This window comes from Nostoc sp. DedVER02, from assembly GCF_034530675.2.
GTDB lineage: Bacteria > Cyanobacteriota > Cyanobacteriia > Cyanobacteriales > Nostocaceae > Nostoc.
The window spans coordinates 1-57,671 of sequence record NZ_JAVRCP020000017.1; the positions used below are offsets into that span (position 1 = coordinate 1).

43 protein-coding genes, 1 tRNA gene and 2 pseudogenes (1 of these 46 running past the window's edge) are annotated in these 57,671 nt (G+C 40.1%); 18 read left to right on the forward strand and 28 right to left on the reverse strand.

Features of this window, described 5'->3' with window-relative positions:
• Positions 1-91: 91 nt before the first annotated feature.
• From tnpC to RMZ41_RS18015, 4 genes and pseudogenes are all read right to left on the reverse strand, one after another.
• Positions 92-1,454: pseudogene (tnpC, locus tag RMZ41_RS18000) on the reverse strand (IS66 family transposase).
• Between the two features lie 86 nt (positions 1,455-1,540).
• The gene (locus tag RMZ41_RS18005; RefSeq protein ID WP_409875545.1) at positions 1,541-2,380 is read right to left on the reverse strand and encodes a restriction endonuclease subunit S; all 840 of its coding nucleotides are present in this window, start codon (positions 2,378-2,380) and stop codon (positions 1,541-1,543) included.
• Positions 2,380-3,894 carry an N-6 DNA methylase gene (locus RMZ41_RS18010; protein ID WP_322641225.1) on the reverse strand — a complete coding sequence of 505 codons (1,515 nt, stop codon included), beginning with the start codon at positions 3,892-3,894 and terminating at the stop codon, positions 2,380-2,382. Before RMZ41_RS18010 ends, RMZ41_RS18005 begins: the two co-directional genes overlap by 1 nt.
• Before the next feature lie 264 nt (positions 3,895-4,158).
• Positions 4,159-4,248, reverse strand: coding sequence for a hypothetical protein (locus RMZ41_RS18015; RefSeq protein WP_409875547.1), 90 nt, complete (start codon positions 4,246-4,248; stop codon positions 4,159-4,161).
• Between the two features lie 635 nt (positions 4,249-4,883).
• Here RMZ41_RS18015 and RMZ41_RS18020 point away from each other — a divergent pair.
• Together RMZ41_RS18020 and RMZ41_RS18025 are read left to right on the forward strand one after the other, a co-directional pair.
• Entirely contained in the window at positions 4,884-5,252 is a 369-nt protein-coding gene (locus RMZ41_RS18020) for a hypothetical protein (protein WP_409875549.1), read from the forward strand.
• Positions 5,253-5,394: 142 nt separating this feature from the next.
• Positions 5,395-7,245 (forward strand): DUF262 domain-containing protein, encoded by a 1,851-nt coding sequence (locus RMZ41_RS18025; RefSeq protein ID WP_322734476.1) that lies wholly within the window; start codon positions 5,395-5,397, stop codon positions 7,243-7,245.
• Positions 7,246-7,333: 88 nt separating this feature from the next.
• On the opposite strand, the gene RMZ41_RS18030 is transcribed toward RMZ41_RS18025, so the two are convergent.
• Positions 7,334-7,495, reverse strand: coding sequence for a hypothetical protein (locus tag RMZ41_RS18030; RefSeq protein WP_322641223.1), 162 nt, complete (start codon positions 7,493-7,495; stop codon positions 7,334-7,336).
• A gap of 161 nt (positions 7,496-7,656) precedes the next feature.
• Between RMZ41_RS18030 and cas12k the strand changes: the two genes are divergently transcribed.
• Complete coding sequence (gene cas12k, locus RMZ41_RS18035) at positions 7,657-9,546, forward strand: type V CRISPR-associated protein Cas12k (protein WP_322641222.1); 1,890 nt, start codon at positions 7,657-7,659, stop codon at positions 9,544-9,546.
• 942 nt (positions 9,547-10,488) lie between these two features.
• Here cas12k and RMZ41_RS18040 read toward each other — a convergent pair.
• The 3 genes from RMZ41_RS18040 to RMZ41_RS18050 all read right to left on the reverse strand — a co-directional run bounded on the left by RMZ41_RS18040 (position 10,489) and on the right by RMZ41_RS18050 (position 12,236).
• Positions 10,489-10,561 (reverse strand) — tRNA-Ala (locus RMZ41_RS18040).
• 65 nt (positions 10,562-10,626) lie between these two features.
• Entirely contained in the window at positions 10,627-11,355 is a 729-nt protein-coding gene (locus tag RMZ41_RS18045; protein ID WP_322641221.1) for an HAD family phosphatase, read from the reverse strand.
• A complete protein-coding gene (locus RMZ41_RS18050) occupies positions 11,352-12,236 on the reverse strand; it encodes a class I SAM-dependent methyltransferase (RefSeq protein ID WP_322641220.1) in 885 nt (294 codons plus the stop codon). The genes RMZ41_RS18045 and RMZ41_RS18050 overlap by 4 nt, the downstream gene beginning before the upstream one ends.
• A 313-nt stretch (positions 12,237-12,549) precedes the next feature.
• Here RMZ41_RS18050 and RMZ41_RS18055 point away from each other — a divergent pair, with 313 nt between their 5' ends.
• From RMZ41_RS18055 to RMZ41_RS18065, 3 genes are all read left to right on the forward strand, one after another.
• Positions 12,550-13,731 (forward strand): RtcB family protein, encoded by a 1,182-nt coding sequence (locus RMZ41_RS18055; protein WP_322641219.1) that lies wholly within the window; start codon positions 12,550-12,552, stop codon positions 13,729-13,731.
• 821 nt (positions 13,732-14,552) lie between these two features.
• Positions 14,553-16,499, forward strand: coding sequence for a calcium-binding protein (locus RMZ41_RS18060; protein WP_322641218.1), 1,947 nt, complete (start codon positions 14,553-14,555; stop codon positions 16,497-16,499).
• 296 nt (positions 16,500-16,795) lie between these two features.
• Positions 16,796-16,960 (forward strand): hypothetical protein, encoded by a 165-nt coding sequence (locus RMZ41_RS18065; protein ID WP_322641217.1) that lies wholly within the window; start codon positions 16,796-16,798, stop codon positions 16,958-16,960.
• A gap of 8 nt (positions 16,961-16,968) precedes the next feature.
• Here RMZ41_RS18065 and RMZ41_RS18070 read toward each other — a convergent pair whose 3' ends face one another.
• Together RMZ41_RS18070 and RMZ41_RS18075 are read right to left on the reverse strand one after the other, a co-directional pair.
• On the reverse strand, positions 16,969-17,847 hold the full coding sequence (locus tag RMZ41_RS18070; protein WP_322641216.1) for an Rpn family recombination-promoting nuclease/putative transposase: 879 nt from the start codon (positions 17,845-17,847) through the stop codon (positions 16,969-16,971).
• A 161-nt stretch (positions 17,848-18,008) separates the two neighbouring features.
• A complete protein-coding gene (locus RMZ41_RS18075; RefSeq protein WP_322641215.1) occupies positions 18,009-19,310 on the reverse strand; it encodes a dihydrolipoamide acetyltransferase family protein in 1,302 nt (433 codons plus the stop codon).
• Between the two features lie 389 nt (positions 19,311-19,699).
• Between RMZ41_RS18075 and RMZ41_RS18080 the strand changes: the two genes are divergently transcribed.
• On the forward strand, positions 19,700-20,173 hold the full coding sequence (locus RMZ41_RS18080; RefSeq protein ID WP_322641214.1) for a hypothetical protein: 474 nt from the start codon (positions 19,700-19,702) through the stop codon (positions 20,171-20,173).
• Between the two features lie 80 nt (positions 20,174-20,253).
• Here RMZ41_RS18080 and RMZ41_RS18085 read toward each other — a convergent pair whose 3' ends face one another.
• Together RMZ41_RS18085 and RMZ41_RS18090 are read right to left on the reverse strand one after the other, a co-directional pair.
• On the reverse strand, positions 20,254-20,703 hold the full coding sequence (locus tag RMZ41_RS18085) for a YlqD family protein (RefSeq protein ID WP_012412623.1): 450 nt from the start codon (positions 20,701-20,703) through the stop codon (positions 20,254-20,256).
• Between the two features lie 42 nt (positions 20,704-20,745).
• Positions 20,746-22,695: a long-chain fatty acid--CoA ligase gene (locus RMZ41_RS18090; protein WP_322641213.1), complete on the reverse strand. Its 1,950-nt coding sequence runs from the start codon at positions 22,693-22,695 to the stop codon at positions 20,746-20,748.
• 207 nt (positions 22,696-22,902) lie between these two features.
• On the opposite strand from RMZ41_RS18090, the gene RMZ41_RS18095 reads away from it, so the two are divergent.
• From RMZ41_RS18095 to RMZ41_RS18120, 6 genes are all read left to right on the forward strand, one after another.
• Positions 22,903-23,043, forward strand: a complete 141-nt coding sequence (locus tag RMZ41_RS18095; RefSeq protein WP_322641212.1) for a hypothetical protein — start codon at positions 22,903-22,905, stop codon at positions 23,041-23,043.
• Between the two features lie 970 nt (positions 23,044-24,013).
• Complete coding sequence (locus RMZ41_RS18100) at positions 24,014-24,355, forward strand: CU044_2847 family protein (RefSeq protein WP_322641211.1); 342 nt, start codon at positions 24,014-24,016, stop codon at positions 24,353-24,355.
• 6 nt (positions 24,356-24,361) lie between these two features.
• On the forward strand, positions 24,362-25,249 hold the full coding sequence (locus tag RMZ41_RS18105) for a trypsin-like peptidase domain-containing protein (RefSeq protein ID WP_322641210.1): 888 nt from the start codon (positions 24,362-24,364) through the stop codon (positions 25,247-25,249).
• A 5-nt stretch (positions 25,250-25,254) separates the two neighbouring features.
• The gene (locus RMZ41_RS18110) at positions 25,255-26,913 is read left to right on the forward strand and encodes a hypothetical protein (RefSeq protein WP_322641209.1); all 1,659 of its coding nucleotides are present in this window, start codon (positions 25,255-25,257) and stop codon (positions 26,911-26,913) included.
• A gap of 62 nt (positions 26,914-26,975) precedes the next feature.
• Positions 26,976-29,771, forward strand: a complete 2,796-nt coding sequence (locus RMZ41_RS18115) for a tetratricopeptide repeat protein (RefSeq protein ID WP_322641208.1) — start codon at positions 26,976-26,978, stop codon at positions 29,769-29,771.
• A complete protein-coding gene (locus RMZ41_RS18120) occupies positions 29,740-31,257 on the forward strand; it encodes a radical SAM/SPASM domain-containing protein (protein WP_322641207.1) in 1,518 nt (505 codons plus the stop codon). The genes RMZ41_RS18115 and RMZ41_RS18120 overlap by 32 nt, the downstream gene beginning before the upstream one ends.
• Before the next feature lie 404 nt (positions 31,258-31,661).
• On the opposite strand, the gene RMZ41_RS18125 is transcribed toward RMZ41_RS18120, so the two are convergent.
• From RMZ41_RS18125 to RMZ41_RS18150, 6 genes are all read right to left on the reverse strand, one after another.
• A complete protein-coding gene (locus RMZ41_RS18125) occupies positions 31,662-32,363 on the reverse strand; it encodes a hypothetical protein (protein WP_322641206.1) in 702 nt (233 codons plus the stop codon).
• A gap of 763 nt (positions 32,364-33,126) precedes the next feature.
• Entirely contained in the window at positions 33,127-34,320 is a 1,194-nt protein-coding gene (locus RMZ41_RS18130) for an MFS transporter (protein ID WP_322641205.1), read from the reverse strand.
• A gap of 12 nt (positions 34,321-34,332) precedes the next feature.
• The gene (locus RMZ41_RS18135) at positions 34,333-34,905 is read right to left on the reverse strand and encodes a Uma2 family endonuclease (protein WP_322641204.1); all 573 of its coding nucleotides are present in this window, start codon (positions 34,903-34,905) and stop codon (positions 34,333-34,335) included.
• A gap of 109 nt (positions 34,906-35,014) precedes the next feature.
• Positions 35,015-37,174: a DNA helicase RecQ gene (recQ, locus tag RMZ41_RS18140; protein ID WP_322641203.1), complete on the reverse strand. Its 2,160-nt coding sequence runs from the start codon at positions 37,172-37,174 to the stop codon at positions 35,015-35,017.
• A gap of 117 nt (positions 37,175-37,291) precedes the next feature.
• A complete protein-coding gene (locus RMZ41_RS18145) occupies positions 37,292-37,576 on the reverse strand; it encodes a type II toxin-antitoxin system YafQ family toxin (protein ID WP_322641202.1) in 285 nt (94 codons plus the stop codon).
• Positions 37,569-37,814 (reverse strand): hypothetical protein, encoded by a 246-nt coding sequence (locus RMZ41_RS18150; RefSeq protein WP_322641201.1) that lies wholly within the window; start codon positions 37,812-37,814, stop codon positions 37,569-37,571. The genes RMZ41_RS18145 and RMZ41_RS18150 overlap by 8 nt, the downstream gene beginning before the upstream one ends.
• Positions 37,815-38,318: 504 nt before the next feature.
• Between RMZ41_RS18150 and RMZ41_RS18155 the strand changes: the two genes are divergently transcribed.
• Positions 38,319-38,384 (forward strand): hypothetical protein, encoded by a 66-nt coding sequence (locus tag RMZ41_RS18155; RefSeq protein ID WP_409875584.1) that lies wholly within the window; start codon positions 38,319-38,321, stop codon positions 38,382-38,384.
• A 561-nt stretch (positions 38,385-38,945) separates the two neighbouring features.
• Here RMZ41_RS18155 and RMZ41_RS18160 read toward each other — a convergent pair.
• The 3 genes and pseudogenes from RMZ41_RS18160 to RMZ41_RS18170 form a co-directional block, all read right to left on the reverse strand.
• Positions 38,946-39,695: pseudogene (locus tag RMZ41_RS18160) on the reverse strand (AAA-like domain-containing protein); the annotation flags it as partial.
• A 133-nt stretch (positions 39,696-39,828) separates the two neighbouring features.
• Entirely contained in the window at positions 39,829-41,208 is a 1,380-nt protein-coding gene (locus tag RMZ41_RS18165) for an AAA-like domain-containing protein (protein WP_322641199.1), read from the reverse strand.
• A gap of 283 nt (positions 41,209-41,491) precedes the next feature.
• A complete protein-coding gene (locus RMZ41_RS18170) occupies positions 41,492-42,154 on the reverse strand; it encodes a class I SAM-dependent methyltransferase (RefSeq protein ID WP_322641198.1) in 663 nt (220 codons plus the stop codon).
• Positions 42,155-42,275: 121 nt separating this feature from the next.
• Here RMZ41_RS18170 and RMZ41_RS18175 point away from each other — a divergent pair, with 121 nt between their 5' ends.
• A complete protein-coding gene (locus tag RMZ41_RS18175; RefSeq protein ID WP_322641197.1) occupies positions 42,276-44,267 on the forward strand; it encodes an alpha-amylase family glycosyl hydrolase in 1,992 nt (663 codons plus the stop codon).
• A gap of 395 nt (positions 44,268-44,662) precedes the next feature.
• Entirely contained in the window at positions 44,663-45,601 is a 939-nt protein-coding gene (locus RMZ41_RS18180) for a phosphoribulokinase (RefSeq protein ID WP_322641226.1), read from the forward strand.
• A gap of 95 nt (positions 45,602-45,696) precedes the next feature.
• Here RMZ41_RS18180 and RMZ41_RS18185 read toward each other — a convergent pair whose 3' ends face one another.
• Entirely contained in the window at positions 45,697-46,269 is a 573-nt protein-coding gene (locus RMZ41_RS18185; RefSeq protein ID WP_322641196.1) for a hypothetical protein, read from the reverse strand.
• Between the two features lie 186 nt (positions 46,270-46,455).
• On the opposite strand from RMZ41_RS18185, the gene radC reads away from it, so the two are divergent.
• A complete protein-coding gene (gene radC / locus RMZ41_RS18190; RefSeq protein WP_322734475.1) occupies positions 46,456-47,187 on the forward strand; it encodes a RadC family protein in 732 nt (243 codons plus the stop codon).
• A gap of 309 nt (positions 47,188-47,496) precedes the next feature.
• Here the strand turns inward: radC and RMZ41_RS18195 are convergent, their stop codons facing one another.
• Positions 47,497-48,999 carry a hypothetical protein gene (locus RMZ41_RS18195; RefSeq protein ID WP_322641194.1) on the reverse strand — a complete coding sequence of 501 codons (1,503 nt, stop codon included), beginning with the start codon at positions 48,997-48,999 and terminating at the stop codon, positions 47,497-47,499.
• Between the two features lie 553 nt (positions 49,000-49,552).
• Here RMZ41_RS18195 and RMZ41_RS18200 point away from each other — a divergent pair.
• Positions 49,553-51,106 (forward strand): sodium:proton antiporter, encoded by a 1,554-nt coding sequence (locus tag RMZ41_RS18200; protein ID WP_322641193.1) that lies wholly within the window; start codon positions 49,553-49,555, stop codon positions 51,104-51,106.
• Positions 51,107-51,445: 339 nt separating this feature from the next.
• Here RMZ41_RS18200 and RMZ41_RS18205 read toward each other — a convergent pair whose 3' ends face one another.
• From RMZ41_RS18205 to RMZ41_RS18225, 5 genes are all read right to left on the reverse strand, one after another.
• Positions 51,446-52,003: a DUF3124 domain-containing protein gene (locus RMZ41_RS18205; RefSeq protein ID WP_322641192.1), complete on the reverse strand. Its 558-nt coding sequence runs from the start codon at positions 52,001-52,003 to the stop codon at positions 51,446-51,448.
• 76 nt (positions 52,004-52,079) lie between these two features.
• A complete protein-coding gene (locus tag RMZ41_RS18210) occupies positions 52,080-52,757 on the reverse strand; it encodes a TrkA family potassium uptake protein (RefSeq protein ID WP_322641191.1) in 678 nt (225 codons plus the stop codon).
• A gap of 206 nt (positions 52,758-52,963) precedes the next feature.
• Positions 52,964-55,963, reverse strand: coding sequence for an MFS transporter (locus tag RMZ41_RS18215; RefSeq protein ID WP_322641190.1), 3,000 nt, complete (start codon positions 55,961-55,963; stop codon positions 52,964-52,966).
• 362 nt (positions 55,964-56,325) lie between these two features.
• Positions 56,326-56,859, reverse strand: a complete 534-nt coding sequence (gene infC / locus RMZ41_RS18220) for a translation initiation factor IF-3 (protein ID WP_012412604.1) — start codon at positions 56,857-56,859, stop codon at positions 56,326-56,328.
• Positions 56,860-57,303: 444 nt separating this feature from the next.
• On the reverse strand, positions 57,304-57,671 hold the 3' portion of the coding sequence (locus RMZ41_RS18225; RefSeq protein ID WP_322644860.1) for a phosphoketolase family protein. Its footprint extends 2,014 nt past the window's final position; the window shows 368 of its 2,382 coding nt (coding positions 2,015-2,382); the start codon falls outside the window, past its right edge; it ends in the stop codon at positions 57,304-57,306.

Sequence of the window (57,671 nt, forward strand, 5' to 3'; positions counted from 1 at the left end):
GTATAGATAACTATCGAGGTCGAGGACGTTATAAAGCAGAATCACATCTACCAAATCTTTTATCAGATATCAAAAAGGTAAGGATTCAGGTCTAATATTGCGGAAGTAAAGAAGGGCGAGACTGAGAATTATAAGAATCAGCAATTAGAGCTTGCTCAAAAAAATCAATGACAGACCTACTTTGACGACGACAAGTTTGTACCACCGTCAATAAATTGGCAGTATGTTGAAACCGCTCCATCGAACGGGAACCACCGCTAACTTTACGTTTAGTGACAGCTAAACGCAGCGATCGTTCAGCCTGATTGTTATCAGGAGGCACTTCAGGGTTATTAAGGAAATACCACCATTGATGAGCTTTATCGCGTAAAGAGCGTAAAAGTTGGCCTGCGGTAGCTCCTGCCTTATCAATCCATTGAGCAATTGAGGAATGCAACTTAGCTTTGAATTTATTGACCCAATCGTTGTAACTGGCGCACTCAAGAGTCTCGAACCATTGGGCGTAGTGTCTAAAAGCTTCATCAATTAAACTAACAAATGCTTCACCGATAGCTTGATTATGAAGACCGGGAAGTTGAATTAATTTTTTGAAGTGACGGCGTAGATGAGCTAAACATTTTTGTTGGGCAGTAGCTTGATAGCCGTTGTAAACACTAAAATCGTCGCTGATAATTACGCCTTGATATTGGGTTCCTAAAATTGCTGATAATTCGGATCGTGAGCGAGTATCAGCCGCAGTAAACAGGCAAAACTCAGAATTAGCAACTACCCACAACCATTCTTTGGTTCCTTTGACAGACCAAGCAAGGTGTTTCATCCACATGAATGTTCGGCTGCGTCTGTTTTAGCCAACTACTTAACTCAGTGATGCTCGGTTCAATTGCTCCAGTTATTCGTTCATTGGTTGCAACTAACGTCCCCAGCCCAATATCGATTTGCCCCAGTTCCCACAACATTTCCTGCTGTTTTTCATAGGGCATATGTGCATAGTTATTTGCCCATCCTAAAAACGCCTGTAATTTCACCCCTAAATCTTGTCCTGGAATCATATCTTCTGGCCAAAAGGCAGCTTGTACATTGCCACAACTCTCACACACGCAGGTTTGGCGTTGATATTCCACTATTTCTATGGTACGTTCTACTAGTTGCGCTACCGCGTGTTTTTCTACTTTTACTGCTAGGGGTGCAAATGTTTTTTGACCACAGTAAGCACAATCCGTAGGACTGATAATTTCATAGCGATCTACTCTGCCAAAGCCCTTACGGGTTTTGCCTTGATGTCCTGGTTGCCCACCTGGTTTCTTTTTTGGCTGGTTTGATTCCTCTTGGGCTGGTAACTTTTTGTTTTCGCTCTTTTTCAAAATGTCACCAGACGGTGGTTTTGACGAATTAGAGCTATCCAAATCTCTACTAACTTTTAAACGCTCTATTTCTTGCTGTAATTCTAAGATGATTTTCTGTAACTCACGTATTACCTTGTTCTGCTCAATGATTATCTCTACCAGTTCTTCCTTCGATAACTGGTTCAAGCTTTCTCGGTCTAAAACAGTACGGCAGGTTTTGGTTCATATCTGTGATATTCCTCCTCAACTGTCCTCTTTGTCAATACTCTGCTACCTGAATCCTTACGTGGAACTTTAAATGTATTAGAGAAATCAACTTTCCGATTTTGTTTATCTATGTTCGATATTGTAATAAACGGAATGCCAGATTGTGATTTAGGCGGAGGTTGATGATCTCCATCAGTAATATCGGTTGTTATCTCAGACAAACTGACCCATTCCCACCTGTTGTTTTTCTTGGTAAAAATGGCATTTAGATAGCTTTCAAATAGTTCACGGGAGTTGGCGAGGTTCTTTTCGATGTTTGCGATCGCTCTATCAATCCCCTCAAATGCCTCATCCAAAATCGCCACAATCCGCTTTTGTTCAGAAAGTGGTGGAATGGCTATAGGGAAATTTCTTAAATACCCTAATCCTACAAATTTTTGTGTACTTCCTTTCGCTTCTTTTTGCATCTTTGACTGAACATAATCAGTCTGAAGATAGTATTTTAAGAAGTAACTATCTTGATTTTGAGAAACTTTAAATAAAGCAACATTTTTGATAGCAAAATCTGGCTCAACTTCAACAACAATTGGATTGCCGATTGTTCCAATCATTGCAAACAAGACATCTCCTTTATGAACTGCGCTTCTCTCGTTTATTTTTTTATAATCACTTTCCGAAATATATTTTACGTTATCAAAAATTAAACCATTGCTTTTGAGGTTTTTTGATGTTATTAGTGGGTAGCCGTTTTCACAATACTTTGGTGAATCATGTGTTCCGTCTCGGACATCATAAACATCACCTAAATTTTTTGTTTCCCAACCTTTCATCACAACATCCCCCCAATACCAGCTAAAATCTCTGCACTCTCCGCGTCTAATACAGCAATTTCATCCAAAATTTCCTGCGGTTCCCGCAAAGCCGATTCATCAGCCTTATTCGGATTCTTCACCGACAGATCGAACGTCACCCGATCTATATCAGCAATATCCACAAGCCAAGACTTTTCTGTTTCTGCTAACCTAGCCTGTAACTCGACAAATTCCTGCAAATCCTCATCATTTAGGGAATTGGTTTTACCCATATTCCGCCCCGGATCGAGTTGGTAATACCAAATTTTCTGAGTAGCCATTCCCTGAGTTAAAGGTTTTCCCTGAGAAAATAAAGGCGTTCCCTGAACGGAATCAAAGGGCTTTCCTTTCTCAAAAAACAGCACCACTGTTTTCACCCCCGCCCCGATAAAAGTCCCACTCGGACAATCCAAAATCGTGTGCAGATTGCAACTACTCAAAAGCTCTTGACGCAACGCCCGCGAAGCATTATCCGAATTTGACAGAAACGTGTTTTTGATTACCACCGCCGCCCTACCGCCCATCTTCAGGATTTTGATGAAATGCTGCAAAAATAGAAACGCCGTTTCCCCAGTCTTAATCGGGAAATTCTGCTGTACTTCCTTGCGTTCCTTCCCCCCAAATGGCGGGTTAGCCAAGATGACATCAAAACGATTCTTATCTTGAATATCACTGAGATTTTCTGTCAGCGTGTTCGTATGGATAATATTCGGCGCATCAATGCCATGCAAAATCATATTCATGATCGCAATCACATACGCCAAACTTTTCTTTTCTTTACCCGTAAACGTATGTTTTTGCAGTATTTCAAGCTCTTTTGTTGTCAGCTTACCCCGACGTAAATAGTCGTAACTCTCACACAAAAACCCAGCCGAACCGCAAGCACCATCATAAATGCGATCGCCAATCTTCGGCTTTACCACTTGAATCATTGCCCGAATCAAAGGACGTGGCGTGTAATATTCCCCACCATTACGCCCCGCATTACCCATATTTTTGATTTTCGCTTCATAGAGATGGGATAGCTCGTGTTTCTCCTGTTGCGATCGAAACTGTAGCTCATCAATATATTCCAGCGCATCCCGCAAGCTGTAGCCGCTTTGGAACCTGTTCTTAATCTCGCTAAAAATTTCCCCAATCTTGTATTCAATGGTGTCTGGACTAGTAGCCCGTTGCTTGAAACTCTGTAAATATGGGAATAGCTTGCGGTTGACATAATCAATCAGATCATCGCCAATCAGCGCATTATCATGATCCAATGTACCATTCGCCTTTTTCGGCGCAGCCCAAGCTGACCAGCGATGTGCCTCATCAATGATAAATTCATAAGGCTTGCCAGCCAGTTCCGCCTCTAGCGCCCTTTCCTGCTCCAAATCATCCAAATACTTCAGAAACAGCAACCAAGACGTTTGCTCGGTGTAATCTAACTCTGTAGTACAACCCGCTTCCTTCCAGAGAACATCATCAATATTTTTAAAAGTTTGCTCGAACATTTAGCTTTACTGTGGGATTTTTAATATTAATAGCTTGGCTCACAATTTTGCACCTACAAGGTGAAATGAGCGTGCGATTCGTTAAATGTTACATCACCATTAAAAATCTTACATAGTTAATGCAATCTCAGACTCCCAAGCCTAGATTGAAATTTCCGATTGATGTAGGGATAAATCGAGATTTATCGCAGAGTCAAAGAAACCAGTAATCCAACATTTGTAGCATAATTATACAAATACCCCAGTAATTTTAACCATAACCCTTTAACTCCCCTGTGACTTGCCATCAACAGGGGACTCTTTTTTTTGCAACCAATCTCTAATCGCCTCCTCCAAAGCCGCAGTTTGTGTCATTTCCAGACGCGTACAGGCAATTTCAAACGCGATTTTTAAGTCTTGAGCCTCCCCCTAACCTCTCTAGTTTCTTCTCCCATCCTAATTTGAAGCTAAAACTTGCGGCTTTCATTTTTGCACGTTTTGCAGCTTAACCTGGGATGGTCAAGAAATATCTGTACCCTACCTGCTCACGTTCTAAAACTGATGATGTTTATCAGAATAGACATGAATCGTGAGTAAACGTGTTACTCAAATCAAGTAGGGTAATAGACATCATTCCTCCAAGGGCTGAATATAGAATCGATGCGCTCAGTGAAAAGCCCTTGGAGCCGATGGAATACTGTAAAAAATGGGTTGATATGTCCCCCAATGACCGGGGGTACAGAAAAGCCTGCATAGCCGCTCTTGCGGAAGCAACTGGGCTGAGTCCAAGGACTATAGGTAATTGGGGTTCCAACTTTGAGAAGCGCCCCAATTATGCAGCGCATATTTTACGCATGGCTGATATGCTCAACCAAATCAAAAAAATAGTCCTACCCCCTGACTTTCCGCAACAATAATTTACTCGTGAATCGTGACTAAAATACTTGTGCTAAGAGCAGATATTTCTTAAGTTGAGGTCAGCAAGTATGGGTTTTGGGTGCAGTAGCTTGGTGTCTTCACAATTCCCTGCTGCTGTAAACCTTACTAACTCACCAACGCTCAAGATGCAAACTGGGAGGCAATCCCACCAAAACAAACATCAAATTGATATCCTCTGTCAGTTGCCCCTAGAACCGATGGAGTATTGCCGTCGTTGGGTTACTCACGAACCAGGACGCAATTATCGCAAAGCTTGCATTAATGCGATCGCAGACGTTACAGGTACTAGTCCAAAAACTGTTAAAGATTGGGGGACAGGCTTTCGCCGACGACCCAAATACGTTACCCGAATTTTACGGCAAGCAGACCTAATTAATCAATTTAAACATCTCGTTGCAAAGGGAATTGCTACTTTACCACCAGACTTTCCTCAAGACTAAGCAAAAGCGATCGCTACTCACGACCAACTGCCCCAAAAACCCCTTGCTGTTACCCCAAAGAGAATCTTAGGCTGAGGTACAGAAGTACTACCTGTAGCGAGTAGCCGCATCTTTCTTGATGACAAAAATGGCAGAACATCCAATGGACTCAATCTCTACCTTTGACATCACTAAATATTTTCTCCTTGATGTCATGAAAGACATTAAAACTGGACGTATCCAACTTCCAGATTTTCAACGAGATTGGGTTTGGGACGATATCCATGTGCGTCGTCTGCTTGCCAGCATATCTCTGGCTTACCCAATTGGCGCAGTAATGATGCTTCAGCAAGGTAATCAAAGCCGACAATTCAAACCCCGCCTAGTCAATGGGGTATTAAAACCAGAAAATTCTACTCCAAACCTATTAATCCTTGACGGTCAGCAACGCCTGACAGCTTTGTTTATGGTGCTGCTATCTGAGCTACCTGTATGCATCAAAGACCAAAAAAGCCAGAAAATTCTCAAAAAGTGGTACTACCTAGATATCAAAAAATGCCTCAACCCAGAGTGCGATCGCACTACAGCGATCGTTGTGTTGCCAGAATCCAAAATTATGCGAATTTTTTCCGGAACCTTAATTGATTGTTCTACTCCCGAAAAAGAATATGAGGCGCTCTTGTTTCCTTTATCCAAGGTTTTCTTTTTTTCGGAATGGCGTAGTAAATTCTCTAAGCATTGGCGATACAATCCTCAAAAGCTGGAATTAATTGATACTTTAGAACTAGAAATTCTCAAGAAATTCGAGCATTATCAGATACCTGTTATCCAACTGCGTGACTCCTTACCAAAAGAAGCTGTTTGCCAAGTCTTTGAGGATACAAATACTTCTGGCTGTGACCTTAATTATTTCGATTTAATGAGTTCCAGCTATTGTACTGCTGATTTCAGCTTGAGAGATGATTGGAAGCAACGGGAAAATCGCTTCAAATTATTAAAAGTATTGCGAAAGCTACGAAGCACTGATTTTGTACAAGCAGTTACGTTGATCGCCAGTTACGCTAAGAGGATAGAAGCTTTAAAAAAAGGCTGGAATGTCGATAAACTACCGGGTGTTGCTTGCGGTCGCTCTGAAGTACTAAAACTCACCAAAGAAGAATATCAGAAATGGGCTGACCCAATTACCAGAGGTTTTGAAGAGTCTGCTCGCTTTCTTTATAACCAAAAAATCTTTGATGCAGATGATTTAGCTTACCCCATTCAATTAGTCATCCTCAGTACCATTTTTACTGTTCTGGGAGAGCGCTCCCGTTCTTTTCAGATACGTTCTATGCTGGAACGCTGGCTATGGTGCGGGATGTTTGGTGAAATATATACACGCTGGTATGAGGCACGAGCTGGGCGAGACGTTATAGAAGTACCAGAATGGTTAGCAGGTGGTTCACTGCCGCTCACTATTCTACAAGCGGATTTTTCTTTTGATAGGTTAATTAGTGTCAGAAAACGTTACGGTGCAGTGTATCAGGGTTTAGCTGCTTTACTACGACGTGAGGGGGCAATTGATTGGTGTAGTGGGGAAGAAATCAATGATGTGATTTATTTTGAAGAACAGATAGATTCGCACCATATCTTCCCTGTGGCATGGTGTCGCAAAAAAGGCATTGACCCCAAAAAGTATAATTGCTTGATTAACCGCACCCCTCTAAGTGCCAAAACAAACAAAAAGATTGGAAGTAAAGCACCTTCGGTTTATTTAGAGGAGTTTAAACTTTCTGGGACATCAGTTACAAGACTTGATGAAATATTGCGATCGCACGCTATATCTCCAAAAACTTTACGAGGTGATAACTTTGAAGCATTTTTCCAGATGCGGGCAAATAATTTGCTAGCGCTAATTGGAAAGGTGATGGGCAAAAGTTTAAGTTTTGAATCTCTTGAAGATTTTGGTGGGCAGTCTCATAACGGGAATAGCAGAGACTATAAGCTTTATCCGGAAATTATCACGAAATCTTAAGCCATCAGCATCATAATCTCCGACTTGACTCAATAGTGAAGTTTGTGGCAGTAAACATCACTGATAGCAAACCCATCCCTCAATTTTCCTATTGCTGTTTTTCTGAAGACTCTTTTTTTTGCAACCAATCCTTAATCGCCTCCTCCAAAGCCGCAGTTTGCGTTACTTCCAGACGCGCACAGGCAATTTCAAACGCGATTTTTAAGCCTTTAGGGAGTCTCCCCCTAACCTCTCTAGTTTCTTCTGCCATCGTAATTTGAAGCCAAAGTTTGCGGTTTTCATTTTTGCACAGCCTCTCAGTAAAAAAACATTTGCGGTGTTGCGCTATTGCGGTGTTACGCTATATTTAAAGAGGTAAAAAACAATTAACAACCTTGTCAGTGTTAGCGAATCCACAAAGCTGAGGACACCATGAGCGTTATTACAATTCAATGTCGCTTGGTTGCTGAAGAAGACATTCTCCATCAACTGTGGGAACTGATGGCTGAAAAAAATACACCACTCGTCAATGAATTATTGGCACAGGTAGGAAAACATCCAGAATTTGAAACCTGGCTAAAAAAAGGCAAAATACCTACCGAATTTCTCAAAACGCTTGTTAACTCCCTCAAAACCCAAGAGCGTTTTGCAGGTCAACCTGGACGCTTTTACACCTCAGCGATCGCTCTAGTGGATTATGTATACAAATCCTGGTTTGCTTTACAAAAACGAAGAAAGTACCAAATAGAAGGGAAAGAACGTTGGCTCACAATCCTCAAAAGTGATCTTGAACTGGAGCAAGAAAGTCAATGTAGCTTAAACTTAATTCGTACTAAAGCGATCGAACTTCTTACCAAATTTACTCCCCAGTCCGAGCAGAATAATAACCAGAAAAAGGGCAAAAAAACTAAAAAATCTTCACTTTTTCAAATTTTTTTAACCACTTACGAAGAAACACAAGACCCTCATACTCGTTGCGCTCTCGTATATCTGCTGAAAAATAACTGTAAAATCAGTGAACTCGACGAAGAACCAGAAGAATTTACTAGAAATAGACGCAAAAAGGAAATAGAAATTGAGCGATTAAAAGACCAACTCCAAAGTCGCATACCTAAAGGTAGAGATTTGACAGGCGAAGAGTGGTTAGAAACTTTAGAAATTGCCACAGCCAATGTTCCTCAAAATGAAAAAGAGGCAAAAGCTTGGCAAGCAGCACTTTTAAGAAAAACTGCTGATGTCCCCTTTCCTGTAGCTTACGAATCTAACGAAGATATGACATGGTTAAAAAATGAAAAAAATCGTCTCTTTGTTCGGTTCAATAGCTTGGGAAAACTGACCTTTGAGATTTACTGCGATAAGCGTCATTTGCACTATTTTCAACGCTTTTTAGAAGATCAAGAAATTAAACGCAATAGTAAAAACCAATACTCAAGCAGTTTGTTTACTCTCCGCTCAGGAAGGCTTGTTTGGCTGTCAGGTGAGCAAAAAGGTGAACCTTGGAAAGTAAATCAACTAAATCTTTACTGTGCTTTAGATACTCGGATGTTGACTAATGAAGGAACTCAACAGGTAATTGAAGAGAAAGTCACAAAAATTACCAAAATTTTAGTGAAACAAAAACAGAAAGATGACCTCAACCCTCAACGGCAAGCTTCTATTACTCGTCAGCAATCCACGTTAGATCGAATTCATAACCCTTTCCCTCGTCCCAGTAAGCCTAATTATCATGGACAACCCTCAATCCTAGTTGGCGTTAGTTTTGGTCTAGAAAAGCCAGTAACAGTAGCCGTGGTAGATGTTGTTAAAGGTGAAGTTCTAGCTTATCGCGGTGTCAAACAACTACTTGGTAAAAACTACAATCTTCTCAATCGCCAGCGACAGCAGCAGCAACGCCTATCTCATGAACGTCACAAAGCTCAGAAACAGAATGCACCCAACTCCTTTGGTGAATCAGAGTTAGGGCAATATGTCGATAGATTATTGGCTAATGCAATTATTGCGATCGCAATAACCTATCAAGCTGACAGCATACTTCTTCCCAAACTGCGGGATATGCGGGAGCAAATCAGCAGTGAAATTCAATCCAAAGCAGAAAAAAAATGTCCTGGTTACAAGGAAGCTCAACAAAAATACGCCAAAGAATATCGGATTAGCGTTCATCGCTGGAGTTATGGACGATTAATCGAGAGTATTCAATCTCAAGCTGCACAAGCTGGAATCTCTACTGAAATTGGGACACAGCCAATTAGAGGCAGTCCACAGGAAAAAGCGCGAGATTTAGCCCTCTTTGCTTACCAAGAACGTCAAGCTGCACTAATTTAGTTTACTAATCTGAACCTTGAAAATATAATATGGATACAACAGCGCCGCAGTTCATGTTCTTTAGAGCCTCTGTACTGTGAAAAATCTGGGTTAGTTTGGCAGTTGGAAGACTGTCATGCTTTCTGGCCCTGGTAGCTGCCTGCTTCTGATGCTGCCATCTGTAGGATTCTATAGATGGGATAGGTGCGCTCCCAGCAATAAGGAGTAAGGCTTTTAGCCATAGTCGTTATTTATAACGATGTGGATTTCCACAGTGGTGGCTACTGAATCACCCCCTTCGTCGGGGGAATCCTCCTAAAGATTTTTTTTGGCGAACCAAAGTGAGGGCAAAAACCCTGGGGATCTGCCAAAGTCTTGAATCCCTTGTCCAGTATTGATTTGACTCATTTGAATATTAATGAATGTCCTCACTTGAGAGCAAAAAAACAAGTTTTTAAACAGGTCTGCCAAAATCGCATCTGGAAACCTGTATTGGCAAGGGTCTAGACGGGCGGGGTTTCAATTACCATCCCGACTAGGGGTGGGTTGAAAGATACAGTTCCCCTTGTTTGCAGCATACTGGGCAAGTATGCTGCGTTTCAATTACCATCCCGACTAGGGGTGGGTTGAAAGATCAAAGGAACCCTCTCAATCGGAAATTTTCGTAAGAGTTTCAATTACCATCCCGACTAGGGGTGGGTTGAAGATAGGTTGTTAACTTGTCTTAATAAGACTTTAAAATGGTTATAAAGTAGGGCTGATCATGGGAGGGTTGAAAGGAGTGCTGCGATCGAACAATTATAAATAATCGAATAATGCACTTGGATTAATAACTTATTATGTAGTCAATAGTAAGACAAAACGACATTAATTTGCGAAAACTCAGAATAATCGAATTGACTCCGAAAAATAGTCCCAGCGACATCAATTTGAGAGACGCGACATATAATGTGCGAATGTACATGGAGAATAACGGATTCGAACCGATGGCCTCTGCGGTGCGATCGCAGCACTCTACCAACTGAGCTAATTCCCCAAAACCTATACTAAGTCAAGAGTAATATTACTCATTAACTCAATACAGTATCACCATATAGTATTCTAACATTCAGTTGCCGATGGCTGAGGCTCTTTTTGGGAATAAACCTTTTGCACCCGTTCGAGTTCTAAATCACTGAGATAATCAACAGTCCAGTTACAGCAGCGCTGGAGCATATGAAATGGGTAAGTATTCGCTATACCTACAACTTGCATGTGTGATCGCTTTGCTGCTGCAATACCTGCTGGAGTATCCTCAATGGCCAGACACTCGTGTGGTTGAAGATTCAATTCGGGATATTCTTGATTCAGACGTTTTACCGCCAGTAAATAACCATCGGGTTCTGGTTTACTGGTGGTGATGTCATCACCCGCAACGATAATTTTAAAATGTTGGTCTAGTTTGGCGCGATGGAGTACCAATTCTATTTCTTTGCGAATAGCGCCACTGACTAAACCTAGTTTCAGATTCCGCGATCGCACCTGATATATTAAGTCTTCTACACCTGGATATAAAGGCAGTTTCTCGATTTTCTCTAATTCCACCACATAGGCTTCTGCTTTGCGGTATAGCAACTGAGTTAAATACTTTTCATCGCCTACTCTACCACGATTAGCGAGTAGTTGCTGAAAACAAGCGCGGTCAGTGCGTCCTAAAGAAGCTTGACGCTCACTCACTTTTTGAGGTTGGAGATTTTCTTGAATGAGAATCTCATCGATCAGTTGCAGGTGGATTGGCTCATCGTTAATGATGACACCATTAAAATCAAAGAGAACTGCCTTTAAACTCATGCCATTATGCCAAATGCTGGAGATCCAAGTCCCTCCAAATCATTATCTATTGATGTGGCAGTATAGCGACGGATATTTTCAGTTGCGATCGGTTTAACGCCGCTAGTGATCTGATTTATCCACCATACATCCTGCGATCGCACCGCTTCAAATCCAGCTGCACCCATATTCGCCTCTATACTACCAGCAGCATACTCACGAATATATGGCTCCTCAAAAACATCATTAAGCCATTCTAGCTGCCGCAGAGTCTTTTGATTTCCATCTAGAATTAGTACTTGCCCTCCAGTTACCAGCAACCGAAAGCTTTCCCGCAAAATTGCTAGAGATACTGCATCTGGTGTTTCATGGAATAGCAAAGAAGCTGTAACCAAGTCAAATGTTGCGTCACTCAAGCCAGTTTTTTCTGCATTCCCGTGTCGCCACGCTATATCTAAACCAGCATTTCTAGCTTTATCTTCTGCCCTTACTAGCATATAGGGTGATAAATCCAAACCAATAACTTCCGCATCCGGGAAAGCCTGCTTTAACATTAAAGTAGTGGAACCTGTACCACAGCCTAAATCAAGTATGCGTCGTGGTTTTACCTTGACGGCATCAACTAAAGCCTGACGGACAATAGTTTCATTCGGCGGCACAACATATTGGGTAATCGGATCGTAAGTGACTGCTGCACCGGAAGTCAGATATCCGCCTGTAATCCCATGAAAATTTTGACTACTGTAGTACGAGGGAATTATGACATCATCTCGTCGATAGCGATCGCACTCTTTTTCCCAGTCAATACTATCAGCATAACGCCGTAACCCGTCTTCATCAATTAAAAGACGCACTACAGGGGACAAAAAACGTTCCCAGATTGTATCTTGACGCACTGCCATATTGTGTCAGAACTTTAAGGGGTTATTTAAACAAAGTGATTTTCTTTACAAATTTTAATATATCTTCTAAATACTTGCTTTCTGTCTGTGGTATTAGCTTGACTTTTGTAATTTGATTTGTTACATTTGTAGTACAAAAATGCTACCCCCTAAAAATAGTTCTTCAGCTTCACGAAAATTGAGCAAGTCAAATGAGAGACAATACAACATTTAAATTGCTACAACTAACTAGGTAATGGGTTATAAGTCATAATTATCAGTGCTATAAGCCCAATCCAAAACTTAAAATTTAAACTCCAAAATAGAATAAATTATGCCCTACGAAAAGTTAGAAATTACTACCCCAGCACCCGTCTTATCTTGGGCAAATCACTCATTGGGCCCCGAAGAAACCAAGATGGCCAAGAATGTAGCATCATTACCATTTGTCTTTAAGCACGTGGCATTAATGCCAGATGTTCACTTAGGAAAAGGTGCTTTGGTTGGTTCTGTAATTGCAACCAAAGAGGCAATTATTCCTGCTGCTGTGGGTGTGGATATTGGTTGCGGAATGAGCGCTATCAAAACATCATTTACTGCCGAACAAATCAAAGGTAAACTGAAGAAAATTCGCCTGGATATTGAAGCAGCAATCCCTACTGGATTCAACGAAAACAAAGACGTTGAAAAATCTGTCAGCAACTGGCAACATTGGGATGATTTTAAAGACTTGCATCGTGGTGTGCAAGACCTACAAAGTAAAGCAATGAAACAGATGGGTTCTCTCGGTGGAGGAAACCATTTTATTGAAGTGTGCCTCGATACAGAGAATCAAGTTTGGCTGATGCTGCATTCAGGTTCGCGTAACATCGGCAATAAACTCGCCCAGTGTCATATTCACACAGCCAGAGAATTAGCAAAAATGGCAGGTGATAAATTACCTGACCCTGATTTAGCTCATTTTGTCGCTGGTACGCCAGAATTCCAAGCATACTGGCATGATTTGCAATGGTCACAAAACTATGCACGTGTCAACCGCGATGTGATGATGGCGCGTTTTAAGCACATAGTTGAAAAACATCTGGTAGGTGGGAAAGCAACTAAACCTTTATTGCAAGTTAATTGTCATCACAATTACGCCGAAAAAGAAGTGCATTTTGACGAGGATGTATACGTAACTCGTAAAGGTGCAGTCCGTGCCCAGACTGAAGATTATGGGATTATTCCTGGCTCAATGGGGGCAAAGTCTTTCATTGTTAAGGGTAAAGGTAATACCCACAGCTTCTGTTCTTGTTCTCATGGTGCGGGGCGTTTGATGTCTAGAAATAAGGCAAAAAATGTCTACACACTTGATGATTTAATTGAGCAAACAAATGGTGTAGAATGCCGGAAAGATGAAGGTGTGCTAGATGAAATTCCTGGTGCTTATAAACCTATAGAACAAGTGATGGCAAATCAAGCAGATTTAGTTGAAGTTGTAGCCACACTAAAACAAGTTCTTTGTGTCAAAGGATAAATTAAGTAGGGTGGGCAATGCCCACCTTTTTTATTTTTTAAACGCAGAGGTATACTGAGGTAAGTGCATAGATATCAAGTTGCCTAGAGATAATACTTAATACAATTCGCTACCGCGAGCGAAAATGTTTATCACTTCACTTCTGGTTACTTGATTTTTCCTAGCTATTTTTCATAGTTTCTCTAATACTTTATCGGTTAAGCGAATCGACCTTAACCGCTTGGGTGAATCTCCATAATCAGCTTCAAATTTACCATCTTGTATACGTAGTCGTATTTAAGACTTTTGTCTAATGCCTGAATATTGATCCATTGCCCCAAGTTACAGATGATAGATGATGATCTTAACTCATCATGTATATAAGCCTTGAGTTTTTAAGGAAGCAATCATTTGAATAGAAGAAAGTAAAGTTTAGTGTCAAAGAAAATACTCTCTGCTGACAGAGTGATAACTTATTAATTGAAGTCTTATAACTTCACTGGCAGATTTAACAGCCATTTATTGTTTGACATATTTGGCTAAATTACTATTGGCTCCAAAGATCGTTAATAAGAGCCTGAGATGATTTATTGCTCTAACGTATCTGTTGTTAGCGTGCGTTCCCAAGGCTAGAGATATTTCTGAAAAACGTTAGACAACTATTAAAGTATTATCAGTAAACCCATTAGTAGGGTCAAATTGTATACAGAATTTGTGTCTCTATGAGGCGACACAAATTCTGCCAATGGTGCAAACTTTCGGTCAATCATTTAGTGTATTACAACAGCGCTAAATGCCAATTAAAAACTGTATAAAACTTTGATTTGAAGGGAGCCAAAATTATGGCAATTATCAAGGGGACAGATGACAAAAATTACCTTGATTTTCTTTATGGTGGTAATGAAAATGATACTATCATAGGATTTGCCGGAGACGATAACCTCTATGGAAGGTTAGGTGATGACTCTCTTTATGGTGGTGAAGATAATGACAAACTTTATGGAGGGTTAGGTAATGACTCTCTTTATGGTGGTGAAGGTAATGACTATTTAAACGGAGAAGAAGGTAATAATAGTCTATACGGAGAAGCCGGTGATGATTCCTTCTATGCCGCCAACTCCACTGGGAACAACCTTTTAGATGGTGGAGCGGGAAATGATGAACTTTACGTTTATAGCTCAACTGGAAATAACACCCTCAAAGGTGGAATTGGAAACGATACCTTAGATGTTTCCTTCTCTTATGGAAAAAATATCTTAGATGGTGGTTCTGGGAATGATAGTCTTTCTGCTCGCTACACCGTAGGAAACAATACCCTTCGGGGTGGAACCGGAAATGATTATATTGGAGCTAATTTGTCTGCTGGTAATAATGTTCTCGACGGAGGTGATGGAAATGACACCCTTGACATTAATTATCAATGGAAAGGCAAGAATACAGTTTCAGGTGGAAACGGAGCAGATACTTTTTATGCCTATGAAGTTCAGGGTGCTAACACTTTCAATGGTGGTAGTGGTGATGACTCTTTCTATATTAGTAGCCCAGAGAACATTGTCTATTCCTTGGTAACTCAAACAGTTGATGGAGGGATAGGTAATGATTACTTGTATATTGACTATAGTAATGCGATCGCAGGCATCACCTCAACATACGACCCTAGCACTAACCAAGGTTCCATTACTGCTGACACAAATCAAGTCCGCTACAAGAATATCGAACGATTAGACATCAAAGGTACAGCTTATGACGACAATATTGTAGGCAGCAACGGCGACGATACACTTAACGGCAATAGTGGTGGCAATGACACCCTCAATGGCGGTGCAGGTAACGATTTCTTACGTGTTAACGACAATTCACGTAATAAGAATACTATCTATGGTGGTACAGGTAACGACTTTTTATATGCAGAAGCTACAGGTGGAGCGAGCCGACTAGATGGTGGTGATGGCAATGATTATTTATCTATTGCTAGAAGTTACTCCGGCTTCCTTGGCAGCAGTAATACCCTGAATGGTGGTGCAGGTGATGACACCTTAAATGCTTACGCTACCTATGGCGGTAACTTCCTGAATGGTGGTACGGGTAACGATTTCATTTACGCAGACTCTTCATCTGGCACAAATATACTAGATGGTGGCGATGGAGATGATTATCTATCTGCTACTGGCGCTGTCTTTCACTTCGATAACACGTTTTTCACTTTGAAGGGCAGTACAGGTAATGACACCTTAAATGCTAACGGCTCATTTAGTACTAATATACTAGATGGTGGTACAGGTAGCGATCGCTTAACTGTTGAGTATTCATATAAGAGTAGCTTACTAAAAGGTGGGGATGGTAATGATTATCTATCTGCCTTTGGTGCTGGCGGCAGTAATACTCTCAACGGTGGTAATGATAATGATACTCTAATTGGTGGTAATGGGAGTGATGTATTGATAGGTGGTGGTGGTAATGATGTCCTGACGGGTGGTGCAAATCAAGATACCTTTGTTTTCAATAGTTATAATGAAAGGCTTGATATTATCTACGACTTCACTAGCATTGACCACATTCAAGTATCTGCTGCGGGTTTCGGTGGGGGTTTATCACCGAGTTTAATCCTTTCTAGTCAGTTTACCCTTGGCACAACTGCAACAACAAAAGATCAGCGATTTATTTTCGACAGTAGTTCAAAGGCGCTTTATTTCGACCAAGATGGCAGCGATAGCCAATTTACTCAGATAAAATTCGCACAATTAGATGGTGTATCTTCACTAAGCGTCAGCAACTTTGTAGTTGTTTAATCAATTTTGGTTTTCCTAACATCAACACGACCCAAGCTTTTCGTGAATTAACTCTTTCCCCCTAACAGTGGTAAGCCAGGAGGAACTGTCGGTTTTTCTTGTTGCTCTGAGGAATCTTGTGGAGCGCCACTTATAATCGAAATCTGTAACAAACATGGCATTTCACTGACAAGTATCAATGAGCCAACAGGCACACCCGAAAAATGTCATCATCTGCTTGCAGAAGCTGGTTTTAAAGATATTGAAGTGAATACCCAATAACTAGGTTTCTACTGCAATCTAGAACAAGCTAAAGAATGGAAGGTGGATGGTTTCATCCTGAAAATCCCTTGTTAGAACTTTCATTAAAGCAAATGGCAGAATTAAAAGCAGAATTTCGTCAAAAAATTGAAGTAGAAACTACCGAGCAAGGAGCTTGGTATGAAAATCTGATTTTTTTTGTAAGTGATCGAAAGGTTTAAAGCAAACTCTAATTTTCTATTGTATTAAGCCAATTTATCAAATCAGCTTCACTGACAAAATCTAGTAATACTTCACCCAAGTCCTCTAACTGAGACAAGGACAACTCTTGCAACCGAGATTGTAACTGAGAATTAATTGAACCAAGCCGACGAGTTAATAGACGCATCACTAGCCTTAGTTCTGATTGTCTTCCTTGTTCAAGACCTTGTTCAAGACCTTGTTCAATGCCTCGTTGTCTACCTTCTTGCAGTCCTTCTTGAAGAATTTCTTGATAGATGGCAGATTCTCTCATATCTTCTCTCCTTAAAAACTGACGAATTAGTTCTGGCTCGAATACCAACCCTGCTAGAAGTTGGGTACATAGCGAGATACTCTGCTTGGTGGCTCCTTCTTCAATCATACTCACCTGAACTGCTACCTGTTGAAGTAAGCTTTGAGGAGAATCTGTTCGCGCCAAAGTTGCCAAAGGTAATAAACCAGGAGATAACAATAAAGGTTCTGGATCCTGTTCCCAAATTCGGATGACCCGGTAACGGTGGGTAGTATTGCGGGCAGTAAATTGATCTACAAAGACAGCTTGTGAAGTTGTCGGTTTAAGAAAAATCACTACCTGCTCGATATCACAATTATATTGTCGATATAGTCGTACCCAATAGTCCAACATCCGCAGTGGCAAGGGTGGAGTCGATGCTGGTAAGGTTTGAAACTCTAAATGCAGTATTTGATTGGCAGTTTTCAAAAAGGTTACTGAATCGGCACGAATTGGTTCTTGATTTAATTCTGTTTTGAGAATCTGGATATTTGTTGCCTCAGATGTGAGCAAGTAGCGGATAAAATCTTCTGGATACTGCTCAACCAGATATTTCTGGGTGTTGTCGTATGTCACTTTGATATCAGTTTGGACATAAACTCATGTAGAGATGTGATATCGCTACATAGTTGGTCTATTAAAAATTTAGTTTAAGTATTGTTTATTGTTAGCGCTACTCTACGAAAAACTGCTGCTCGCTGATAGCGCTAACATTTAAATTTGGTGTCTTTTCAAAATTACATTGTCAAAGATTGAGGGTTCGTCTCAATCAATTTTGCTAAATCTTGCAAGAAAGCCGCAGCATGGGCCCCGTAAATAATCCGGTGGTCAGAAGTAATATTCACCTGCATTTGTTGCCGCACGCCAAATAAACCGTCGGGTGTTGCTACCACTTGTGGACGGGATGCCCCGATCGCTAAAATTGAACCTTGTCCAGGCGGTAAAATCGCATCAAATTTATCCACGCCAAACATCCCCAAGTTTGACAGGGTAAAAGTACCACTATTGTATTCTTGGGGCTGTAGTTGTTTTGTCCTGGCACGTTCTACCAAAGACTTCCAAGTACGCGATAGAGAATAAATATCCACTGCATCTGCATTTTGCAGTACGGGTGTAATTAATCCACCATCATCCATTGCCACAGCTACGGAAATGTTGATATCAGAATGATAAACAATACCCTGGTCTGAGTAGCTGGCATTTAACAATGGGTGTTTTTGCAATGTCACTGCTACAGCTTTCGCCAGTAGCGCTGTCATTGTCACGCCTTTGGATTTAATTTGTTTATAAAGTTTGTCTAATCCGTCAGTAGTAATTGTATAACCGACACGGAAGACGGGCACGGATATGGTGGCTACCATGTTCCGCACTACGGCGTTTTGGAAGGTAGTTAGAGGCACGGTTTGACCAGGAACAGCCGCTACCACTGGCGCGGGTGCTGGTGTGCGAGGTGCTGGTGGTGCAACTGGGGCACTGGTTGGTACAGGTGCTAGTGGGGCAACTGGGGCAGGGGCGGGTTGTTTGCCCTTATTAGACAATGCTTCTACATCTCCGGCGACAATGCGACCGTAGGGGCCACTGCCTTGGAGTGTAGTTAAATCAACTTTGAGTTCTTTGGCTAACTTGCGGGCGCGGGGTGAAGCAACAAGTCTTCCTTCTTTATGGTTAGACCCGTTTTGAGACGCTAAGGCAGGTGTTGAGGTTGAGGCTGTGGCGGGGATTGGTTCAGGGGAAGAGGTAGTACTAGCAGCAGCGCCGCCGGAATTGGCAAGAGATTTTGCCTGTTCAATTTCAGCTTCCGTTTCGGCAATGAAGGCGATCGCAGATCCTACCGGGGCAGTTTCACCAGCTTCAACTATGATATGGGCAAGAAAGCCTTCGTAAAAGGTTTCTACATCCATATCTGCCTTATCTGACTCTACAACCACCACTGTTTCGCCTTTTTCCACTTTGTCACCTGGCGATTTCACCCAAGAGACGATTTTGCCTTCGGTCATAGTGGAACTCAGCGCCGGCATAAATACTTCGTGAATGCTCATAGGGTGGTTTGGGAATCAATGGTTAATGGACTTTAACAGCTTTTATCAGATCGAATTGTATCTTGGCGCGAGAGTTTTAGACTGTTTATATTTTAGGTTGGGCATTGGGCATTGGGAGCTAATGACAAATGACTTAGGAACCTAAATACGAATTGGAGGTCTATAACATAGAGCTATCCTCAAGGGTTAGCCAATATCTCGATCTCGTTTTAGCGTTGACTTGCAAAAAACACCACGAGTTTCTCACAGATTAAATGGGATTGCTCTTTATACTCCTCAGACACCAATGCTTAAGATACAAGAGCTTCCGCAGGTAGAGGATATGGGATGCAGTTCAATCTAGAATTCAAAATTGGTAATAAACCTATTTGAAATTCCTGTTTACTTTTATGTCGGCAAAGCTGAAATTCTTTTTAATTGTGATATTAGGTATCATTGCCAGTGCTGGCACGGGAGTATATTTTACCCAGTACCAGCAATCTGCACCGATTGTTGAGACTAGTTATGGGCAAACCCAGCAGGTGGGAGCAATACATCAGTCTCAAGAGGTTGTGGCATACTCAGATCGTTTCGATTATAAAACTATACCTTTAGGAAATATCAACTCATCTCTCCAAGGTAGCGATCCTGCTACCCTCGCTCTGAATGCCTTTGACAACATAGCACCAGTGGGAGGAACGCGAAAGGTAGAGGTAGCTTATCCGCAACGAAATCAAGCCCTTGTGACGATTACGCAATTTAAGCGGGGTAATGATGCAGTTAGTGCAGTTAAATATCGAGTTGAAATGTCTGCCTTCGGGCGATCGCTATTTATTAGCTCTCCTCCAGTCTGGCAAATAGTTTGGGCTGGAGTGAAGAATTAGTTAGGAGTTAGAAGTGGAGAGTTAAGAGTGAGGAGTTAGGAATTTAAACTCATAACTCATAACTCATAACTCATAACTTTCTAAATGTCGCCGCGAATTTCTTCTACAACGCCGTCGCGCAGGACGATTTCGACTTGCATTTTGCTAATTAGGTTATCTCCTATCTCTACCCGGAAAAAGCCTTCCATTTGGAATTGGTTGACTTCTTGATCTTGCTGGAGAAACTGCACTTGCTGGAGATTTTGCAGCAACTGATTTTTTTGCTCTAGGAATTCACTTTTCTTTTGATTGACTTGGAGTTGGATATTGTCAATTTGTTGAAGGGTCTGGGGGCCTGGTGGTTGCAGACTCTGCTTTTGAATTGCTGCGATCGCTCTTTGTCCTTCTACATCTAGCTGTTGCAATTGCTGATCGAGTTGATTGATCTGGGTTTGCAGCTGCTGTTGTACTTCCTCTTTCCAAAGGGGAGTCACAATGACTTTGACGTTAACGACACGTTTTAGAAGCAAATTAGATTTGGAGACATCCATAAATATTTCACGTTCACTCTTTACAGTTGGGAGGTGGAATTATCAGGCAAACATGCCGTCAATAATATCGTGATAACGTTCCGTGACGACATGCCGGCGAACTTTTAGTGTTTGTGTCATCAAACCATTTTCGATGGAAAACGGTTCTAGAATGAGTTTGAATGTCCCAATGCGGTCATCCGGTCGATAGCCTGGACGATTTTGCACTTCTCGATTCAATTCTTGCCGAAATAAATCCTGGATCATTCTACTCTCCCAGTCAATTTGTTGACTAGGTGAAGAAGTAGCCGGATCGTTTTGCACCCATTTTTCTATGGCTTCGACATTGGGGACAATTAAGGCTCCCAGGCTGCGCTGATCTTGACCAACGAGCATAATTTGATCGATGTATGGCGATCGCAAACAGGCATCTTCAATCGGCTGTGGCTCGATGTTTTCCCCATTAGTCAATACAATCGTATCCTTTGCTCTGCCAGTCAGCACTAAGTCATCTTGCGCTGTCAGCCAACCCAAATCGCCGCTATCAAACCAACCTTCCGCATCAATTGCTTTCGCTGTCGCTTCAGGATTTTGGTAATAGCCTTTCATAATCTGCGGGCCCCTCAACAATACTAAGCCTCGCTTCTCTATTGGCAAAGGCTTTCTTGTCTCAGGATCTACAATTTTAGCTTCTGTAGCGGGGAGTGGTAGCCCTGATGCGCCAATTAAATTTCGCCAAGGACGGCGCACATGGGTTACAGGAGAAGTTTCGGTTAAGCCATAGCCTTGCAAAATTTGCACACCAATAATTTCAAAGAAGTTATCGATATGTCTGGGAAGCGCACCACCGCCGCTAATCATCTGCTTGACTTGTCCTCCTGTGGCTTCTCGCACTTTGGCATAAACTAGTCGTTCTCCCAAGGTGTGGAGGGGTAATAAAGCCAATGCTTGGATTTTAGCTGCTAATCGTTCGATGGCTGAAGCATGAAGATTATTTAAATCTAATCCCTGAGCAGTTCGCCGCGCTTTGATATATTTATCGCTAATTCCCAACAAAAAGTTAACTAAGCGTTGTTTATTCGCTGGTTGTTCGCGAAACTGCTTTTGCACTCCTTCATAAATTGATTCCCAAAGGCGGGGGACACCCACCATGTAATTGGGTTTAAATTGTCTCAAATCTCCTTTCACAGAGCGCAAGTTAGTATAAACTTGCGTACAACCCTGAGATAGTAGGTAATATTCAACAGTTCGTTCGTAGCTATGCCACGAAGGTAAGATACTGAGAACAATATCGCCCGCATTTGGTTGCAATACTGTCCCCATAGTTATCACTTGGTGGAGCAAATTGCTATAAGACAGCATCACACCTTTCGGTTTACCCGTAGTGCCAGATGTATAAATTAGGGTCGCCAAAGCATCACGATTTTGTTTAACTGGTACAAAATTATGATTTTTCCCAATTTCGAGCAACTGTGCAAAATTCAGCACCTTTAGGGTTTCGTCTGTCGGTGGTGCTTCATCTGAAAGTAAGATTGCAAACTGAATTGGTAAATCGTTGAGACGATCTTGTAATTTTTTAAGTGTCTTTAAATCCTCAACTACTATTGCCGTGCTACCGCTATTAGCGATGATAAACAGCAATTCCTCTTTTTCCGCTTGGGAACTACGCACCGCATCAACTCCTCCAGCAGTCATGATGCCTTGATCGGCAATAAACCAGCGAGGACTGTTGTCAGAAATTAAGGAAATGCGATCGCCTACTTTCACTCCCAACGCCTGTAAACCAGCAGCAAATAATTGTATTTGCTCCGCTAACTGTGTATAAGTAATCACGGCTTCTGGTTTACCGTGAGGGCTACGGAGAGCAACAATATCACCAAATCGTTGAGCCGCTAAAGGCCAAACTTCTGGTAGCGATTCCACATTTGTGTAATCTACCAACCGCTTTAAGCCTTCACGTTCTCGCTCACTGATGTTAGATAAAAAAGAAGACGCGGTTTGGTTTTTTGACATAACACCTTACCTAAATATCATAAATTAATCGTTTTTCTAGTTTATTTTGTTATCCCGCTACAATAACCATCCTTATTATCCACATTCCCTTCTGTGTAGAATAAGTCCAGAAATTCCACGTTTATATTTACAAAAATTTATGTTAAAGTTAGTTTACATAGAGTGCAAGCAATAGATGGGCTGAACGTGAATCCTACACATAATATTATGCTTGCACCTCAAAACAGCAATGTCTACGACGGGCTATTCGGTGTCGCCTATTTGTCACGGGAGATGATTACCTATGAATTTGATAGACGCTATACTATTGACGCTGCTCAATATTACTTTTTGCGTAGTGTTTCCTAAGCTTGTAGCTATGTTTCTGGCTGATAAAACCAATTCTGATGAAGTGTCGCGGAATGGTTCAAAATTGCGAGCAGCCAAAATTGAACTTACGAGTTTTCCTTATTGTACAGTTTACTCATTAACGGGTAGTCAATACTGCAAATTCAGCCCTGATTTTTGTTCCAAATGTTCTCCGAATTGATGGGCTATTTACTAAATTGGAAAAATTTATTTTTTCTGATATCGGATTTTTTCGTCTAATTATTTCAGCGATATCTGCGACGATCTACGCTAACGCTCATCCAACTATAATTGCTGAAACTCCTATGCTGTAAGTATTTATCATTTCCACACAAGCTGATTGAATAGTACGTACATACTTTCACAGTGCGATCGCATCGTTCAGTAGAGTATTTACTTTTTTGTAATAACTGCAACTAATAGAACCCCGGCTTCTTTAGGAAGTCGGGGTTCTTGTTTCTCAACAATGATTCAGGATTGCTATAAGGTCGCAAAACCCCATAAATCACATCTCCTGACTTAACTGAACAGCCCGTTAAGACTCAAGTACAAGGCGAATAACTACTTGAAACTCTTAGGCTTCCACTACACCTTTGTTTCCTTGCCAGAGTTTAACTCAGTATAATTACTAATTGAACTTAGAGTACAGATATAACTAATATAACAATTAATATATTAATTGTTAAATCTATTACATGAGAGCCAAACAGCTTTAATGCCCAAATAGCCGGAAGTTGGTCGATTTCTTAAGAAACTTCACAAACTTCTAGTATTGACCCAAACAAAGTTTGTAGCAAGTATTATTCGTAGTGAGCGATTCATTGCTCATATCAAGGTTGATCGGGACTTCAAATAATATTGATATATTTTCACCTAGCTATTTACAAGAAAAAAAGATTGTGTAAAAAATCTGTAACTTATCTTGATTATCTCCACATTCAACTATTAGTTCAAAATAACAGGTTTCACCATGACTCATAAACAAATCACAGAGTTCTCTTTAGAAGATGGCACAAAATTTTTAGCGGAAGTTGATGAGCCAGAAAATAGTAATTCTCTTGTCCGTGTTGCTAGACCTGATGCTGGACAAATGGTAGTTGAAGCTAAAAAGAAATTTGATGAAGTATTAGACCAAATACAACCTGTAGCTTCAGCAATTATCGTCAAACTGAGTCAGCTTAATACACCTGCTGATGAGGTAGAAGTGAAATTTGGGATTAAATTAAATGCTGTTGCGGGTGCAATTTTCACTTCTGTAGGTGGTGAAGCTAACTACGAAATTACCTTGAAATGGAAGCAAAATAAGGCATAGTAACAGATGGCATCCATTGCAGATAATTATATTCCAGCTTTTAGGTCAGCGATCGCTCGGATTTTTCATCCGAATGGTGCGGTAGTTGGTGTAGGTTTTTTAGTCTCTGGGCGAAGTCAAAATTATATCCTGACATGCGCTCACGTTGTTACCTTGGCTCTATCTTTACCACAGGATATAGTTGAAATTCCTATTAATGATATTTACTTAGATTTCCCGTTAATTGCATCAGGGCAAAAGCTAAAAGCTAAAGTTGTTTTTTGGCAACCTGTTGTTAACAACGTATCAAGTTCCGAACCTGAAGATATTGCTGGGTTGCAAATACAAGGACAGTTACCTTATGAAACGCAACCTATTAAGTTAATCTCAGCTAGTAACGTCTGGGCGCATCCTTTCCGCATATTTGGTTTTCCTCACGGACACAATGATGGCGTTTGGTCTACGGGGGTGTTGCGAGACGGGCAAGGAAAGGGATGGGTGCAATTAGAAGATAGTAAGGTAACTGGGTACAGGATAGAACCCGGCTTTAGTGGTGCGCCGATATGGGATGAAACCCTTGCAGGAGTGGTTGGTATGGCTGTGGCGGCGGAGAAACAGCGAGAAAATATCAAGACTGCTTTCATGATTCCGGCGGATGTATTGAGCAAAGCATGGGATGAAATAACCTTACCGATTTCATCAAATGCACATACTCAGAATACTCCGAGTCGGGTACAACAACTCAAAATTAAGACGTTGCAACAACGCTTTGAGGTTTTAAGCAGTGACTATGAAGCAGCTTACAACCAGCTTAACTATACACTTGCTGCGAGCGATCGCAATATCATTCAACGGCAAATCAACACCATACTCCAAGAACTCGGTCGAGTAGAAAGCGAACTTAATGCCATTTAAATGCAATGAAAAATTCCTCAGATTTACGAAAAAAATATCTTGAGCAGCTAATAGTCCGTTTAAAAAGTGACATTGAAAGTATTAGCGACCAAATAGGATGGACAGTTAATGATGTAGATAAGAATAAATTGCAAAGACAACTGGATAATAAATTTGAAGAAATAAAAAAAGCTGATTCAGAATTAAACCAGCTAAATCAAGAATCTTTAGAGCAAGTCGATCCTGATAAAATTCCATTCACTAATCGAGATGCTGCAATTACTGAAATTACAGCAAATAATTCTCCTACTTATCGCCTGATAACGGCTCCTAAAGGTTACGGAAAAACAGAATTTCTCAAACAGATCCAGAAGCGCTTTCAAGAATTACAATGGTGTTGCGCTTACGCTTCTATGTCTGGAGATCAAAATATTGAAGACTTAGAAAAGAAATTAGCTAGTTCTCTCAATCTTCAAATCGAAGAAGGACAGGATCTACCTTGGGGAGAACGCTTAGGTTTACTATTACATAGAAATTGGGCTAAATGGCAATCGCAGGGTCAGAAAGGTATTGTACTGCTAATCGATCTGGATGGAAATGCCCCACACAAACAACGCTTAAACGAAATTTTCGACCAGCTTAAAGAATTGGGATGGAGAATTGAAAAATGTTTGAAGGAATTACAATTTTTTAAAGATAATTCTAAGAGCCTTCGAGTTGTAATTGCAGCCCGATGTCTTACCGATCTCCCCTCAGATCGGATTTTTCCTAAACTAATACTCTCGCCTTTTAATTGGGAAGTAATTCAGGATACAGCAACAAAATATCTCAAGCCAATTGAGATGACTTCAGAAAGTTTGTCACTACTTGCAGGACACTTACTATATTTAACTGGCGGACATCCAGCAGGGATTGCTGAAGCCCTAAAAGTTTATCGAGGAGGTGGTTATACAGTTAATTTATTTTTAAAGAGTTATGGGAGCAAATTATGGGAAAAAACCCTCAGACATTGTAGAGATCAGATTAAAGAAAGTTTGACTAAAGAAAATAATCATCTCTATGAATCTATTGAAAAACTGAGTATTTTCCCCATACTAAATGGTCATTGGATATTAAAGGAAGCTGTTAGAAGATTTCAGTTACCTTTTAGTGATGATAGTTTTAAATTAAACGCTGAACTGACAAAAACATCTATTTTTACTCGTGACAAAACGATTATCAAAGATGGAATGACACGTCGGCTGCTAGTTATTGGTCTGCTTCGAGAAAGTTCGCCTGATAGCTTTCAAAGGTTGTGTGGCGAAGCGGCTCAAATTTGCTGGGAATATGTTCACGAGCTTAAATCAAAAAATGATTCTGCTGTGGCGGGAACTTGGTCAATGCAGTATTTTTTTCAAAGTCTTCAGCAACACGCTGGATTTATCAATTGTGGTGCTGATAGTCTTGCATATCGACAAGAACTTCGCAGAAGTTTCTTTGATGAAACTGTTGAAGAGACTATTGGAATATTCCGCAATACAGACCGAGAGCAAACCCATGAATTTCTATCTACGCTTAAATCTGAAGTAGAGCATGACTGGGAATTTCAGTTTCTTGTAAATTACTACCTCCACAATGACGAATATAATGATACACCCTATAGATATTTAATTCATAAACTTGACGAAGCTATTCAAAATAACTAATTAGGGAATTGGGAATTGGGATTGGTGAATTTTTACAGAAATCAAATAGGAGTCCTAATATTATGCCTGAAATAGATAAATTAGAGTTTGTTGGTCGTGAAGAACATCTAAATAGAATTATTTCTCTGGTTCAAGAAGCTAATACGCTGCACGTTGTTTTGGTGGAGGGTAGAGGCGGAATTGGCAAAACTTGGTTACTTCGAGAATTACAAAGCCGCCTAAATAAAGTTCAGTTTGGGACAAGTAAAATTATTGATTGCGATACTCCTATTTTTAATGATGCAGAAGATTTATGCACTCAAATCGCCAAGCAATTGTATGACACTACATATCAAGAATGGCTGCTCCGCTTACGACAACTACGAGAAGATGAAAACCACCTCAGTCAAACCGCATACCAAGAAGAACGCAGACAACTTGAAAAGTTTCTAGTCGATGAGATTAATCGGAAATCTAAAGAACAGAGACTAGTATTTCTAATTGATACGGTTGAGAAGTTAGGACAAGCAGAGGTAAGGGCGGAAGTTTGGGAATATATTAGTAATCTATGCCAACAACTAGATAATGCCGTATTAATTTTAGCAGGCCGCCCTAGCATTGCCCGTCAAATTTTTGAAAAGTCATTAGAAAAAGAAGAATTAACTTATTTACAGTTAAACGAATTTACTCGTGAAGATGTGCAAACATATATTCTTTCTAAGGAAGAGCAACTTCACTTTAGTCTGGGAAAAGACTTAGTTCAAAAAATAATTTTTCTTTCTGGTGGTAGTCCCATCATGATTGAATTTGGAGTAGAATATGCTTATCGAGAAGTTATTCCAGACTGGTTAGAGAGTGAAGATATAGAAACTATTCCAGCTAGGTTGGAAAAAATAGGCGGATTTGAAGCTGAGATGGTTCGACATATTACCCAGCTTCGCACATCAATGGATAGGCTAACTCTGTTACTTTCACGTATTTATCCATTAGATAGTTCTGATATTGCTAATTTATTAGAACTATCGATAGAAGATGCTCAACAATTATTTATTGATGCCCAAAGCTACTTTTTTATTAAACCAGTAATGAATGGTAATCAAATATCATTGCATGATATTGTGCGCGACTTGGTTAATAAATATGTATGGGCAGATATTGACCCTAGTTTTGAATGGAGAAAACGAGATAGTCAGATTGCTGCCAAATATTTTGAGAAAAAAGATTATCAGCTAGGCCCACAAAAAAGAATATTAGAGATTCAACTTTACTCAGAAAATTCTAATAAAGCTGCTAATATTGAGTTTCAAATTGAAGAACTAAAACAATTGCGCGAATTCAATACTACGCGATGGCTATGGAATGCTTTATACTCTGACCCGACAACAGGCTTTGACACTTGGCATGAAGTTACTAATACAATCCGTACTCAATCCAAAAAATTTAGTTTTGTTAATCAATTATTAGCAGTTATAAAAGAGTTTGAAAATGAGCTAGACCCCGATCAAAGATTTAAATTGATTATTTTTGAAGCAAAGCTAGTTCACGCCCTTCAAGACAAAAGTACAACCAAAAATGAGGTGAGAAAGTTAGAGGTAATGCTAGCTGAAAAATCTTCTAATTCTTCTCATCAAGCAGACCTTTGCAATGTTTTAGGAATGCTGAATGCCAAGTTACATCTTTATGACGAAGCTTTGCAATATCAGCAAAAATGTTTATCTCTAGTTCAAGGCAAGAAACTATCATCTGCTATTCCGCCTGTAGCCAATCTGGTTGGTTATCTTTATCGACAACTCAACAATTTTAACGATGCTGAAAAATATTATAAATTAGGTTGGGATGCTGCGATGGAGATTGACACTCCTAACAAAGGGTTAACTCAAGTTATGGCTAGTATTCAGAATAACTTGGGATATTTATACGGACTACAAAAAAATTATATCAAGTCTGAACAGTGTTTTAAAGCTGCTATTGATATGTGGTCGAGTGTGGAAACTGAACGCGAAATAGCCAACGCCGAAATTGCCTCTGCAACTATTTGGGTAAATGAGGGAAACTATATTAAAGCTAAACAGTTACTTGAAAAAGCATTAAGTCGTTGCAACAACAATGAGGAAGATGATAATCGAATATTGTGTAGAGCATACTTTCAGTTAGGCTTAAATCAGTGGTTTAGTGCCGAGGTAGTAAATGAAGCGGTTTGGGATGTAACACAGGTAAAATGGGATTTAGAGGTGCTAAGTCAGGCTCAAAATGCTTTAGAAAAAAGCCTGAAACTGGCAGAAAAATATGGAATTGAAGAGGAATTGCCTGGAATTTTGCACCAAACTGCCAGTGTTTATTGGCATCTTGGGTTTCAAAAGTGCGATCGCACGCTACAAGAACAAGCTCTCAAATTAAACGATCGCTCTTACCAGACTAGTCTAGAGTACAATGACAGGCGATATGCCATCGATAGCCTAGTAGGGAAAGCAGAGTTCGATTATTATGCAAAAGCATACCAGCGTATTTCAGATTATGCACGAGAACTTAGCGATCGCTTCCAGTCATATCAAAATACCTATCAACTATACTTTGGTCGAATATTACGGATTGAAGGTGATGTGGCATTTCAAGAAGCGAACTACGATCTTGCCTTTGCGAAATATGCTCAAGGCATACCCCAAATCTTCCAGGATGGAGGTTTTGGGCCGTATTCAATTAAACATGAGTTAAATCTACTCCAAAAGAAAATTGAACGCTTGCCTATAGAACTTTCTAAAACCCTAATCCAGCAACTTAAAAATCACTGGCAAGATAATAAAGCCCTCAAAGAATGGTGCGATCAACAAATGTTCCTGACTAGAATCCGTGCAACAAAACAGCCATCTTCTCATGCTTAGTAAAAAAATTGATCGACCCAGAATTTTAGTTTCTCTCAATTCTACCTGCATACCAACTGGACAATGCGATTGCGATGGAGGAGATTGTGCCTGTGACTTATCCCCTTTAGCAGAATTAAGCTCAGATATATCATTATCTCTAGGGATATTTGAAACAGAGTTTGTAATATCTCCTAACTCGCAAATAATGAATCTAGATGATACTTATTCTATTTGTTATGGGACTAATCATAAAGTAGTAGTTCTGAATAAATCTGCATTATATCTACTAAATTTATTTACAAAGCCTCATAAGCTAAATAATATCACAATAGATAATTATCATATTAACAAAATCGATTTACAGACAGCTATTCAAGAACTATATCAAGCCCGCTTAATTGTTCCTAAAAATAATAGCTCATTTAACCTAAATGAAATACCAGAAACTTTATCAGCATGGTTACATATCACCGATCGCTGTAACTTAAGATGTGACTACTGCTACCTTCCTCATTTAGCAAGGGATATGCCAATAGATATAGGTAGAGCAGCTATTGAATCTACATTTCGCTCTGCTAGCTTAAATAATTACCGCCGCGTCAAACTAAAGTATGCTGGAGGAGAAGCATTATTATGCTATCCTTTAATTAAAGAACTGCATTTATACGCTCAATCTATTAGCAAAGAAAGAGGTATTATATTAGATGGAGTTGTTCTCAGTAATGGAACATTGATTACACCTGAGATTATTGAGATGCTTAAAACATTGAACCTGCGTCTCATGATTTCACTAGATGGATTATCAGATTTCCACAATATCCAACGAACTTATGCAGGCGGAAAGGGTTCGTTTCAAGAGGTTGAACGGGGCATTAAGATTGCTTTGCAAAATGGACTTATACCCGATATTTCTATCACCATTAGCGGGCGGAATGCAGAAGGATTACCCGATTTAATTGAATGGATATTAGAGCATAATTTGCCTTTTAGTTTAAATTTCTATCGTGAGAATGAACTTTCAGCTTCTTACGAAGACTTACAACTAGAAGAATCTAGAATGATTCAGGGAATGTTAGCAGCATTCAAAGTTATTGAATTGAATTTACCTAATCGAAGTTTATTAGGTTCATTAGTTGACCGCGCTAATTTATCATCTGCTCATAAACGAACTTGCGGAGTTGGGCAAAGTTATCTTGTATTTGATTATCAAGGACAAATTGCCAAATGTCAGATGCAGCTACATAAAACTGTATCCTCAATTGACAGTGAAGATCCTTTAAGTGTTGTGCGACAAGATAAAACAGGTATTCAAAATTTATCCGTTGAGGAAAAAGAAGGCTGTCGTACATGTGAATGGAAATACTGGTGTACGGGTGGTTGTTCTCTGGCTACGTTTAAGGCTACAGGCCGTTATGATATTCAATCTCCAAATTGCAATATTTACAAATTTTTATACCCTGAAGCTGTCCGCTTAGAGGGCTTACGTCTTCTTAAATATGGTTAAGTTAGGTTTTGATTCTCCCTAACCCTACTTAATATGATGTACCTCATCCAATCAGGAAAGGCTAGAAATATATCCATGTTGTAGAGGCAATTCATGAATTGCCTCTACAACTAATTTTGGATAATTTATGTTTTGGAAGTCTATAGGATTACTATTTGATTTTTGCAGGACTTACGCAAAAATTGCCAAAAAGCTTAATTTATCGAACCGCCAAGTCGCCAAGAACCCTAAGAATTCGTAGAGTATGCGTAAGTCCTATTTTGAACGGAATTAGGTATTGTAGAGTGTGTTAGAACGGAGTTCGTAACGCACTCTTGTCAAGGGTTTGATGCGTTACGCTGTCGCTAACACATCCTACGTATATTTTCAAAAATTAAACCGAATTCCTATATTGTTGTAGTCCGTTACTTATATTCTTTTTCGGGTACTCTAAAAGCTGCATATTTCCATTCATTACCTTCTAAATATTCAATTTTAAATTCCCCCTTAGTGAGTAAACTAATATTTTGTAGTTGCACGGTTGCATTTTCTCCTAATAGAACACATTCAGAGTTACTAGTGGTATTTTGATTTGGGGTTGTACTTATTTGATTAATAACTTTACGCTGCAAGTCTTGATACTGTTGCTCAGTTATTAACTTAGAATCGTATAGCCTCTTTATCTCTCTCAGTTGGGTTTCTATATCTGAACCACCTTGATTTGACACGCTATCTACTTTACAAGTATCTGGCTTAAAAGCAATTTTTCTTACAGGATGATCCCACCATTTAGAAACTTGAGTTAGCCAATTAGTTGTTCTTGTTGTATGTACTACTTTTACTTGATTATCAGTCAGTTCTAAACGAACCCAATCAGTGGATCTTTTTTGAATCAAACCAGCAAATCCCCAAGACAAAACACTTCCTACTGAGACTCCAGAATCTGCTAGACGAAGCTTTATAACTCTAGGTTCTATAGCTTGTGCTATGTTAATTGGAGTAGAGGCTATAGAGTTAATATTATTAGCAAGGAAAGCACGATTCTCTTCTGTAGCACTAGAAGGCTTTACTGCTGTATAATTTGCAAGCAATACTGCTACTAGCAAAATGCTAACTCTTTTGCTCATGATTATTATTTGTTCTACTGAAAAACGTGTAAATTAATAGACTATAGTAATTAATTTCGGCTTGTCAAGAAAATAATATTTAAGACTAGCCCTTTCAAGGCGGCTCCTAAAATCTCTACTTTTTACTATGCACTGCGTCAGTTGCTAAAACGGGGAGAACCCCTGGTGTCTAGAACGGTTTAAAAGCAATTTCTTGAACTACAGAGGCGCAGATAACGCAGAGAAAAGGGCTTAAATAGAAATTTGTCGACTAAAATTTTACCCACTTTGAAAGGTCTAGTCCTAGAAATTATAAAAATCTATTTAATTAGCTTATATCCGATAACAGAAATTAAAATACTGTTTTTAAGCAATTGTACTAATTTTGATGCAAACTAAAAATATAGTAAACACCAATTTTGAAATAAAGGCGATCGCACATGAGTTTAATCGATGGTATATTATTGACGCTGCTAAATACTGTTGCTTGTCTTGCACTGCCTAAATTGCTAGTAATTTTGTCTACGAAAAGGCAAAGCAATACGACATCAGAAGTTTCTAACTCTGAGATGCCCAATTTTTCGTAATATAAGCCGATTGTCTCTAGATATCGCCTTGATGAAGAGAAAATTTAGTTATTGGTGCAAGGCGATATCTTAATGAAAGTTATATACATCTCATTTTGGAAAAAAGGAATGTGCATATTTCCCAAACATAAATTATATTTTTACTATAAAAAAGATTTATAGCAGCTTAATTTGACTTTATTGGCGCGGATTGTTTGTTATTCTTCATTTGTTTTTGCTCTAGTAATTTTAGGTCTAACAATAATAAAGAATCCAAGCAAAGTAAAAACTAACATTTGCCAAGTTACCAAATTCCAGCCTCCAATATTCCAGCATAATAGACCAATACTAGTACCTACAGCACCACCGATAAAATAGCTAGTAATGTAAACTGTGTTGATACGGCTATTCGATTGAGCATCAAGAGTGTATATCCTTGCTACATTGGTGACTTGAATTGCCTGTACACCTACATCTAGTAACAATACAGCAACGGCGATCGCGATCGCTGAATTAGAAGCAATTTTGGCAATTACTAAACTTGCAATCACCAGCGATACCGCAATAGTCAAGGAACGTTGCGAGTTACCTCGATCGGCTAGTTTACCAAAAATTGGTGCCATCAATGCACCTGCGATCGCCACAAAGCCATACATCCCAATTTTGTCAGATTGAAAATAAAAAGGCGCTCCGCTTAAATGGAAAGTTAGCGTTGTCCAAAATGAGCAAAATACACCAAACAATAACCCGCCAATTAAAGACGTTTCTCTTAACAAAGAAAAACGTTTCAATTGTTGAAGTGTTGATTTTAATAATTCCAAATAGTAGCCGTTAAATTCATTTTTGATATTAGGTAAATATATATTTAGTAAGATTGTAACAATTAAAACCATTACTGCTGAAAATCCATATACATAACGCCAATTCAACCATTCAGCAATATATCCACTAAAAACCCTTGCCCCTAAAACTCCAATCAATATACCAGTAAAAATGTTGCCTACAGTTTGACCTGTAGTTACTCTATCTATACTTGCTGCTAAGGGAAGAATAACCTGAGCCGATACTGTTGCAATCCCAATCGCTACACTTAATATCCAAACTTCAATGATATTTTGTGAAAAGGTCATGAGTAGCAACAAACAAAACAAACATCCGAGTAAGGAAAGAATTAATTTTTTCTTGTTGATTTTATCGCCCAAAGGGATTAAAAAGAAAAGCCCAAAACCATAACCAACTTGCGAAAGCACAGATATGCTACCAGCTTCGCCTTCACTGACTCGAAAAGAAGATGCAATATCTTTGAGGATTGGCTGATTATAATAAATGTTAGCAACACACACACCAGATGCGATCGCCATAATCAGTACCTGGACTTTAGTTAATGTGTTACTTGAAATTTGTTTTTCCATTCCACCTAAAATTTATACAGGAAAAAACTGGTCTACAGTACAGCTAAAACCAGGCAATAGTGGAGAAATTATATTATCATTACTAAATAAGGTTGCTACTAAGTTAAGTTGAGTTTGTTCGCGTCGATAGACCTCTAGTTTACGCGATCGCCAATCAGCAATCCAATATTCTTTGACTCCTCTGGAAGAATAAAGTTTAAGTTTAGCTTCCTTATCTCGTCTTAAGTCTTCGTTGCTAAGAGACAATACTTCGACTACCAAATCTGGTGCGCCAGTTAAATGTCCCGCTTCATCCAATGTTAGCGCCAAGGTTTCTTTAGTAGCCCAAACTACATCAGGAATCACACTATCTGATTCTGAAAACAAAACACCAGGGCTAGGAATAACTTCCCCTAAACCAGTAGACTCTGACCAAACATCAAGTTGTCCGAAAATCCTACCACAAGTTTGCTGATGCTTGAAATGAGATGCCCTACTGACAAATAATTCTCCATCAACTATCTCGTAGCGCGTCCCCTCATTTTCTGCGAAGAGTTCGACATCGTGAATTGTCCAGTGTACTCCTGCTGTTAGCATCTCACTCATCGGCTAACTCCTTTAATCTTGCTCTTGCATTTTAATCATAAATAGGTTTTATTATTATTCCTAATAATAAAATGATTTTTTTGTTGTAATACTCGTCTTAAGCAAATCATCACTTACGATTTTCCCGCCGCCATTTACTCCTTACTAAACGAATCTCATCAAAAGTATAGCCTTCACCTAGTTGTTCTTTGATGGGAGTCAGTGAAATGTCACCGAGTACTTCTAAAACTTGCCAAATTTTTTGCTGATGTTCTAGAGGTATTAATTGATTTAAATCAACTGGCTGATTTTTCTCAATTAGTTTTTCTAGATGATTGCTAACCGTTGTTGGACTAAGGTTGCGCTTTTGGGCAATTTGAGCGATATTTAAACCTTGTTGATGCAATTGCAATGTTTGTAATTCGGTGTAAGAAGAAGATGATTTGGCAGAAGATACGGAAGTAACAGATTTATTTTGCAAACCTTTTTCTTGGCGATAGGCGCGAATTTCTGTAATAAATTTTTCGCCATATTGAGCGAGTTTATGACTACCTACACCAGAAAGTTTGGCGAATTCAGCTAAGTTTTGGGGTTGCACCTGTACCATCAATTTTAAAGTGGAATCGTGGAATATGACGTAAGGTGGTACAGATTGCTCATCAGCTAATTGTTTGCGTAGCGATCGCAACTTCTGTAATAATACTTCTGCTTCTTCTGCTTTTTCACTCCCCTGTTCCCAGGTAATCTTTTGAACTGTGGTTACAGCTAGCGAAACTGTGCGTTGTTTTCGCATTACTTCCCAACTTAAGGCATTTAGTTTTAAAACTGAGTAACCATCGCTAGTTTGTTCTATTAACCCTTGATGTAAAAGCGATCGCCCCAACATTCGCCATTCATCTAGAGTTCTATCTTTACCAATACCATAAGTAGAAAGTTTATCGTGTTCGTACTGAAGAATTTTGTCTTTTTTTGCCCCGCGCAACACATCAATTATGTGCAGCATTCCAAACCTTTCTTTGCAACGCGCCACACAAGATAGAAACTTCATGGCTTCAATTGTCCAATCTTGCATGGGTTTGGGATGACGACAATTGTCACAGTTACCGCAATTTCCAGGAAACCTTTCGCCAAAATAACCCAGTTGAATCGTTCGCCGACAATCAGTGCCTTCAGCGTAATCGATCATTTGTCGCAGTTGTTGTTTAGCAATCAACTGTTCTTGAGGATCAGTTTTTTGCTCGATACTCCATTCAATTGTTTTAACATCACCAAAGCTGAAAAAGATTGTACACCGAGATGGTTCTCCGTCTCTACCGGCTCGACCCGATTCTTGATAATAACTTTCTATATTTCTGGGCATATCAAAGTGAACTACCAGCCGCACATCGGGTTTATTAATTCCCATGCCAAAGGCAACTGTTGCCACCATGACTCGGACATCATCTCGAATAAATCGCGTTTGATTGCTACTACGTTCCTCATCAGTTAATCCGGCGTGATAAGGCAGAACACCAATCTTATCATTTTGCAGTTTAAAAGTGAGTTCATCAACTTTTTTACGAGTTAAAGAATAAATAATTGTCGAACCTTCAGTTTCTCGAATTAGTTCTAATAATTCAGCGTAAGCATATTTAGTTTTAGGACGGACTTCGTAATAAAGATTTTCACGATTAAAACTGGCAAGATGGATGCTTGGTTGCTTTAGTCCTAATTGTTGAATGATATCACTACGGACGCGATCGGTTGCTGTGGCGGTGAGAGCGACTGTAGGAACATCAGGATAGCGTTTTCTAAGAGATTTTAACTGGCGATATTCTGGACGAAAATCGTGTCCCCATTCCGAAACGCAGTGTGCTTCATCAATAGCGAAGCTAGAAATACCGATTTTTTCTTTAACTAAATCGATAAATGGGAGAAACCTTTCACTGAGGAGACGTTCAGGGGCGACGTATAGTAATTTTACTTTACCGTTGAGGATAGCTTCTTCCCGCGATCGCACTTGGTAAGCATTCAAGCTGCTATTGAGAAATGTCGCGTTAATATTATTATTTCGCAGTGCTTCTACTTGGTCTTGCATCAAAGCAATTAACGGCGACACTACCACAGTTAGTCCCTTTTTTAACAACGCTGGTAGCTGAAAACACAAAGATTTTCCCCCACCAGTCGGCATTACAACCATTAAATCTCGATTTTGCAGCGCATCTTCGATAATTTGCCGTTGTCCGGGGCGGAATTGGTCGTAACCGAAGTGATATTTTAGCGCTTGTTCGAGATTGGGATACTGAAGCATAGCGATCGCTTTTTCGGGGGCTGTCTATGTGAGTAGTTATTAAAGATATCAGGATTTTAACTTACATCATCGGCAGCTTTGGTTAGACCTGGCTTTGTGTTAGCGATCGCACTTGATCTAATAAACATCGTCATGAGTACCAATGTCTAGCAAAAGAACAACTTGTTCATCATTCTCGTCATCGATTTTCAATGAGAAAACAATCCGACAATCATATCCACAAGAGCATGAAAGCAATCCTGATAACTTTCCCTCTAGCTTGTGAGTGCCCAAGTTAGATGCAAATATATCATTCTCCATAGCAGTAATAGTTTCTTCTATTCTGGCTTGCAAGTCAGCATTACGACGAGCAAATTTTCGGAAAGCTCTTTTAAATTTGCTAGTAATAACCAACTTATACATCGGCTGCACTTGAGTTATTGAGATATTCCTGTAATTCTTGAATTGCTTCACTAGCAGTCTGAACTTTGAGCCTACCTGCTTGGAATTCAGCAATGGAAACTGCTGCATCCGAGGCAATTTCATCTCGCCGACTTTCAATAATTCGGTTCTTAAGAATTTGTACCAGCATTTCTTGCTGCTCTAAGGGAAGCTCCATTGCGGCATCTAAAACTCTATCTAGGTTACTCAATTGCTTCATCCTCTTAACTATTTGTATTGATAACAGGATTTGTAAGATACAACTTACAATTTTTACATCGATTGCTTTTTTAGCTTTATTTCACTCATGTTAACTTATAGATTTTATTAAATACGTTCTTACCCATCCTGAATGATATGGAACCAAATTCTTTAGCCGAGGTTTTTGGAACTGTTGAGATTGTTAGGGAAGTGGTTAATGGGCAACGGAAAATTAACCAATCTTAAGCAGAGTCATTAGCTAAGTTTTTTAATGACCATTATTCTGGACTTTCTATAACGGCTTTTGATTTTATCTAATCTAAAATTCAAAATTACCTCAGCATCGATCTAACCGAGAATTTGCATTTCTTACTCTTTCATGATGTCCTATCTGGTTACATTTTAACTGTGATTCTAAAGCATCAATCTTTCGTAAAAGCGAAACTCCCCATGCTAGAGAAATGGCTAACTTGATTGTCATACCCACGAGTAAAAGTGTCACTATTGTCGCACCTTTCTTTTGTTGAGCAAGCCTTTTTTGTTGTTCTGCAAGTCGTGCTTCAACCTCTTTAGCACGTTCAGCTTCTAACGCTTGCTGCATTTCTTGTCGATCTAATTCTTCGCTAGCAGCTAAGAACCGATAATCTAAATTGCTCAAGCTTTTGCCATGTGCCCAAACTTGGGCATCAGTCAAGGCTTGTCCGCGCAATAGGCGAGATTTATCCTTTTCCTTTGAGGCTATCCATGCATTGAAGGCTTCATAGTAGGGGCGCAAGTAAGCTAACTTTTTTCCAACCCATTCTAAACTGAAAACTTCTTCATAAATTCGGTTTTTGATTTGGAGAAAACCTTGCTTTTTAACCACTAAACCTGATAGTAATAGTTCTACTTGTTCTCGACTATCGTCGGCTGGTACTTCCATTCCTTGGAGAATTTGCTGATAAATTCCTAGCAATCTAGCGGCGATTTGTTCGTTTCTGAGAATGCGATCGCGAATTGTCCGTAAATGCTCAGGTTCATCTTGTGATTCCCATTGCTCGATGATGTGCGATCGCACTACATTTTCTATCCAAAATTCTTCTGTGCCAGGGGGAATTTTTAGCGTTCTACCTATATCATCTTGAGATAAACTGACAAGTAGCCCACACAACTTCTGAGTAAGAAATGGTTGTCCTTTTGTCCAAGCTAATACTTCTTTTAAAACCTTCTGGGGATGATTATCTTTAATATCTAGTCCTAAAGATAGTGGTTGAGCTTCTTCAAATGTAAAACCATTTACTCGTATGGCTTTACCGAAATTAAACGGGGTAATGTGATTTTGATATAAAATTAAGTCTGAAGGTGTAGCAACACCGAAAATTGCAAATGTAATCCGTTCGTACTCTGGATCGATCGATCGTTGGTTATAACAGAACCGAATCAAGCTAAAAAAATCATCAACAGAAAAATCTAGCCCAAGAATACTATCAATTTCATCAATAAAAATAAATAGTTTTTCGTTAGGGAACTGAACTAACAGAATTTCGGAAATAAATCGGCTGAGTTTCTGAATCAAAGAAATATCATTTTGTTCTTGCCACCATGTTTTTAAATGGACTTTTCCTAACAGTTTAAAACCCAACCATAAGTCACCTACAACTCCCTTATACCACTGCTCTGGAGTTATATTTTCGCAACCAATATTAGTCATATCAACTGTGACACATTTAAAACCTTCTTTTTGCAAGCGATGTTTTGTTTTGACCATAAGTGAAGATTTGCCCATTTGCCTACTGCTCAAAATGTAGCAAAATTCACCCTGTTTTAAAGCTTCATAAAGTTCTATATCTGCTTTACGCTCAACATAGCTAGGAGCATCACTGGTTAAAGTGCCGCCAATTTGGTATCGATAATTGTTCATTTGATTTAAAATTTTAAATTAGTTTTCGTTCTTAACAAATGAATTGCTATCCAGACAATTGATAAAATTCATATTAAGAACAAGAATTACTTATTTTGATTATTTGTCTTTCAATAGTTTACCAGAACCATTACTATCCTGAGTGCTTTCCTAGCTGTTGGCTAAAATAAAGGCGATATAATTCACACATAACATTAGCTTGATTACCGTTGAGTTTAACCAAACCCATACTTTCTAGTTTATAAGCAGCGATCGCATCTAGTTCTACTTTTTCATCGGTTGCAATTACCTCTTGCATCGCTGACATTAATTCTGGCTCTTTTTGCAGTAAGCTCAAAAGTTCCCGTAAATGCTGACTGTAAATTCCCACTGGTGTAGATGCAGTTTCTAGTAATGTCTCTAATGTCATTTCCTGCTGACATAGATGATATAGTGCCAGGTTTACCAAATAGGGATGTCCTCCCACCATTGCTTGTAAGGGTGCAAGGCGTTTTGCCCCTTCGGAGCCTGCTGCACAATTTAGTCCATAACGCAATGCTAAATTTTGTACCTGATTGAGAGTAAACGGTGGCAGCGTTATTGTTATCCCGACATTGAAAGGCGATTGATTGAGTTTAAGTGGAATATATATTTCTGTGGTGTGAACTACCACCATCCGTAGTTTTTGCCAGATTTCATCCTGTTTTGCTTGTTCGTGCCAAAATCGCAGCATTGGCAGAAAATCTTGGGCAATATTGGGATGTTCAAAAACTCGATGGACTTCATTCAAAGCCAAAACGAGAGGACTACCATCAATATATTGCAGCAAATACGCTTCAAAATAGATTTTGCAGCTTACTTTGCTACCCATTTCTATATCCCAAAAATCATCTAGAGAGGGAAGAAGATTTAACTGTCTGCTAACATTAATACAAAACCAACGCAAAAATTTATCAAGACAAGCAAATACGTCTTCATCGGCTTCTTGAAAGTCCAGATAAACAATTTGATAACCTTGTTCTCTAGCAGAAGCAATCATCCGGTTGAGCAATGAACTTTTTCCTGTTTTTCTAGGTGCTTTGATTCGGATTAAGCAACCAGGGTATAAAATCTCTTTACAAGCAACTTCTTCCAGGGGAGGGCGATTAATGTAAAGAGGAGAACCCAGTGGTACGGGGCCACTAGGAAATTCAATCTTGCTAATTGGAAAAAAGTCTGGAGAAACTATTTCTAAGCTAGATTCTTCACTGAACTGTTGTTGGCTCTGATTTTCTGGTTCGCCTATTTTGTCTTGCACGTATTTCTTCAAGGCTAAATGTAGGTTTTTTTTTGTGATTTTTTTTCCCAAGGCGATGGAAAGGTCTTGCCACAACTCAGAGCCAACTTCCTTAATATAATTGTCACGGTAGCCTGATTCCTCTGCCATTTCACCGTAAGTTTTGCCCAACCACGATTGAGAAAGTACAAAGCACTGAATGGAAGCAAGAGGCTTATCTGGCAAAATTCTTTCTACTGCTTGCAGAATATCTTCCACGGATACTAAAGGTTAAACAATTAGTAGATAAATATATCTACTTTGGCCTATTAATAATATACAACTGAATAAATATTTAAAAAAGGAAAAATAAATATGTATGGATGTAATTTTGCTCACCCTGATTAATTTGCAGATAAAGAAAATGAATCAGGGTAAAAGTCAGTTATTATAAACGATCTTTTTTCCAAAGGTAACTTATGCAACCACTATTTTTTTGTAAAAGTGATACCACGGCAGTTTTTGCGTTGTTAACAAATCGATAAATGAGGATTTCAAGACACTACTTCTTTAATGCCAGAGTCAAGCCATCTGCGATCGCTACTAAACTAAGATTCACTCGCTCGTCTTGATACAGCTTTTGATTAAAAGCACGAATCCTTTTAGTTCTATTATCCTGCACTTGGGGATCGGCAACCCTACCTGACCAGAGGACATTATCGATCGCAATCAGTCCCCCTCTTCGCACTAATTGCAGCGATCGCTCATAATAAGCATCATAGTTGCTTTTGTCTGCATCGATGAAAGCAAAATCAAAACTTTCTGCCTCTCCTATTGCCAGTAACCGATCCAAAGTCTCCAAAGCTGGGGCAATGTGCAGTTGAATTTTATCCTCCACTCCAGCTTGCTGCCAATAACGCCGAGCGATCGCTGTAAATTCCTCACTTACATCACAGGCTACCACTTTCCCGTCCCTTGGTAACGCCAATGCCACCACCAGAGAACTATAACCTGTAAATACCCCAATTTCCAAAGTTTTCTTAGCTCTTAGCAACTGTACTAGTAACGCCAAAAATTGCCCTTGTTCAGGAGCAATTTGCATTCTACCTACTGGATGCTGGGCTGTTTCTTGCCTCAGTTGGGTTAAAATCTCTGGTTCTTGTAGAGACACTGATAGTAAATAGTCATAAAGGTTTTGTTTTAATCCTAGTGTTTGAGTTGTCATAACATTTGTTACTTTTTTGGCTAAACTTAACAGCAAAATACTCAACCCGTCGTCTGGAATAAGGCTCAACTGTTGTGTAAGAACTTCATAGCTGAACTTTGATGACCTAGAGGTTTTTGTAATGCCTATCGATCTATTAACCCGCAAAAAGACTCATTTTGTCTTATGGCGTGTCGGTGCTTCAGAACTAGCTCCTACTCTCTACATTGGTAACACTACTCCCGAAAGCCCAGACAGATTAGCTCAATTTAGAGAAATTCCGCTTCGTCAATCAGCAGAATTTCCAGAATTGTGGGAAGTTTCGGCTCAAGAGTCTGGTTTAGTTGAAGGACAAGTTTACTTTTACTGGTTTAAAGTTCGCAACTCAGACCCTTATAGCTCTGCTAATATTAACCAAATTCTCTACTGCACAGATCCAACAGCGACGACTGTAGATCGACGTTTTCCTGCACCAACGCCGTCAGAATCGGGAGGCGTTAATAGCTTCGATCCGGCAAGCGTCGTGCTTTATCAAAATGGGACGCTGATTCCCTGCGATCCTCAAGGGCAAACTGTAAATTGGGAAGGCGATGCTCCTTTAGATACGCTGCCAACTAATAATCAACTGGTGATTTATGAATTACCAACCCGATGGACAAAGATCAACTCAAATGGATTGATTGAAGAAGGAGTCGGGACATTTCGTGATGTACTTGCACTATTGATACCAGAAGCGATCGCTCCGACTTTCCCCATGATCACCGCCTTGAAGAATCGCGCTCATCTTGTGGAACTGGGAATCAACGCCTTAGAACTTCTGCCACCAGAAGACAGTGATGATAATCTCAATTGGGGTTATGGTACAGCAAATTATTTTGCAGCAGATTTTGACTTAGGCCGCCCAGATAGCCAGTCAGCACCTACTGCTTCGACTGATTTAGCTAATCTGATCAAAGCCTGCCATCAACAAGGGTTGCGCTTTTTTGTCGATGTAGTAATGGCATTCTCACGGAATAACCCTTACCATAACGTTAATTTTTTGGAATTCTACATCAAATGGGCCAGTGGCGATCCCGAACAAGGGTCAAGAGATGGTTTTGGTGGGGATTTATTCAAGTACAACTATTGGGTAGAGGGCTATAATCCCATTACTGGGCAAAAGTCCTGGCTTGTACCAGCCCGTGAATATTTAAAAGTCCATATTGCCCACTGGTTGGAATACTATCGAGTTGATGGTCTGCGCTTGGATAGCGTGAACAATATTGCCAACTATGACTTTTTGCAAGAATTTAAGGATTTTGCCCGCACCCTTTGGGACAAAAGAGGCGGAAGCGGCGATCGCTTCCTCGTAGTTGGCGAAGAGTTGAGTGTACCGCTATCTCTTATCCAACAAAATCGTCTGGATGGACTTTGGAATGAAAAGTTCAAGCAAATCATCCGACAAGTGATTTTAGGTAAGAATGCCTGGGATGAACCCAGCTTTGAATGGAGCATCCGCAAACTAATTGATTGCCGCAACTTAGGTTTTACAGACGGTTCTCAAGCGGTAAACTATATAACTTCCCATGATGTTGGCGGTTATGGTAACGAGCGTTTCTTCAGCTACCTGGTTAGTAATGGAATTGCTGATACTGAACCGCGCATTAAGTTAGCATTTGTTTCCCTGCTTACCTCTGTAGGAATTCCCATGATTCTTGCCGGAGACGAATTTGCCGATCGGCAAGATTTGCCTACAACAGACGATCATAAGCAGATTGACCCAGTTAACTATAGCCGTGTAAAAGATGATTGGCGGCAACGCATATTCCAATACGTTGCGAGGTTGGTTCGCTTGCGTAAGACTTACGAAGCTTTAGCTGTAAATGATACTAAATTTATTCATGTTGACTTTAATGATGGTAAACGAGTTCTAGTGTGGCAGCGTGGTAATAAAGCCGATCGATTAGTAGTTGTAGTGGCAAATTTCTCTGACTACGGCACTCCTCCTGGTTCTGAGTACAGAGTTCCGAATTGGCCTGCAACCCCAATTGGCAAGCAGTGGAAGGAAATTACTCAAGAGCGGATAGTTCCATCCGAATGGGTAGGCAGAGAAGGTATCTTTCCTTGGGAAGCAAAAGTGTACGCTCTAGTTTAATCTTGATACCGCTCAGTGAAAGACGATCTTAGGTCAGGTATGGTAGGTCAACCTGACCGATTTTTATTGCCAGAGTGAAACAAATGACTCTATCAGCTATGTAGATTCAAGTAAGTGGACGGAAATAAATCTAACTATATTACAAAACGTACACAGGCTTCAAACTGTTATCAATGACCAATGACAAAGGACAGCCCGCACTAGTTAGTTTTAATTACATCGACCTACTTAGTTAGATTGCAACTACTATGCAATAAACCAGCGCATAGATATTTTATATGTAGAGATATTGCATACCAAGGCTTTGCTTGAGTTACTTGCCTAAACCCTTCTAGAATAAAAACTATTGTAGGGAAATTCTATTAATAAACATTACTTATATTCTGGGAGGTATGATGAGCCGTCCAATAATTCTTGGTATTGTGGGTGACAGCGCTGCTGGTAAAACAACACTAACGCGAGGAATCGCTCAGGCACTTGGCCCAGAAAATGTCACAATCATCTGCACAGATGATTACCACCGTTACGATCGCCAACAACGTGCAGAAATTGGGATCACTGCTCTCCATCCCGACTGCAACCACTTAGATATTATGCAGCAACATTTGTCGTTGCTACGCACAGGACAACCAATTCTCAAGCCAGTTTATAGTCACAAAACAGGCACATTCGAAGCACCGCATTATATCAAGCCCAGTAAATTCGTGATTATCGAAGGATTACTTGGTTATTCTACTCGTGCCGCCCGTGATTCTTATGATGTTAAAGTCTACCTTGCACCTCCTGAAGAGTTACGTGCTAAGTGGAAAGTCAAGCGAGATACCCAAAAGCGGGGCTACACACCTGAACAGGTGCTAGCAGAACTAGAAAAACGCGAACCAGACTCAGCCCAATTTATCCGTCCGCAACGGCAATGGTCTGATATAGTCATTAGTTTCTATCCACCGACTGATGAAGATGATGAAACCAATGGACATTTAAATGTCAGATTGGTACTGCGTCCGACAATTCCCCATCCAGATTTCACCGTAATTACCAATTCTGGCTATGGTAATTCTGACTCAGCCATCCGCCTGGGGCTTGACAGGGATATGTGTAAGCCGGTAGATGTCCTAGAAGTTGATGGTCATGCCACCTTAGAACAGGTGAATAAGCTAGAGCATATTATTTGTTCTGATATGCCTCATTTACGAAGTATTTGCGATCGCGAAAGTAATCCCGAACTGGGTAAAATTGCTGGTACAACTGGGGAGACATTGCAAAGTTACCCTCTTGCTCTGACTCAGCTAATTATTACCTACCACATGCTCAAAGCAACGCAAATGCATCAATAATTAGGGAAATGAAGGGGTTTAAGTTGCTGGTGTAGACGCAATGGCTACCGTGGTAAACTACGCCCATTGCTAACTACTCAAATTTCAGATATTACTCATGATTGCGACTTTACGGACGCTTGCAGCAATTCAATATCTCTAATCTGAAGAATGCCACTACTTTCAAATTGCACACTGATTTGGATTTTAGCAGCATCCGCTTCTTTTTTAAAATGGGCGCGTGCTTCGTAAGGCTGAAAATCTTCTGTTAGTGAAACTCCTGTAGACCATGAGGTTGTCGTCATAGCGCCCCATTGTCCTGGTCTACGTAAACCTAAGCTGACTTTAATTGGTTTTTCTGTGTTTAGCGCTTTCGCGTTAAATTGACAACTAAGAACACACTCTTGGATATCGGGTTCTGCAACTTCAAACAATATGACATTTCGCAAAGGATCTGTACTAGTCAACAACGACTGGGCCTTATCGTCATAAGCTTCAATTTGCAAGCTTTCTCCAACAATTGCAATGCCTCCCTTTGTCACTGTGGAATCGGCAGGTGTGAATCGACGAATCACCACAAATGGCTCTGCGGGTTCGGGAATGCCGAAGCGCTTTTGCAAATCGTTACCGACTTCTTGAATTTTAGAGTCAATAAAACCTTTAAAATTGTTGAATAGATCGTCAAACATCACGTAGTTTACGCCGTAGGCATCGCTCTAAATCATATTATTTTCAGTATTCCCTGGGAAAGTTGCAAATGAAATTACCCACACAAACTTACTAAAATTAAAGATTTTCTCAAATAAATATGATTTGGGAAGCAAACAAGGGATAAATAAGGATAGTTGGATGTGTGGTGACAATTTTCTTAGTTTATGACCTATTGCCTCAGAATTGCCGACCTACCTACAAATGAGCGTCCGCGTGAGCGATTAATGACGCATGGAGCCAAAATTTTAGCCACAGCAGAGTTAATCGCAATTCTTCTAGGCACTGGTCAAGGGCCAGGGAAACTGTCTGCCGTGGGTTTGGGACAATATATCTTGAGCGAATTAGGCAAACATCAACGCGATCCTTTGGCAACTCTCCGAGAAGTTAGCCCCGCAGAGTTGATGCAAATTTCTGGTGTTGGCCCGGCAAAAGCGACAAGTATTCTAGCAGCAATTGAATTGGGTAAACGCGCCTTTCAATCTCGACCCAATGATGGCACATTGATTGATAGCCCACTTGCTGCTGCTGCTACCCTTAGTCAAGATTTGATGTGGCAGACACAAGAACGTTTTGCAGTGGTGTTATTAGATGTCAAGAATCGTTTATTGGGTACACAAGTAATTACCATTGGCACAGCAACCGAAACCTTAGCTTCTCCCCGTGATATTTTTCGGGAAGTTATTCGTCAAGGCGCAACGCGGGTAATAGTTGCCCACAACCATCCTTCTGGGAACCTTGAACCCAGCCAGGAAGATATAGAATTAACGCGCCAGTTGTTAGCAGGGGCGCAGCTTTTGGGCATTCCGGTACTAGATCATCTGATTTTGGGTAATGGCAATCATCAGAGTTTACGGGAAATAACAACCTTGTGGGATGAACATCCGCAAGGGGATTAACGAAGAGGCAGAGGGCAGGGAGAAATGGCCCCTTCTTCCTGCTGTGAAGCCTACTGTGTAGACACAACTATGACCAGTATAGGTTTCAATTCTAGTAGTTTCGTAGGGTGCGTTATGAATACGCCGAAATAACAAATGAGTATGCCGAAATAACAAATGGGTACGCCGAAGTAACAAATGGGTACGCCGAAGTAACAAATGAGTATGCCGAAGTAACAAATGGGTTGGCTAGCAAGAATTGTAGGCATCGCCATGATTGCAACAATTTAGCTTTGTCACGTCAGCGTAACGCACCTTTCTTTCTCTACTTTATGCTTTATCTACCCAATAAAGATAATATCGTTCATCATTTAACCAGCTTCTCTTAAAATCTTTGATCGGAACAATCTTCAAATCATTGCGCTCGACATTCAATTTTTTGTTTAAAATCAGCAAAATTTTCTTTTGTTCATCTTGATTTTTGAGTAGATAATTAATTTGGCTTAATATCTCATCCTGTTTAACATCTGTGCGACCTTTTTTAAATAGTGTAAAGCTTCCCATCTGTTTAAGCTCAGGATAGTAAAACTTTCGATGTAAATAACCCGACAATGGAGCCATATTTGCATCTCTGCTGGCAACAATCAATTCATGACTTAATCCAGATTTTTGAATATATTGAGATGTTTCCCGACTAGCCGATAATGGGACTATTAAATCTCTTGAAAAACTAGAAATGCCTCCTGCAAACTGTATATAAAGAATCAGCATAAAAACGAGATGATGCCATGTATGAACAAATCTAACTGAATTTGGATAAATAGAAAACTTATTCAATAAAACCGGAGATTCTTGATAATAACTCGCCAACCAAAGAGCCGCTATAAAAACTAAATAAAAATGTCCAAAATGCCGAGGTACACCCAGGAATCTCAGGTATGTAAAGGTAAATATTACACAATTACCTACAATATATAAAAATAGAGGAACTGGCTTTCTAAACAATTTAAGCGAAGTTAAAACTAAAATAAATAGAGTAATTACCGCACAAATAATTAAATCAATCCATTTTTTGTGTGCAGGAATAATTAATAAATAACTACCAAATATTCTACCTATACTTCTCAATAAATGACGAATATCTAATTGAACTATCCAACCATTATTCAACCCACCATGAAGATAACTATCTATTGGAGGAGTAAGAATATAAACAGATATAAGAAAAGAAAATATGATAATTACAAGACTTAAATATAAATCGTATTTTTGGCTTTGACTAATATATTGCTGGCAATGTTCTCTATCAAAACAAAATTCAGCTAGCAAGGTCAATGCTAAAGAAAATGATACAAGTAAACCATAAGCGCTACTATTGGCTAGTAAACCCAATAAAATTGCTAAATAAGCATAAGTTTTTTTTCTTGAGTTAAAAATTGTACAAAATGTAAAAATGAACAACATACTAAAGGCATAATTACGAGAAATTAAAAGATATTCGGAAAAAGGAAAAAAACCAAATGAAAACAAAAATTTTTGTTTATAATTAAAAGGACTATATAGACAAAATAGAGCAACTGAAGTAACTGTAATTAATAAATGAAAGATTTGCATAATAATAGGATTATCTACTATTTTTCTCAAAATTGCTAAAGAAAAATACCATAAAACAGGATGACCTTCATAATGAATATTTGCAATTAAATCTTCAAAAGATTTACTATCTCTGACAATCAGCCAGGGATTTAGTTCATCTCGCCACATCGAATGGTTGAGAATACCTATTAAACCAAGAACAGAAAAAATAGTGATAATAACCCAAGGAGAATGCAAAGGGATTCTCGAAGTATATTTGATGAGATTTTTGTTTATCATGGGTAGATGAAGCATAGATCCTAATTCCTTATTTAACCTACCAGACTTGACAAATTCTTGGTAATGTAGGCACACCTAAAGATACCAAAAGTACCAGCAGGAACGGCTTGAGATTATTTGTAATGACTTCCCGGGCGATCGCTGATTCAAGCACCATAAACATATTCCTGGTATAATTTTGCATTGATTCTCATCTGACTATTTTTCAGATGACATCGGCTCAACGTAAGACTTTAGTTAGCAGAGAATGAAGATTTTACAGTTAACCGAGCATTTAGGAGGAAGGTCTTGGCTAATAAGGGACTTCTAAATAAAAAATATCCCATCCTTGCGGGACGCTACCCATAGCAAGATCCCCAAAGGGGTATGCTTTAAGGGCAGGGGGCAGGGAAAGTCATAGTGAAATTCAGAAATTGGATAATTTATTTTTTGGAGTTTCCTAAAGTTGCTAATTTGGCAGCAGTAACGTGAGAATCTATCAGTGAAGTCCAAATCGCTTTAGATTGTAATAGTGGATGTTACCGAATTAGTCAAAGTTTCAATTATTCTCTTGCTCCTGGCTACAGGTGTAGCTCTGCTATCCCGGCGGTTGAGAATTCCTTATGTTGTGGGTTTAGTTTTAGCAGGTTTGCCCATCACTGAGCTAGTATCTCGTCCGATTGGTTTAAATCCAATCCTTGTTTTGGAGCTTTTCCTGCCAATTCTCCTCTTTGAAGCTGGTATTAATACAGATGTCAGCCGCCTACGCAGCACCTTTAAACCAATTGCTCTACTTGCTGGGCCAGGGGCTGTGCTTTCTAGCGCGATTATTGCAGTACTGTTGAAATTTGGGCTGGGACTAAGTTGGATACCTGCCTTATTTGTAGGAGTAATGCTGGCAAACACTGATACAGTTTCAATGATTGCCGTCTTTAAGGAAATACCAGTACCCTCGCGTCTTTCCACCATCGTTGAAGGAGAAACCCTATTTAACGATGCTGCTGCCCTGGTTATGTTCAACCTAATTGTGCAAGTATATTCAACAGGTTCGCTCACATTTATAGAGGGAATCCAACAACTGCTAGTTATCTCTCTAGGAGGCTGCGTTGTGGGGCTAGTCTTGGGCTACTTGAGTATACCTATATTCGCCCGTTTAGATGATGCTCTTAGCAGCCTTTTACTGACAGTTGCGGTTGCATTAGGAACTTTTCAGGTTGGGCAATTTCTCGGTGTATCAGGTGCTGTGGCTGTAGTTGTCGCGGGATTAATTTTCGGGAATTTAGGGCTTTCTCGCAATACTTCTGCTTCTAGCCGCATCACTTTGTTGAGTTTCTGGGAATATGCCAGTTTTACTGTCAACACGTTTATTTTTCTGTTGATTGGTGTAGAAATAGACTTGGTAACGCTCTGGAAAACTTTACCTGCAATTCTACTTGCAGTTTTGGCTTTTCAAGTCGGGCGAATTCTTACAGTTTATCCGTTACTAGCATTGGTTCGTTGGATTGACCGCCCAATTCCGTTGCGCTGGCAACATTTACTGTTTTTAGGCAATATCAAAGGTTCACTTTCAATGGCTCTGGCATTGAGTTTACCTACAACACTGCCAGGGCGAGAAGTCCTGATAGCTATAGTCTTTGGCTGTGTGCTGGTGTCGTTAGTGGGACAGGGTTTAAGTTTGCCTTGGGTGGTAAAACGCTTAAAATTATCTAAATTTTCCGAAGTTCAACAACAGGTTGAAGAGTTACAAGCCCAGTTGATGACAGGTAAGGCAGCACAAGATGAATTAGATAGTTTGTTGAAATCAGGGGTGTTACCAAAAGCCGTTTATGAAGAGATGCGTTCAGTTTATCAAGTGCGAATTGCCAGCGCAGAAAAGATACTGCGAGAACTTTATAATCGTCGTCCTGATGATGTGGATGGCAAAACTGGCAACAGTGCTAAACTTGATGCCATTCGCCGCCGTTTACTTTTGGCAGAAAAAGGAGCGCTCAATGAGGCGATGCGGAAGCGAATTCTCTCAGAAGAAATTGTACGCGGACGGATACAAACTCTTGATGAACAATTGCTGAAATTAGATGATGATTAATATTGGGGATTGGGGATTGGGGATTGGGATAGTCTGGGCTTCGTGGGTGAACCTCTGAGCTTTGTGAGTCAACCTTTGAGCTTTGGCTGATTGATTAAAATCTGCTGCCTCGTGTTAAATATTGAGTCAAAGGCTCAATGAATGTATTCCCACAATCTGTATGGAAACGAGAAAAACTTAAGGGACTTCCAAATAAAAAAATATCCCATCGCTTTTAGGCGAGGGGGCAGGGAGCAGGGGAAAAAAAATCGTTTTGATGCGGTGAAATTGGATAATTTATTTCTTGGAAGTCCCTAATTACGAATTACGAATTACGAATTACGAATTACGAATTACGAATTACGAAGGCGATCGCTTATCATTATTTTGACTTTTAATCACTCTACCAGGACTGATAAAAGAAATTCCTTGCTGAAAGTCAGTACCAATCATGACTGCCTCCACTATAGGTTCAGATATTTCGGTTTGAGCCACCCACTCGACAATAAAGTTTGCGCCTAAACCTCCACTGGTATCATTTCTATTTATAAAAAAATCTGTAGAAGCTAGGGCATCAAGTTGAATAGGGCGCTCTAAATATTGTTTAACTAATTTTCCCTCTGAGTTATAGTAGCGCACAGCAGTAATAACGATGGGATTGGTCATATCTGTATTCCGAACGCTGAGGGTAACTGCTAACTCGAAAATCTCTTGCTTATTGTGATGATAGATATGGGAATAGACGGGGACATAAACAGTTTGACCGCTTGCTATCTTAAAATTTTTATCTAGCGTCACTACTTTTTGAACTGGGGTTGCTTGAATTGCATCGGGTTGTGACTTGGGTGGAATATTCGTTGATTGACAAGATGCCAGAAAAATAACAGCGATCGCTAAAATATATAGATACGGTTTCATCAAAACTATTTACACCCCATTTTTTAACCCTGTGTAGCTAATCCCACCCAATAAAAACTTTCGGTAGGGACTGCGCTCAACATCTTTGTTCAATAAAATCAATGACTTGATGTAAAGATCCTGGTTTAGTCACAATCAATACTGTTGAATAAGGTTCCAGTATTGTACTGCCGTTAGGAATCATCAAATCTTCGTGGGGATGGGATTGATAACCAATAATTAGCGAACCACTAGGAAATCGGGCATCCTGAGCGATTTCGGCAACACTACGCCCAGCAACATAGCAATTGTTGGGAATGGCAAGTTTCAAAACCTCAATCTGTCCTTGCTCAAAATGCATCATTGATTCCACTTGGGGATACTCAATGGCATTCACCATTGTTGAAACTGATAGTTCAACAGTACTGATAATATGATTGGCTCCGGCTATCCGCAGTGGTTCGGCAAAGTCGGGGTGGCGCATCCGGCTCAAAATATGGGTGACACCGTAGTGTTTAGCAAGAGTTATCATTGCTAAGTTTAAGGCATCACTTCTCAATACAGCTGCTAAGGAACCAGCTTTGCGAATCCCAGCTTCTAACAATACTTCTGTACTTACAGCGCTGCCTTCAAAAGCCATCGCTCCTACTTGTTCGCGGGCATAGCGACAAGCGACAGGATCGATGTCAATTACGGCAACAGTATGTCCTAGTTCTACCAGTTTTTGGGCTAAACTTAAGCCCACTAAGCCGGCTCCACCTATTAGTACGTACATGGTATTCTTGATGCTCTCTTTGACTTCCTATTCCACTTTACAAGTTATAGCAAGGGACTAGGGACTGGGGAAGAGGCAAGGGGGCAGGGAGCAGGGGGCAGGGGGCAGGGGGCAGGGGAGCAGAGGAGCAGGGGGACAAGAAGAATAACTATACTCAAAGCCAATTCCCAATTCCCAATTCCCAATTCCCAATTCCCAATCCCTAGTCAATTTTTGAATTGGTATTTTTCGAGCAATTCTTTAACTTGAGCGGCCACCAACGGGTGTGGATCTTTTTGTAGCTGGGGTAAGATTTGCAAGAGAACGCGATGTGAAACCATATTCAAGTATGCGATCGCAGCTTCTCTAACAAAACCAGTTGGATGACGCAAACTCACTAAAATTTCAGAACTTGTCAATCTGATGCGAGTTACTTGAGCAAAATGGAAACAGCAAGCTAGACACCAATCAGAAAGGAAGTTACCCAACATCAGCAATCTGTGGAGGCGATCGCTAACTACCATATTCTCATAATCTACGATCTTAGCTTCTACAAGATATTGTAATTTTTCTGACTGCGGTCGGTTATCTAAAATATTCAGTAACAAAGACTTTGAGGACAAAGTTATGGTATGTTCTAGGATTTCTAACCCTCGCGCTAAGTTTACCACTGAGAGCGATCGCAAATTAAATGCTGCTGCTTGCATCTTTTCTGGCGAGTAAAGCAGTCTCAGTAATAGTAACAGCCGCTCCTTGACATCCAATTCCAGTTCTAAAAGGGCGCGTTGCAGTAACTCAGAAACAATCACAACCCTCTGACGTGATTGATAATTTTCTTTGTCATCTAATGTTTTTAAGTCAATATATGCGGCGTAAATCTCGCCTAAAAACTTTAATTCCTGTTCTATTAAATTTTCTACCCGACTTTCATAAAACCGATCTACTAAACCTTTGATTGCTGGTTGTTTATGTATTTTTAGTAAGCTACGAAGAATATGATCCCTGGTTATACCCCAAGATGTCTCTAAGTTTTCCCATAACGTCTCTAATGCTTCCTGAGTACCAATTTGAGCAATAGTACGCCAAGCGTACATTCGCACTACTTCTGGTTTGTAAATATTAGTAGCTAACCGTAATAGCATCTCTATAGCTTCATTTTCTAGCCGCACTAGGGCTGACATTGCTGTAGTACGAGTTGATTTGTAATAAAGTGCTGCAATCAGTGCCGAATAATATTCTTCTAAATGAGTTGCTGAAATCATTTCTAATACAGCACAGCGCACCCGTAATGACTCATCTTGTAATAAATTTGGGATGTGAATCCGTAACGCCTGCAAATAAACTGCTTCTCTAAGCGCTCTGACTCCATTCACCCGTTCCCGTTCTTGCTTATGAGTCAACATCCGGCGCATGGTTTGGGTAGCTGCTACCTTTTGCATGGGCGTTCCCTGGCGTAAGACTAAGGCGGCGGCGGTAGCGCGGATGAGTGAGTTTTGGCGGGGGTTCAGATATTCTTCTAAAATACTTAAATTGGGATTTGGTTCAGCTAGCCAAACGTAGCGTAGCGCTAGGGCGAAAACTTCGGGGTTAGTTTCTTGGGGTTGTTCTAACAAAGGACGGATGGCGGATAGATAAGCGGGATTTGCACCGGCTGTCAGCATCACTTCTAAACTTTGACGCTGCAAATCTGGGGTTAACTTGAGTAATAGAGGTGCTAAGACTTCCGTAGCTCCAAGGGAATCAATTTGAGCTAAAAGTTCAATGCAAGAGCGTTTATCCGCCTCGCTACCTTTTTCTTCTAAGGCTTTGACTACACCTTGCTTGAAAAATCGTAAGCCGACATTGCTTGCACTCAAGTGGCCTCGTGCCACACTCAAGACTAACAGTTCAACGTAGCGCGATCGCAATTCCCAAACTACTTTTAAACAAGTGGCAGCTATCAGCATTGTTTCTGCTACTAACACCCACTTTTGCAGGGATACGGGTACAAAGTGCCCACAAAACAATAGAGTTGCAAAAATTAGCGCTCCTGTCAAACCTGTAGCGATCGCTTCGGCAGTCCCGCCTGATAAAGTCTGCATCCGGCTGCGAATTGATTCTGGAATTGGTTGGTACAGGATAGGGCCGCTACTCATCACAAAGGTATAGCGCAGAAGTTCATCGCAGAATTTGACAAGTATCAGACCCCAGAAAAAGCTTTGCGATTGGATAGATGGAATTAAATACAACAATACCAGTACTCCTGGTAATGAAAAACCTACGGTAATTGGTAAAAGTGTCGCTGTGAAAAATACCCCCATCCGTTCAATAAGTCGGCTGGAAATAAACCACTGCAATAACAACTCACACAGTCCTAACATGCCACCAAAAAGACCCAAGAAACTGGCGAGTTCTCGGTCGCTCATATTGGACTTGAGTTCGCGCAGATATTGAAAATCTATTAACAAGCCAATAACTTGCAACAGGCCGACAAAAGCAAATAATTGCCAAACATAGCGCTTTAGAGGACTTTTAATGAAACGCTCTCGTGAAGCTTGTTCTTCAGGAACTAATCTTTGTGGGGTTTCAGGAAAAGCCGCTCGATAATGATGAGTTAAATACAATAAAATCCCCGAACCTAATAAAATCACTAGAGAAGCGATAAAGATGATCTTATTCAGCGAGGTGTATTGTACTAGCCAAGGCAAACTAAAGCCACTAATCACATCTGCTACCAACAGACCACTACTCACCAGTGGGTAAGTGCGCTTAATCTCGCGAATGTTAAATATTTGGTTAGCAACAATGGAGGTATTGAGGTCATTGACTACATAAAGGGCATCTACCCATAATCGCAGCAGAAAGGCCGAAATCAGTACCAAGTAGGAAATATTAGATCCCCAACGTAATACAACTAATAGTAGTAATGGCATCAACATGCAAGGTGCGATCGCCACAATCACCCGGCGTAAGGGAAAAATCCTTTGCAGCCAAGAGTATAAAAAAACCAGTCCTGCACTCATAACGGCACTGGCAATATACATCCACGGCAGTAAATGAGTCCCATATTCATCCAAAAACAGCGCCACTGTACTGTCTTCTGCCCATCGTAATCCTACACACACCGTTGTGTAAAAAATAAACATTATCTGAGTTCGTTCGCTCTCCTCTGGTCGGAGATTCACCCACTGTAATAGTCGTGGTAAAACAACTTTATTTACAGCAAACCAGTGATTTTTCAGTTCCATGCAATTTTATTTTCTGGTAGTATCACCCCGGAATGAGAGCAGGGGGGCGGAGGAGCAGGGGGGCAGAAGAAGAAAATACTTACTTATACTTTGTTGTCCCCTTGTCCCCTTGTCCCCCATTCCCTGGGAATAGCAAAAGTCCTGAGCAACTGAGTATTATGTTTCCCACTCAGCCCTCAAGACTATCTATATTGAGATAAATTTAAACTACCTAAAAACTTTGGACGTTTCTGCCCCCTGCTCCCTGCCCCCTGCCCCCTGCCCCCTGCCCCTTGCCCCCTGCAATTTCCAAAGAAAGAACGAAAAAACCCCTGACTTCTAGCCAGGGGATTTTCAACTTGGTCTATTAAACAGTTAGAGCATTATTTTTTGGGCGAGATAAGCATCATCATGTTTCGTCCTTCTTTTTTAGGCGCTTGTTGAAGCTCACCAAAAGGCTCCAAATCCGTTGCCATTCGCTTGAGCAAATCTTCTGCTAGGTCGCTGTGTTGAATTTCTCGACCCCGGAACATCACAGTCGCTTTGACTTTATCGCCATCTTTCAAGAAGCGCTCTGCTTGCTTAACACGCACATTGTAGTCGTGTTCTTCTATTTTGTAACGCATCTTAACTTCTTTGACATCAGCCGTGTGCTGCTTTTTCCGGGCTTCCCGCGCCTTTTTCTCTTGCTCAAACTTGTATTTCCCGTAGTCCATAATCCGACAAACTGGCGGGTCAGCTTTGTCACTTATAAGCACCAAATCTAACTCTTTCTCTTCTGCTAGTTGTAGTGCTTCCTGTGGGGGCATAATTCCCAGTTGGGCACCATCAGTATCAATAACCCGAATTTTCGGGAAGCGAATTCTTTCGTTAATTTGGGGCAGATCGCGAGTTCTTTTCTTCTCAATCACAGGCATTATGATTTGTGGGAGCTCTTAATGAAGGATTTGGTGTGCGTGGTCTTGATTGCTATGCCTTCAGAGGCAAAATACGGAAATAACTCAGGACTGAAAACATAGTCTACAGTTCTAGAGTAACTAATCCATAAAATAGTTGCGTCCTCAGTATTTGTCATTTTACTAACTCTGAGAGAGTTTCTCTGCAATAGTTAATCTAAATTACACAACCTAGACTCATATTAAATATTATTACAATTATTTAACAATAGTTTTTGCGATGGCGTAACCGCCCACCGTAGGCGATCGCATTAAGCAACATTACATCTTTAAAATATTAAGCTCACAGATACAGGACATCTAGCAAAATCAATGTAGTGTCTTGTATTACACGAGGTAAGCTTATTTTAAAAGAGAGAAGCAGAGAGAATAGTTTTCACTCTGCCTCTTTCCCCTTATATTCTGTTAATAAGGCCACTTCCAATCACGAATTTCCGGCATATCGTCGCCGTACTTCTGGATGTAGTGCTTGTGTTCGATTAACTTATCTTGCAGTTCTTGTTTGACATAAGCTGCTCTATATCCTAGCTTTGGTACACGAGCAATTACGTCCATTACTAGGTGAAAGCGATCTAGATCGTTAAGCACAACCATATCAAAGGGAGTGGTGGTAGTTCCTTCTTCCTTATAGCCACGCACATGCAAGTTACGATGGTTAGTTTGGCGATAGGTTAAACGATGAATCAGCCAAGGATAGCCATGAAAGGCAAAGATAATCGGTTTGTCTGTGGTGAAAATTGTGTCAAAGTCTTTTTCACTCAAACCGTGGGGAT

What these genes read in the sequence shown, in the direction of transcription:
- RMZ41_RS18005 (WP_409875545.1), bottom strand. Translation starts at nt 2,380, where the DNA reads ATGAAAGGTTGGGAAACAAAAAATTTAGGTGATGTTTATGATGTCCGA.
- RMZ41_RS18010 (WP_322641225.1), bottom strand. Translation starts at nt 3,894, where the DNA reads ATGTTCGAGCAAACTTTTAAAAATATTGATGATGTTCTCTGGAAGGAA.
- RMZ41_RS18015 (WP_409875547.1), bottom strand. Translation starts at nt 4,248, where the DNA reads ATGACACAAACTGCGGCTTTGGAGGAGGCGATTAGAGATTGGTTGCAA.
- RMZ41_RS18025 (WP_322734476.1), top strand. Translation starts at nt 5,395, where the DNA reads ATGGACTCAATCTCTACCTTTGACATCACTAAATATTTTCTCCTTGAT.
- RMZ41_RS18030 (WP_322641223.1), bottom strand. Translation starts at nt 7,495, where the DNA reads ATGGCAGAAGAAACTAGAGAGGTTAGGGGGAGACTCCCTAAAGGCTTA.
- cas12k (WP_322641222.1), top strand. Translation starts at nt 7,657, where the DNA reads ATGAGCGTTATTACAATTCAATGTCGCTTGGTTGCTGAAGAAGACATT.
- RMZ41_RS18045 (WP_322641221.1), bottom strand. Translation starts at nt 11,355, where the DNA reads ATGAGTTTAAAGGCAGTTCTCTTTGATTTTAATGGTGTCATCATTAAC.
- RMZ41_RS18050 (WP_322641220.1), bottom strand. Translation starts at nt 12,236, where the DNA reads ATGGCAGTGCGTCAAGATACAATCTGGGAACGTTTTTTGTCCCCTGTA.
- RMZ41_RS18055 (WP_322641219.1), top strand. Translation starts at nt 12,550, where the DNA reads ATGCCCTACGAAAAGTTAGAAATTACTACCCCAGCACCCGTCTTATCT.
- RMZ41_RS18060 (WP_322641218.1), top strand. Translation starts at nt 14,553, where the DNA reads ATGGCAATTATCAAGGGGACAGATGACAAAAATTACCTTGATTTTCTT.
- RMZ41_RS18065 (WP_322641217.1), top strand. Translation starts at nt 16,796, where the DNA reads ATGGAAGGTGGATGGTTTCATCCTGAAAATCCCTTGTTAGAACTTTCA.
- RMZ41_RS18075 (WP_322641215.1), bottom strand. Translation starts at nt 19,310, where the DNA reads ATGAGCATTCACGAAGTATTTATGCCGGCGCTGAGTTCCACTATGACC.
- RMZ41_RS18080 (WP_322641214.1), top strand. Translation starts at nt 19,700, where the DNA reads ATGTCGGCAAAGCTGAAATTCTTTTTAATTGTGATATTAGGTATCATT.
- RMZ41_RS18085 (WP_012412623.1), bottom strand. Translation starts at nt 20,703, where the DNA reads ATGGATGTCTCCAAATCTAATTTGCTTCTAAAACGTGTCGTTAACGTC.
- RMZ41_RS18090 (WP_322641213.1), bottom strand. Translation starts at nt 22,695, where the DNA reads ATGTCAAAAAACCAAACCGCGTCTTCTTTTTTATCTAACATCAGTGAG.
- RMZ41_RS18095 (WP_322641212.1), top strand. Translation starts at nt 22,903, where the DNA reads ATGCTTGCACCTCAAAACAGCAATGTCTACGACGGGCTATTCGGTGTC.
- RMZ41_RS18100 (WP_322641211.1), top strand. Translation starts at nt 24,014, where the DNA reads ATGACTCATAAACAAATCACAGAGTTCTCTTTAGAAGATGGCACAAAA.
- RMZ41_RS18105 (WP_322641210.1), top strand. Translation starts at nt 24,362, where the DNA reads ATGGCATCCATTGCAGATAATTATATTCCAGCTTTTAGGTCAGCGATC.
- RMZ41_RS18110 (WP_322641209.1), top strand. Translation starts at nt 25,255, where the DNA reads ATGAAAAATTCCTCAGATTTACGAAAAAAATATCTTGAGCAGCTAATA.
- RMZ41_RS18115 (WP_322641208.1), top strand. Translation starts at nt 26,976, where the DNA reads ATGCCTGAAATAGATAAATTAGAGTTTGTTGGTCGTGAAGAACATCTA.
- RMZ41_RS18125 (WP_322641206.1), bottom strand. Translation starts at nt 32,363, where the DNA reads ATGAGCAAAAGAGTTAGCATTTTGCTAGTAGCAGTATTGCTTGCAAAT.
- RMZ41_RS18130 (WP_322641205.1), bottom strand. Translation starts at nt 34,320, where the DNA reads ATGGAAAAACAAATTTCAAGTAACACATTAACTAAAGTCCAGGTACTG.
- RMZ41_RS18135 (WP_322641204.1), bottom strand. Translation starts at nt 34,905, where the DNA reads ATGAGTGAGATGCTAACAGCAGGAGTACACTGGACAATTCACGATGTC.
- recQ (WP_322641203.1), bottom strand. Translation starts at nt 37,174, where the DNA reads ATGCTTCAGTATCCCAATCTCGAACAAGCGCTAAAATATCACTTCGGT.
- RMZ41_RS18145 (WP_322641202.1), bottom strand. Translation starts at nt 37,576, where the DNA reads ATGTATAAGTTGGTTATTACTAGCAAATTTAAAAGAGCTTTCCGAAAA.
- RMZ41_RS18150 (WP_322641201.1), bottom strand. Translation starts at nt 37,814, where the DNA reads ATGAAGCAATTGAGTAACCTAGATAGAGTTTTAGATGCCGCAATGGAG.
- RMZ41_RS18170 (WP_322641198.1), bottom strand. Translation starts at nt 42,154, where the DNA reads ATGACAACTCAAACACTAGGATTAAAACAAAACCTTTATGACTATTTA.
- RMZ41_RS18175 (WP_322641197.1), top strand. Translation starts at nt 42,276, where the DNA reads ATGCCTATCGATCTATTAACCCGCAAAAAGACTCATTTTGTCTTATGG.
- RMZ41_RS18180 (WP_322641226.1), top strand. Translation starts at nt 44,663, where the DNA reads ATGAGCCGTCCAATAATTCTTGGTATTGTGGGTGACAGCGCTGCTGGT.
- RMZ41_RS18185 (WP_322641196.1), bottom strand. Translation starts at nt 46,269, where the DNA reads ATGTTTGACGATCTATTCAACAATTTTAAAGGTTTTATTGACTCTAAA.
- radC (WP_322734475.1), top strand. Translation starts at nt 46,456, where the DNA reads ATGACCTATTGCCTCAGAATTGCCGACCTACCTACAAATGAGCGTCCG.
- RMZ41_RS18205 (WP_322641192.1), bottom strand. Translation starts at nt 52,003, where the DNA reads ATGAAACCGTATCTATATATTTTAGCGATCGCTGTTATTTTTCTGGCA.
- RMZ41_RS18210 (WP_322641191.1), bottom strand. Translation starts at nt 52,757, where the DNA reads ATGTACGTACTAATAGGTGGAGCCGGCTTAGTGGGCTTAAGTTTAGCC.
- RMZ41_RS18215 (WP_322641190.1), bottom strand. Translation starts at nt 55,963, where the DNA reads ATGGAACTGAAAAATCACTGGTTTGCTGTAAATAAAGTTGTTTTACCA.
- infC (WP_012412604.1), bottom strand. Translation starts at nt 56,859, where the DNA reads ATGCCTGTGATTGAGAAGAAAAGAACTCGCGATCTGCCCCAAATTAAC.